Annotated in this window: 37 protein-coding genes (2 of these 37 running past the window's edge); 18 read left to right on the plus strand and 19 right to left on the minus strand. The window is 55.3% G+C overall.

Going from position 1 to position 49,434, the window contains the following annotated elements; translation table 11 throughout:
* A protein-coding gene (locus tag MWU39_RS11340; protein WP_247160137.1) for an Ig-like domain-containing protein crosses the window boundary here: on the minus strand, positions 1–139 show its 5' portion. It extends 14,750 nt beyond the left edge of the window; only the first 139 of its 14,889 coding nucleotides appear in the window; the start codon lies at positions 137–139; its stop codon lies beyond the left edge, outside the window.
* A gap of 935 nt (positions 140–1,074) precedes the next feature.
* On the opposite strand from MWU39_RS11340, the gene MWU39_RS11345 reads away from it, so the two are divergent.
* Positions 1,075–1,485 carry a hypothetical protein gene (locus MWU39_RS11345; RefSeq protein ID WP_247160139.1) on the plus strand — a complete coding sequence of 137 codons (411 nt, stop codon included), beginning with the start codon at positions 1,075–1,077 and terminating at the stop codon, positions 1,483–1,485.
* Positions 1,486–1,704: 219 nt separating this feature from the next.
* Here the strand turns inward: MWU39_RS11345 and MWU39_RS11350 are convergent, their stop codons facing one another.
* The 3 genes from MWU39_RS11350 to MWU39_RS11360 all read right to left on the minus strand — a co-directional run bounded on the left by MWU39_RS11350 (position 1,705) and on the right by MWU39_RS11360 (position 8,177).
* Positions 1,705–5,283 carry a M1 family aminopeptidase gene (locus MWU39_RS11350; protein WP_247160140.1) on the minus strand — a complete coding sequence of 1,193 codons (3,579 nt, stop codon included), beginning with the start codon at positions 5,281–5,283 and terminating at the stop codon, positions 1,705–1,707.
* Positions 5,284–5,293: 10 nt separating this feature from the next.
* A complete protein-coding gene (locus MWU39_RS11355) occupies positions 5,294–6,193 on the minus strand; it encodes an ABC transporter ATP-binding protein (RefSeq protein WP_247160142.1) in 900 nt (299 codons plus the stop codon).
* A 268-nt stretch (positions 6,194–6,461) separates the two neighbouring features.
* Complete coding sequence (locus MWU39_RS11360; protein ID WP_247160144.1) at positions 6,462–8,177, minus strand: alpha/beta fold hydrolase; 1,716 nt, start codon at positions 8,175–8,177, stop codon at positions 6,462–6,464.
* Between the two features lie 212 nt (positions 8,178–8,389).
* Here MWU39_RS11360 and MWU39_RS11365 point away from each other — a divergent pair, with 212 nt between their 5' ends.
* From MWU39_RS11365 to MWU39_RS11380, 4 genes are read left to right on the plus strand one after another with little or no spacing between them, the layout of a single operon-like run.
* A complete protein-coding gene (locus MWU39_RS11365) occupies positions 8,390–9,442 on the plus strand; it encodes a hypothetical protein (RefSeq protein WP_247160145.1) in 1,053 nt (350 codons plus the stop codon).
* Between the two features lie 53 nt (positions 9,443–9,495).
* On the plus strand, positions 9,496–11,250 hold the full coding sequence (locus MWU39_RS11370; protein WP_247160146.1) for a hypothetical protein: 1,755 nt from the start codon (positions 9,496–9,498) through the stop codon (positions 11,248–11,250).
* A 39-nt stretch (positions 11,251–11,289) separates the two neighbouring features.
* On the plus strand, positions 11,290–11,757 hold the full coding sequence (locus MWU39_RS11375; protein ID WP_247160147.1) for a hypothetical protein: 468 nt from the start codon (positions 11,290–11,292) through the stop codon (positions 11,755–11,757).
* A gap of 23 nt (positions 11,758–11,780) precedes the next feature.
* Positions 11,781–12,650 carry a PAN domain-containing protein gene (locus MWU39_RS11380; RefSeq protein WP_247160148.1) on the plus strand — a complete coding sequence of 290 codons (870 nt, stop codon included), beginning with the start codon at positions 11,781–11,783 and terminating at the stop codon, positions 12,648–12,650.
* A gap of 153 nt (positions 12,651–12,803) precedes the next feature.
* Here MWU39_RS11380 and MWU39_RS11385 read toward each other — a convergent pair whose 3' ends face one another.
* A complete protein-coding gene (locus MWU39_RS11385) occupies positions 12,804–15,530 on the minus strand; it encodes a YadA-like family protein (protein WP_247160149.1) in 2,727 nt (908 codons plus the stop codon).
* Between the two features lie 110 nt (positions 15,531–15,640).
* On the opposite strand from MWU39_RS11385, the gene MWU39_RS11390 reads away from it, so the two are divergent.
* The 6 genes from MWU39_RS11390 (at position 15,641) to MWU39_RS11415 (ending at position 23,378) form a co-directional block, all read left to right on the plus strand.
* Positions 15,641–17,380: an alpha/beta hydrolase gene (locus MWU39_RS11390; protein WP_247160151.1), complete on the plus strand. Its 1,740-nt coding sequence runs from the start codon at positions 15,641–15,643 to the stop codon at positions 17,378–17,380.
* An 883-nt stretch (positions 17,381–18,263) separates the two neighbouring features.
* Entirely contained in the window at positions 18,264–19,427 is a 1,164-nt protein-coding gene (locus MWU39_RS11395; protein ID WP_247160152.1) for a site-specific integrase, read from the plus strand.
* 135 nt (positions 19,428–19,562) lie between these two features.
* Positions 19,563–20,195 (plus strand): tyrosine-type recombinase/integrase, encoded by a 633-nt coding sequence (locus MWU39_RS11400; protein WP_247160153.1) that lies wholly within the window; start codon positions 19,563–19,565, stop codon positions 20,193–20,195.
* A 228-nt stretch (positions 20,196–20,423) separates the two neighbouring features.
* Positions 20,424–20,909, plus strand: a complete 486-nt coding sequence (locus tag MWU39_RS11405) for an excisionase family DNA-binding protein (protein ID WP_247160155.1) — start codon at positions 20,424–20,426, stop codon at positions 20,907–20,909.
* A 3-nt stretch (positions 20,910–20,912) separates the two neighbouring features.
* Complete coding sequence (locus tag MWU39_RS11410) at positions 20,913–21,488, plus strand: PIN domain-containing protein (RefSeq protein ID WP_247160156.1); 576 nt, start codon at positions 20,913–20,915, stop codon at positions 21,486–21,488.
* 453 nt (positions 21,489–21,941) lie between these two features.
* Positions 21,942–23,378 carry a DUF2235 domain-containing protein gene (locus tag MWU39_RS11415; RefSeq protein WP_247160158.1) on the plus strand — a complete coding sequence of 479 codons (1,437 nt, stop codon included), beginning with the start codon at positions 21,942–21,944 and terminating at the stop codon, positions 23,376–23,378.
* A 1,136-nt stretch (positions 23,379–24,514) separates the two neighbouring features.
* Here MWU39_RS11415 and MWU39_RS11420 read toward each other — a convergent pair.
* From MWU39_RS11420 to MWU39_RS11455, 8 genes are all read right to left on the minus strand, one after another.
* Positions 24,515–24,715, minus strand: a complete 201-nt coding sequence (locus MWU39_RS11420) for a helix-turn-helix domain-containing protein (protein ID WP_247160160.1) — start codon at positions 24,713–24,715, stop codon at positions 24,515–24,517.
* A gap of 109 nt (positions 24,716–24,824) precedes the next feature.
* Positions 24,825–25,400, minus strand: coding sequence for a hypothetical protein (locus MWU39_RS11425; protein ID WP_247160162.1), 576 nt, complete (start codon positions 25,398–25,400; stop codon positions 24,825–24,827).
* A gap of 217 nt (positions 25,401–25,617) precedes the next feature.
* A complete protein-coding gene (locus tag MWU39_RS11430; protein WP_247160163.1) occupies positions 25,618–28,908 on the minus strand; it encodes a TonB-dependent receptor in 3,291 nt (1,096 codons plus the stop codon).
* Between the two features lie 157 nt (positions 28,909–29,065).
* Positions 29,066–30,337, minus strand: a complete 1,272-nt coding sequence (locus MWU39_RS11435; RefSeq protein ID WP_247160164.1) for a mandelate racemase/muconate lactonizing enzyme family protein — start codon at positions 30,335–30,337, stop codon at positions 29,066–29,068.
* A 36-nt stretch (positions 30,338–30,373) separates the two neighbouring features.
* Positions 30,374–30,769 carry a hypothetical protein gene (locus tag MWU39_RS11440; protein WP_247160166.1) on the minus strand — a complete coding sequence of 132 codons (396 nt, stop codon included), beginning with the start codon at positions 30,767–30,769 and terminating at the stop codon, positions 30,374–30,376.
* 124 nt (positions 30,770–30,893) lie between these two features.
* Positions 30,894–32,039, minus strand: coding sequence for a mandelate racemase/muconate lactonizing enzyme family protein (locus MWU39_RS11445; protein ID WP_247160167.1), 1,146 nt, complete (start codon positions 32,037–32,039; stop codon positions 30,894–30,896).
* Positions 32,040–32,060: 21 nt separating this feature from the next.
* Positions 32,061–32,681, minus strand: coding sequence for a 2-dehydro-3-deoxy-6-phosphogalactonate aldolase (locus tag MWU39_RS11450; protein WP_247160169.1), 621 nt, complete (start codon positions 32,679–32,681; stop codon positions 32,061–32,063).
* Positions 32,682–32,708: 27 nt separating this feature from the next.
* Positions 32,709–33,626 (minus strand): 2-dehydro-3-deoxygalactonokinase, encoded by a 918-nt coding sequence (locus MWU39_RS11455; RefSeq protein ID WP_247160170.1) that lies wholly within the window; start codon positions 33,624–33,626, stop codon positions 32,709–32,711.
* Positions 33,627–33,792: 166 nt separating this feature from the next.
* Between MWU39_RS11455 and MWU39_RS11460 the strand changes: the two genes are divergently transcribed.
* Positions 33,793–35,355 (plus strand): MFS transporter, encoded by a 1,563-nt coding sequence (locus MWU39_RS11460; RefSeq protein ID WP_247160172.1) that lies wholly within the window; start codon positions 33,793–33,795, stop codon positions 35,353–35,355.
* A 35-nt stretch (positions 35,356–35,390) separates the two neighbouring features.
* Positions 35,391–36,170, plus strand: a complete 780-nt coding sequence (locus tag MWU39_RS11465; RefSeq protein ID WP_247160174.1) for a glucose 1-dehydrogenase — start codon at positions 35,391–35,393, stop codon at positions 36,168–36,170.
* On the opposite strand, the gene MWU39_RS11470 is transcribed toward MWU39_RS11465, so the two are convergent.
* The 6 genes from MWU39_RS11470 to MWU39_RS11495 all read right to left on the minus strand — a co-directional run bounded on the left by MWU39_RS11470 (position 36,158) and on the right by MWU39_RS11495 (position 43,794).
* The gene (locus MWU39_RS11470; RefSeq protein ID WP_247160175.1) at positions 36,158–37,615 is read right to left on the minus strand and encodes a sulfatase-like hydrolase/transferase; all 1,458 of its coding nucleotides are present in this window, start codon (positions 37,613–37,615) and stop codon (positions 36,158–36,160) included. The two genes, MWU39_RS11465 and MWU39_RS11470, sit on opposite strands and share 13 nt — an antisense overlap.
* A gap of 33 nt (positions 37,616–37,648) precedes the next feature.
* Positions 37,649–38,395 (minus strand): FadR/GntR family transcriptional regulator, encoded by a 747-nt coding sequence (locus tag MWU39_RS11475; RefSeq protein ID WP_247160176.1) that lies wholly within the window; start codon positions 38,393–38,395, stop codon positions 37,649–37,651.
* 68 nt (positions 38,396–38,463) lie between these two features.
* Positions 38,464–39,348 carry an SMP-30/gluconolactonase/LRE family protein gene (locus tag MWU39_RS11480; protein ID WP_247160177.1) on the minus strand — a complete coding sequence of 295 codons (885 nt, stop codon included), beginning with the start codon at positions 39,346–39,348 and terminating at the stop codon, positions 38,464–38,466.
* Entirely contained in the window at positions 39,345–40,868 is a 1,524-nt protein-coding gene (locus MWU39_RS11485) for a sulfatase-like hydrolase/transferase (RefSeq protein WP_247160178.1), read from the minus strand. The genes MWU39_RS11480 and MWU39_RS11485 overlap by 4 nt, the downstream gene beginning before the upstream one ends.
* A gap of 3 nt (positions 40,869–40,871) precedes the next feature.
* Positions 40,872–42,323, minus strand: coding sequence for a sulfatase-like hydrolase/transferase (locus tag MWU39_RS11490; protein ID WP_247160179.1), 1,452 nt, complete (start codon positions 42,321–42,323; stop codon positions 40,872–40,874).
* A gap of 31 nt (positions 42,324–42,354) precedes the next feature.
* A complete protein-coding gene (locus MWU39_RS11495; RefSeq protein WP_247160180.1) occupies positions 42,355–43,794 on the minus strand; it encodes an aldehyde dehydrogenase family protein in 1,440 nt (479 codons plus the stop codon).
* Positions 43,795–43,973: 179 nt separating this feature from the next.
* Here MWU39_RS11495 and MWU39_RS11500 point away from each other — a divergent pair, with 179 nt between their 5' ends.
* From MWU39_RS11500 to MWU39_RS11520, 5 genes are all read left to right on the plus strand, one after another.
* Entirely contained in the window at positions 43,974–45,029 is a 1,056-nt protein-coding gene (locus MWU39_RS11500; protein ID WP_281501106.1) for a formylglycine-generating enzyme family protein, read from the plus strand.
* On the plus strand, positions 45,026–46,033 hold the full coding sequence (locus MWU39_RS11505) for an SDR family oxidoreductase (RefSeq protein WP_247160182.1): 1,008 nt from the start codon (positions 45,026–45,028) through the stop codon (positions 46,031–46,033). The genes MWU39_RS11500 and MWU39_RS11505 overlap by 4 nt, the downstream gene beginning before the upstream one ends.
* A gap of 29 nt (positions 46,034–46,062) precedes the next feature.
* Entirely contained in the window at positions 46,063–46,365 is a 303-nt protein-coding gene (locus MWU39_RS11510) for a hypothetical protein (protein ID WP_247160183.1), read from the plus strand.
* Positions 46,366–46,371: 6 nt separating this feature from the next.
* Entirely contained in the window at positions 46,372–48,270 is a 1,899-nt protein-coding gene (locus MWU39_RS11515) for a CRTAC1 family protein (RefSeq protein ID WP_247160184.1), read from the plus strand.
* A 127-nt stretch (positions 48,271–48,397) separates the two neighbouring features.
* Positions 48,398–49,434 carry the 5' portion of an alpha-amylase family protein gene (locus MWU39_RS11520; protein ID WP_247160185.1) on the plus strand. It continues 1,330 nt past the right edge of the window, so 1,037 of the gene's 2,367 nt are visible here — the first part of the coding sequence; the start codon lies at positions 48,398–48,400; its stop codon lies beyond the right edge, outside the window.

The raw sequence follows: 49,434 nt of genomic DNA on the forward strand, positions 1-49,434 counted from the left end.
GCTCGAACGAAAACGTTTCTTGCAGTGGAGCACTTTGCGCCAAATCAGCCGATGCAGCGGTAACCACCGCCGCCCCATCAAACATCATTCGCGGTTCGAGCGGGATCAAATGAATTTTAAGGGGCTTCTTTTCCAGCATTCGCGACCGATCCCACCTGATTTTTAGCTAAGGGTCAATTAAGTACGTGGAGCTAAAACCCTTTGCCAACAAACTACAAATTGCGACATCTTGAGCAAATGATCTCTCGACCGCATACAAAATGCTATAACTAAACCCCTTAACAGACATCGCCCGGTCGTTTTTTTAGAACGCCTCGCCCACGTCTTGAGTAATTTGCAACAATGTATTGATCTTGGAGAGAAACATTTCCAAAGCCACTGCTTTTAGTCTGTACGTTAGGTAAATGCCGCAAACTCCGGCAACCGAGAGCGGGATGAAGAACGTTGCAGCTTATGGAATTCAATCACCAAATGAGCCGAAGAACCTGAGGCATTTCTGGCGCGGCCAACGCAGAAAAACACACGTACAGAGGCGCATTTGATCGCATAGGTACGCGTTGCCCCCCCTACCAATAGATGCAGAGAGATTTGAGGGAGCCCTTAGCCCGCTAGCGACAATGCCTATCGGCGAGAGGCTCGGCATGGGTAGCCTTCAGGTGCTCAATTTTGTCAAACTTAGGTCTGAAAATAGGGCGCAAATCCGATATCGCACGAAATGCGGCGCACCGCCTGCTTCCTATATGCTTCCAGATCGAGCCTCCAAACCGGCACTGGTAACGGGAGGTCAAATTGGCAAAACTCACGAAACGGCAAATCGAAGCTCTAGAACCAACCGAGAAAGACTTTTTTCGTCTGGGACACTGAGTTGTCAGGTCTAGGTATCCGTTTGCTTCCAACAGGCCGCAAGCAGTTTGTCTTGCAGTACCGTTTTGGGAAGAATTCTAAACGGATGAGGCTGGGGTGGTTCGGTGCACTCACCCGCAAGATCAAGCCCGCTGACTGGCACTCGAAGCGCTGGTCAAAATCAGGCGCGATGTAGAGCCGCAGGTAGAGAAACACGAGCGCAGAGAAACCGTGACCGTCAATGAGCTCGCCAAGTGCTTCGACGAAGAGCGCATCACAGTCCGACTGAAGGCCAGCACGGCGAAGGAGTATCGCCGCAACCTTGAGCTTTTCATCCTCCCGGCGATTGGGCGTCTGCGCGTAATCGATGTGACCCTCGCTGATATCGCCAAGTACCATCACAACTGGCGCCACCGTCCCTACCAAGCCAATCGGAACATCGAGATTATCTCGAAGATGTTCAACCTAGCTGAGCTCTGGGGCCTTCGGTCCGACGGCACGAACCCGCACAAACACATCAAGAAGTATCCGGAGAAGAAACGAGAACGCTACTTCTCTGCCGCCGAGCTTCAAGCCATCGGTCGAGTCCTCGGAGAGATGGAGGAAGAGCGCATCGATCAGCAGTTGAGGAAGGACAACTAATGCCAGTTGGTCCCGTTCAAATACTGGGATGATTAGGAAGGCCGCTATGTGCCCCAATATCGGCTATTCAAACGACCTTTCCCTCCCTGAAAAGCAGGTATTCCCCGAGGCGGCATCGTCAATGCAACTGCACTGTAAAATCCAAATAGGTAAACCAGTAATCCGGCGTTTGGATTATCCTTTTAAGTTCCGTTTTTGAGCAAATAATGAGGCGCAACCTCAATCAATCTCGAAGACATTGTCGTCCGAATTGCGATCAATATACTTATTATATGGATCGACCCCCACGAATGCCGGTTGCTTTGTTGTGACGATGCGCACTTCCTGCGAACCATCTTTGATCGCCTGGCGCTCCATCAAAAGTACGTTGGAATTGTCGAATGCACCCAATCCTGGTCGGGCAGTGAACGCGCCAACTTCAATCTGGTCCGATAGCGGAGCCTTGGTCTCAACACCTTGTCCATCGGCATAGAATTTCGCCGCTGCGATATTTATGGTCGTTTCCCAATTACCATCAGGCAATTCACGGGTCTCCGCCTCTTCGACTTTTAGGTCATACAAAGTGATTTTGCGAAGCAAATCTTCGACCAGTTGGCGTTCCTCGTCATTGCGGGCGAGGCTTTCGAAACCCTCAACCAGATCGGTCGAAATCGCATAAGGCGCGCCCTTGAAACGATACCGGTCGAGCAATTCAGATAGCATCGCATTGACGCGCTCTTCGCCGAGCCGATCCTGCAAGAGATACATCACCACTGCGCCTTTACGGTAATGGATGTAGCCCTGATTTTCGACCTTCACGAGCGGCAGTTCTTCAATGACTTCGCTGCCGCGCGAGGTGAGGTAATTGTCGAGCTCGTACTTGAGGAAGCGCCGCATTTGGTCTTCTCCGTAGATCTCTTTCATCACCATCATGGCGGAATATTGCGCCATGGTTTCGACCATGATCGTACCGCCCTGTTGATCGGCGCTGATGATCTGGTGAGCCCAATATTGGTGACCCACTTCGTGAGCGACGACATAGGTTACTGCGTCGATATCGCCCTCATCGGCGTAATCCGCGACAAAGCCGATGCTTTCAGAGTAGGGCATCGTTCCAGCAAAGGCCTGAGCGAAACTCGCATAGCCGGGGAATTCAATAATTCGTGCATGCGGGAATTGATACGGACCGAAATTCGCGCGGTAATAGGCGAGTGATTTCTCGAGCGCATCAAGCATCCGTTCGACATTGGTGTCGTGCGCTGCATGGTAGTAAACTTGCAGCTCAACACCGTCGACTTCGCGTTTTGCAATTTCGTAGTCAGCGGACTGGATCGAGAAGAATGACAGGATCGGATTTTCCGAAACGAATCGCGCTGTGCGCCGGTCACCATCGATTTGATCCGACACACGCACACCGGGCGCGATGGGCGTTTGCCCTGCATCCGTGGTGATCGTGATATCAGCTGTGACCCAATCCGCGCCAACATAATTGCGCTGCCGCGTGAATTCATCACCCAGCGGAGCAGGACGCAGTTCGGCAGGCAGTCCGTATTCGCGTCGAGTTGCGCGATCTTGCAACAGGCCCGAACGGTTCATGCCGATTTGCGGGGCAAATTCGGAGTTATTCAGGAACGTCCCGTTTTTGACGAGACGGGTGTCATTGCCGCGCGCACGAATGCCGCGTTGCCATCGGCGAACCTCGAATGTGAGCTGTGTGGTTGCGCCCGGCGCCAACGGTTCGTCAAAACGGTATATGCGATATTTAAACTCCTCATCATCCGTTTCGAGCGCCGCACCAGCGACCTGAATATCGATGATTTCGGCATTTTCATCCGGCAAGCGCACGTGGAGCACTTCGATGGTTTCATCGGTATCATTGGCGATTGCATAATGTCCGCTGGCCTCCATTCGGGTCTCTTGCGGGAACAGATCAACTTTGATCTCGACCTCGGTCACCGCAGGCTGAATCAGCGTTTCGTATTGCAGATACTTTTTTTCATAGGCCGCAAGTTGCGCATCACCTGCGTCGCTCGTGCGATATTGCTCGACCCGGTTCATCTGGTTGAACAGATACCCACCTGAAACAAACGCGGTGAGCAGGCCTGCGGCAAGGACACCGCCAGCGGGCGATTTCAAGCTTGCTGGCATGCGTTTTAGCCGCGGGGCAAGGGCCGCATCGGCGCCGCGTCTCCACAGCAGATGGGCCAGCACTGCAAGCACCAGAGCAACCGCGCCCCAATACAGCCTGAGGCCCCAGCCGAGTGCGTTGCCGACATCATTGCCGTTCAAATCAGACACCGGATTGCCGCCTGTCGATCCATAGAGATACAGCGGGTGCTGGAACCCGAGATTGGACAACACAGTCTGGGCGACGATGTAGATCACCATGATGCCCCAACCGACGAATTTATTCGGGCTAAGCGCTTGAACAAAGACGGCTAAAATGGCGAGGATCAGCATGTCGACAGACAGCGGCAATATGTACCATTCAAAGAACTTGCCAAACTCGGGCGTAACGCCGCGCAGAGTTTGAACCAGCATTGCGGATACTACACTTGCAAGGATCGCGGTGAATAGCACGATCGCAACGGCGATCGTTTTCGGCACCATATAGCTCCAACCGGGGACCGATGTTGAATCGATCAGCTCGTGCATTTTGCGATCACGGTCGCGCCAGACTAGCTCCCCCGCATAATAGATCGCGATGATGACAGGGATGATGCCAAAGCCGCCCAGCAGGATCGGAATGACAGTGAATGTCAGCGGCCGACTCGGCGTACCGTAGAGGTCATTGCCCAGGAACAGACCGCCGGTCGAGTTGAAAAGACCAATCAGTACCAGCACGAAAAACGCCGGATGCTTGACCACTTGTGCCACTTCAAAACGGGTGCGGGTCACAAGGCGCGCCCAAGCGCTTTGGCCCGGACGGAGCGCGGGCAGCTCGCCCACAATGCGCGGCTCAGTCTCGCTTAGCTTCGCCTGCTTTTTCGCTTCCTTGCGCAGCTTGCGCTTGGAGACGCCTTTTTCAGCGAAACTGAAACGCCAATAGGCAAGGGCAAGCATTAGTAGTGCAAAGCCGGTCCAGAGAAGGCGGTTCGCCAGAATAGCTCCGCCGAATGCGGGTATCGTGGTGTTCGATTCCGAAGCTGTCCAATACTGGGTTTCGTTGGAGAGCGCGCCAAGGCCGAATGGTTCAAACAAAGCCGCGATGTCCTGCAGGTCAGGTCGCCCCTGAACCGTCGCGATCAGGATCGTCCAAAGCACAAGAAACACAACAACCGCGACATAGGTGTACATCATTGAGCGCGTCATGGTCGCCACGGCGAAGAACAGTGCGGACACCATGAACATGCCAGGAAGGGCGAAGAGGAAATACGCGCTGGCGTAGTAGGAAAGCTTGTTGGGGCCGACCGTTTCGGGATCGACCCACGGCATGAGCGACCCGAGCCAGATTGCCAAGGGCACAGTTGCAAACGCCACAGCCGAAGCCAAAAACGCTCCGGTGAATCGGCCGAGCAAATAGTCGAATTTGCGCACCTGTGTTGAACGGACCATTGGCCCAAAACCGCTTTCATCATCGCGCACGATCACATTCGCGACGAAGGCCGTCGACACGAACATAAAGAACAGCGTGAGGATCAAATGCGTTTGTATAATCGCAAGCGGGCTGTTGGCGTTGATATTGCCGCCACTGCCGATCTGGATATCGTCGCTGGTGGCAGCGCCAAAAGTCAGCAGAAAGAAAATAACAGCTGCGACCCAGAAAACGGGATTGCGCAGCTGATAGCGGAGCTCAAATGCGGTGATTTTACCGAACATGTCGATCCCCTCAGGCTGCAGCGGCAGATGAAGGAGCCGCGCGGCGTGAATGCGCAAGGGTAGAGAAATAGACATCCTCTAGCCCGCCATCGACATTCTCAAATCCGTCATTCGGATCTGTGTCTGACAGGATATGAACGATAGTCTGGCCAGCGAATAGGCGGGTCGAGATTACTTCGTATTTTTCCTGAAGAGCGACCAAGTCTGCGCGCTCGATAGTCTTTGCCCAGACGGTGCCGCGCGCTTTTTCGATCAATGATTTTGGCGCGCCTTCAAGCTTGATTTCACCCTGAACGATGACGGCCATATTGGGACAAAGATCGGCGACATCTTCGACGATATGCGTTGATAGGATCACGACAACATTCTCGCCAATCTCTGCGAGCAGGTTGAGAAACCGGTTGCGTTCTTCGGGATCAAGCCCGGCTGTTGGTTCATCGACAATGATAAGCTGAGGATTGCCGATCAATGCCTGCGCAATGCCAAAGCGTTGACGCATGCCGCCGGAAAAGCCAGCAATCGCTTTTTTGCGAACATCCCAAAGATTTGTTTGTGCAAGAAGAGTTTCGACAGTGTCTTTGCGTTCCGCGGAGGAGGCGACGCCTTTAAGAACGGCCATGTGGTCCAGCATGTCATAAGCGGAGACGCGCGGGTAAACACCAAAATCCTGTGGCAGATAGCCAAGTGTTTCGCGCAGATGATCGGGGTTCCGCAAAATATCGATGTCGCCGAACGTGATGGAGCCATCGGTTGGGGTCTGCAGGGTTGCGACTGTCCGCATCAGAGTACTCTTGCCAGCGCCATTGGGGCCGAGCAGCCCGAACATCCCCTTTGGTATGGTCAACGACACATCGTTCAGAGCACGTGTGCCGTTAGCGTAGACATGGGTGACGCTTTTAAGTTCGAGCATGAGAAGTCCCTCCGTTACCTTCAGGGGTAGCAAGGTGTGGTATGCCGGTAAAGCACCCCTGTCGATCAGAATAGACTCTTGGTCTGAGAGACAGCTCCTTTGTCGGCTGCGCCTAGGAGGGATGGCCAATGGCAGCTTTCTGCCTGTCGGCTATCACGACCAGACAGTCCGCTTCCGGCCCAATTCCAAGCATAACTACCTACTGTATCTTTTGCTCAAAATGCACTTCGTGTTCGATGACTGACAGCGCCCAACAGGTGATGCGGCATCATGGTCGTAGACGCGCGATCTCGTCTAACACAATGTCGAAGTGCGTCAGGTATAGATACTCTCCGGCATCCTTGACTTTGCGTAGCCGCGTTTGAGTTGCCAATTCCAAATACCTATCAAATGCGCGCTCGGGGAAATCGATGAAGTCATCTTCGACAATCACAGTGGTCGGCACCACTGAATTGCGGGCGTCATCGGCCCAGTCGTGGTGGATGGTCCGCATCTCAGCCACGAATGTGTCGACACCCTGCTGGGAGATGCAATGATAGCTTCGTGAGACGGTTTCGATGATTTCCGGATCGTCCAGAGATTTGATATCCCTCGGGCGTTCACGGTTCATGCCCCGCGCAAAGGTGAGTTCGCGCCCGGTATCCATCAGCACTTTACCCAAGCGTGCGAGATACGGCACCACTTTGGGCAAATGGATCGAGGATTTCACTATGTTACGATAGCGCGGTCGGATACTTTCCAAGAACCCATCATCCCATAGCGGCACGCACCTTAGCAGCAACATCCCGGATACAAGCTCAGGGTGTCGCAAGGCAAAACGTTGCGCGAAGCAAGCAGCCCATCCACTGACGATTACAAACGGACCAATCCCCAAGTGCTCGGACAGGCTTTTCAGATCGGCAGCAGCGTTGTCGAGAGCGACATCCAAATTTTGCTGCGGATTGGGATCTGAATTGCCGTAACCGGCGCGGATCGGAGTGATGAAGCGAAGGCCAGCCAAAACCGCTTGGCGCGCAGCGCTGCGCGATAGCCCAACATCGGTGATCAGCGAGTGCAGGAACATAACAGGGAAGCCGTTCGGATGGCCCTGTTCGAAAAACTCGAATCGTCGGCCGTCTGCCAGCGTCATGCTGCCTTTTCTCAAAAGCGAGCCATCTTCAGTTCCATCTTGGGGTAACCCAAGGCCATCTCGCCGGACGCCGCCCAAGCGGGCAGAGATACCCGACAAAATCCCCACCAAGTCCGATATGTTCCGCGTATCGGTTTTCTTAAGCAAATTCTTGATCTGCGTCCTAACCGTATGGATTGAAGCGCCCCTGTCTTCGGCTACCTCGGCCGGGGACATTCCGCCGGCCAGCTTCTTAGCGACATCTGCTTCGGCAGAACTGAGATCATAAGTTTCCCGAATCGAGGAGAACGCCTCTGGTGCAAAGCTTGTGTTGATGCGTGAGACCAGAAAATGCTCGTCACCGTCCTGCTCAAGCGCGACGGGTGTGACGAACAGGCAGTTCTTTCGAACAGAGCCCAGCAGGTGGGAATGGACAAATAATGGCGCGCGCGACGTTGCAGAATTGCCCGTTTTGATCCAGCTTTGCAGCCGAAGCACCGCATCAGTATCCAGTTCCAGATCAAACACCGAACCGCGATCATCAATCATAGCGCAAGCGCGGTCATTAGCGGCGACTATTGCGCCTTTTGCATTCATTATAAACGTTTCGCCGGGGTCTCCTTCGACAAGATTCTTCGCGGTCAGTCTCGAAGGCTCAGAGTGGTCGACGCGCTTCAGAATATCGAGCGCGAGCATAATGTGCGTATCGATCTGCTGCTGATCCAGCTCGGCGGACGGATCAGCGCGGTAAGTGTCGAGATACGACTCCCAGAAAGTCTCGAATGACACCAGTTGCTCCGGCTCTAACGTCGCAGCGTAAGTCTTCTCGATCAGCTTGATCGCATCGAAGACATGGTCCTCGTCGTTGGTGCTCATGCTTTAAATCCCTAATCGAACTCGGCCATCAACTAGTCAGACAGATCGTTGAAAGTCGAAGGATAATTACGCTCCAGATCAGGAAATTGCACCGCCATACCCAATTGTGGTGATGCGCAATTTGAAGCTCGGGTCGATGAATACGGTCACGATGAACTGCCCCACTACCGGTCTTCAAACCAGTGGTGGGGACCGATACGGAGAACCGACCGATGACACACCCGCCGAGCGAATTTGCTTCGCACACCTTTCCATCAGATGACAGGTGCGCCACCCATCAACTAGCAAGAAACATCCTATTCGCGATATTCGCTCTGGCTGCGGTGCTGCTAGTCAATCCGGCCGAAGCCGCAGAGGCGGTAGAAGCCAACTGGACGGGCACATGGGATAGCCAGCACGGCGAACTGCGCCTCGTCCAGGAAGGCAAGCGGGTTTACGGCGATTACGCCAATCGCGGCTATTTCGAAGGGCGCGTTTCGCAAGATGGTAACCGGCTTCGCGGAACATTCCAATATAACAGCCGCCGAAGCCGCAGCGGCTATATCGAATTTATCCGCAGTGGTGACAGCTTTACCGGCGGATGGAGTTGGGCGAAGGATGGCCCTGTATCCCATACGCGCGGCAATTGGAGCGGTAGTTTCAAAAACGGCGATTACCCCGCGCTTGTCTATGCCGTGGGGAAAAGCGAATATTGGGCCGATTTCTGGCGCGGCTCCAACATGGGTCTCGCCTGGGTCAATGACGGCGTGTTTCAAACGCAGCAGCCAGTCTTTGCCGGCGAGAACGCGCCTTACGATCCCGATACAGGCATTCGGGGTGATGAATGGACCGGTACGTTCGACACCAATTATGGTGAATTGCGTTTGATCCAGAATGGCCGGCGAGTGTTCGGCGAATATGCCAAGCGCGGTTATTTCGAAGGCTGCGTGCATGATGGCGGCGCCACCATGCGTGGCACGTTCCAATATTTCAGCCCGCGCCGCAATCACGGTTTTGTCGAATTCCGTACCGACGGAGACGGTTTCGAGGGGACGTGGACCTGGACCAAGAGCGGCGTCCCTTCAACTGCCAGCAAGATCAACTGGCGCGGTGCCCGCACCAGCCTCGAAGTGCGCGAGGATGTCTATATTCGCGCCAATGAAATGGGCTTTGCCGACATGTGGAGCACCATCGATGACAGCCAGCGCCGCTGGGTTCTGGGCAGCGATTATTACGACAGCTGCGACCCGCCAGAGGTCGATTACGAGGGCAACGAGGAGTTTTGAGCCTCACCCTCTTCCGCAATTTCTCACCTCTCATACGAAACGGAGCAAATCCGATGACACTTGCACGCACACTATTGAAAACCGCCGCCATCGGCGCGGCATTGATGACCAGCACCAGCGCCTTTGCCCAATGGCAGGGCACGTGGGAGATCAACGGCACTCGGACCGGGCTGATCCAATCTGGCGATTATGTGACGGGACAGATGGTTTCCGGCGACATCATCCAAGGCGTGTTGAGCCCCGACAAAAAAGTTCTGCGCGGTGTGCACAAGAAATCTGGTCGCAAATATACGATCGAACTCAAACTGTCCGCGGCGAATAAGTTTAGGGGCGGGGTTTTCCAGATCGCCAATGGCTATCCCATCAATCCGCAATTGGCGATGCGATGGAACGGCACGGCGACACGGCAGACATCTGCTGGTGCGGCGCGAGAGGCGGCCAAGCAATCGTTCCTGAATGAACAAAGCTCTGCTGTGCGCAACTGGATCAACGGTGTGGAGAATATGCGCGGCTCAAGCGTTGCGGTTGCGGCCCCCGCTAGCCAAAGCGCCAATGCTGCCGTCCAACAGGCACCTGCCACCGTCGACACCGGGGTTCAAGGCACTTGGAACATCACGATTAAAGGCACGCAATACGGACCCTTTGAAAGCCGGAATCAGGCCTTCGCCTTTAGCACGCCGGACCGCAATGGCGTGGTCACTGGCACGTCGATTGGGCGCAATAATGTGATCTTTATTGGCCGTGTTCAATCGGGCAGCAATCGCAAGCTGCACGGCATCTGGATGGAGGCGAAACGCGGCGTTGCAACGGGACGTTGGGGGTTGATGGAAGTTCGCACCAGCGGCGAACCGGCAACCGCGATGCAAGCGCGTTTTTCCATCGGCTATCGCAAGCCTAGCGGCGCTTGGGTTGGCCGCGCACCCGGTCAGCCCGGCATGGTCGGATCAGGCCCAAAGCTCCATAGCAACCCAATACGTCTGCTCGGCGTCAGCCAAGCGCAAGCACAATGGCGCAACCTGCTCGCAAAAAAGAGCCCATTCCCAGCCATTCACGGTCTTTGGCCCACGAGGGAGATTGACGCGGCGATCCAACCGTGGATCAGGGGCGAGACCGAAGTTGCGCGCTTTGGCGGGACGCAACTGGTCGATCCATGTGTGGCAAAGTGCATGGGAAAGGAGCCACAGCAACTTACCTTGTTTGGGGCCAATATTGAAGGCCGAAAAAACCGAGAAAGGGTTCTGGAATTTAGTGGTTTTGTGAACACCTCAGCGTCACTGCTGCAAAATGGCAAAGCTATCCGCCTCCCTGCAAACGGCAGCACCAAGATATTTGATCGCACACGCGAAAATGCTGTGAAGTTCAACGACAAAGGGCGCGGTGATATTGATTTGTTCGTATCGCCACCGCGCCAAATCGAAATGTTTTGCGACAGGAATACCAATTTTCGACTTGGACGAGCGGGCTTCCCCTTGCCTGAAGCCGCATGGTCGGATCCTCTTACCGAAATACGGATCAGCTACTCGGGAAGTGTGATTGAATGGGGGGCTATTCGCAACGCAACTAGAAGATTGACGCCTAGAAAATCTGCGAACTTTGATTGGAGCCAAATCGATTTTACCCCCTATGGTTGGCATAGAGACTTCAAAAAGCAGTGGTCAGAGTTGAACCGTTTCGTCTCGAAGTACGAAATTGACCCCGAAAAGCTGAACGACGAGATCCCTTGCTATCGGACTGAGGCGGCATTTGCCGAGCCAAATGGCAAACGCGACCTCACATTCTACTTGCGCACGGATGTTCAGGTCCGCTGATTCAGCGTCGCCAAATTCCACATTTAAGGAGAGAAACGAATGCGTTTTCTCACGCTACACGGATACCTGAAACCTACCTGCATCGCGCTGCTGGCAACCAGCCTTGCCGCGTGCGGCGGCTCAGAACCTTCCGCCGCTAATATGGTCAACGATGCCAGCGATATGGCGGCAGGGGTTGAAAGCGCTTCTGCTGAGCTGTCGCAGGAGATGAAAGCGGCTGCGGCCGCACCGGGCGATATGCCGTGCGAGTTGCCCCAAATGCCCGATGCCAGCTCTGCGCAGCCTATGGCTGGCGAAGGCGAAACTTTCACCACTGGCCAAACGCCCGAAGTCGCCGCTGCATTCTACATCGCAGCAGCCGAGGCTCGCGGTAGCAGCGCCGCCGCCGCAGGGCCGCGGGGCCTTGCCGCAATCCAGCTAACTCTCGGCGATGCAGGCAACTGCACCGTGTTCGCGCAAGCGCAGATGAGCGGCGGCACCAACATCCAAATCACGAAGCAACAATAATTACCCTCAAAAAGGAGGACACCATGCGTAAGCTTGTACTCATTTGCTTGAGCCTGATCGGCCTAGGCCTAGGTGGCGCAGTTGTCGCGCAAACCATTGGCAGCGTATCAAACGGCTATATCGAAGAAGGCGATTTATACCGGCCAGGCAATCTCATCAAAACCATCACGATGAGCAATCGCGGGCAGGACGAAACAACGTGCCGTAAGGCGTGCGATGGTGACGGCAATTGCAAAGCCTATAGCTACGTCCAAGAATCGTCTAATCGCAAACCGTTATGCTACTTACGGCTAGCGGCAATACCTGTGCAGGCGCGGCGCAATCATGGTTATGCCAAGGTTGTCTCGGGCACAAAGCTCAGTTTTCTACGCGATGACCTCGGTATCAATAGTTATCCCGGTCGAACGATAGATGGCGCCGTTGAGAAAGGCTCCTTCAAGATCGCGAACGAAGATCCAATGGCCTGTGTTGACGCGTGCTGGCGCGATGGGACGTGTTCGAGCTATACCTTCAAGCCTGCTACGCGGTTTCCCAAATCCGCTCCGGCGCAATGCACATTGCACACAAAGGGTGGGAGTTTGAGCCTGAAAACGGTGCCGGGCATTCTCTCCGGCAGCAAAAGCAGGATGAGCGTGCCACGGGCATCGCGGTTACCAGATCGGTCAAACACGACGCCAAAACCGCGTGCGACGTTTGAGCCGCGCCCCAAGCCTGTGATCGAGCGGCCCAAAGGTCAGACAATCACTATCCCTGATCAGAACTCGAACGATGGCGCATTGTCGGACGATGATGATGCAAAGTTCCCCGGCGAAATGCTTTCGCCGGATGATCAAGGGGTCGAGAAGGGCGATGATGACGAGCAGTTTCCAGGGGAAATGCTGCAACCCGAATAACGCTTTGGCCGTCAGATAGGTTTGACCAGAAAGGGCGCGGCGCAAGCTGCGTCCTTTTGCGGTTTAGGATCATGCGATTGAGAATGGCTCAGCTGTTCGTTGATCCGGCGTGCGATCTGACCAAGCCCGGCAGGTGTGAAAAACCTGCCAGTTTCAGAATCCGATGCTTACACCGACGCGTCCAGCTGTCTTGCCGCGTTTGTTGAAACCGGTGGCAACCCCGGCGTTGACCGCAACATTCTCGCTCACCAGCGCGCCGATATTGAACGAGCCCGCATGCGCGCCGTCATAGGTACCGATGTTGGCGCTGAGCGAGAAGCTTTGCTCGGGGAGGAAGGTTGTGCCTCCCATCGCTACGGCCACTGCGGTGGAACTGGCGATTTCTTCATTCATGATCGCAAGCTCACCTTCGACAAGGTCAAGCCGCCCCTCGACTGCGCCGACGCGGTTCGACAGTTGGTCGAATTGGGTCTGCGTGACCTGCGCGATCGAGGGAACCACCGCTGGACTTAGCTCGACGCTCCGCGAATAGGCCGAAGTCGCGACGCGACGCCTGCCTGCATCGATGTCTGCGTTCTCCGGCGGTGCGGGGATGTCCTGGTTCTCGTCAAGCATCGCAACTTGCGCGGGACGCTCCATCGTGGTGCGGGCTGCATCAGCCGTCATCACCCCTTCGCCCGGCACGCCCGCAGGCCCACCATCAACCGAGGTTGGTGTGACCTGAGTCTCGGAAGAAGGCGACTGCGGTGCAATTGCGACATCTGGAGCCGACGGCTGAATGGATGCAGCCGATGCAGACGCGTTAGAAGCCGCAGGGACGCTGATCTGTTGGCCAGCGGACGAAGATGTTGCGCCCGACATGTCGGCAAATCCCAGGTTCCCATCACCATCAACTGTGACATAAAATAGCGAGCCCGATTGCGCAGCGTTGGAAGCCGATGTCGGCAGGCCCGGTATTGTAACAGTCACTGGGCCAGTGGCACCAAAGCCGCTGCCGTCCTGACCTAGCACGATCTGGTTGATGCGTGTGGTTGCGGCGCCAGCGCCCAGCGCAAAGGAAGCGGCGTGCGATGCTGCTGAACCCGTCCCGATGGCCGAGGAGAAGTCTGCTGCAGCATTGGCTCCGGACCCGAGCGCTAGAGATGATCCACCACCAGCGTTTGCAAACGAACCGAGCGCAGTTGAGTTGACACCGCTAGCACTGGAGATTGCTCCAAGCGCGTAGGCAAGCGGGCCAGTGGCCTTTGCATCCGGACCGATGGCTGTCGAGTAATCGCCAGTCGCTTCAGAACCCTCATCATCGGCATCAATCGGACCGTCCCCGCCAATCGCGATAGCGCCAATGCTGGAAGCAGTGGTGCGCCTGCCTATGGCGATTGAGCTCTCTTCATCTGCTCGGCTATTGGAGCCAAGGGCAATCGCGTTGTTGCCTAACGCAAAAGCTTCCTTGCCAAGGGCGGTGGATTCCACGCCTTCCCCCAAGGAGTTCCATCCGACCGCAGTGGCCCCGCTGCCCCTCGTTTCCGCGGACGCACCGACCGCCAAGGTGTTGCTGAACGCTGACGTGGCCAAGTGCCCGATCACGACCGAATTCCCGCCCGCAGCATTAGCATCGGCGCCGATGGCTACGGCGCGGGCGCCCGTTGCCTGAGCCCCTGCGTAGTCGCTGTCTTGCCCGTCAGCTCCGATCGCAATCGCACCTATGTTGGTTGCATCGGAGGCGGCGCCAAGTGCGATCGACTGTTCCGCTAAAGCATCTGCAGACCAGCCCACAGCCGTAGCCTCGTTGCCTAATACAGCGCGCGCAGCGGCGCCGACAGCCGTCGTACGATCCCCTAAGGCGGAGGAGAATGTACCCAGCGAAGTGGCGGCCAAGCCTGGTGCGAGCGCATTGTAACCGAAGGCCGATGAGTCGCCCCCGGTCGCATCGGACAAGGCCCCAACGGCTGTTCCAAATCCGACGGCGGTTTCGGCGCGGTCCCCGATGGCCACGCTGCGAACTCCAGCAGAAGTCGTATCGCTTCCAAGAGCGACCGAAGCGAGGCCGGTCGCCTGCGCGCCATCTGCGCCGGTATCACTGCCATCGCCTCCTATGGCGATCGCTCCGTCCGCGGTGGCATCGCTCGAAGCGCCGAAGGCAAGCGAGTTGAGACTTGTCGCCGATGCCAGTTGACCAAGTGCCAAAGCTGATGTTCCTGTCGCGAAAGCATCGCTGCCAATCGCAAGCGCGCCCGTCGTGGCAGCCGCGTCCTGCCCGATTGCAACTGCACTCGCAGCCGCTTGTGCTCCCACAGTGCTGGCGTCACCATCGCCGCCTATCGCAATACCGCCGGCCCCAGTCGATGATGCTGCGTTGCCAATAGCCACGCCATTTGATTCAGAGGCGCCAGCGCTTGAACCCACAACCACTGCGGCCAATCCGCTCGAGAAAGAGTCGCTGCCAATCGCAATCGCACTATCGGCAGTGGATTGTGCACCGTTGCCGCCTGTGTCGGCTCCGTCGCCGCCGATTGCTATGCTGCCCTGCCCGGTAGCGTCGGCGGAGAATCCGATTGAAACCGAGTGTTCACCATTGGCATTTGCCGCGTAGCCCAGCGCCACAGCAGCGATCGATTTGGCATCGCTTTCGGCACCCAGCGCTGTTGTGAAATCCGCTTCGGCTTCGGCGTTGAAGCCGCAAGCGAGTCGTCCATTGCCATCGTTAGAATTCGCGTTTCCGTCGTCGTCGGTTCCCGCATCAACGACACCATTATTGTCGCGATCCAGCAGGCAGTCCTCCGCTTGCACTGGGGAGGATGTCAGCGCCGCGCCGCAGGTCAATGCGGCTGCTCCAACCAACAGTGAATGACGAAATTGATCGGGCTTTGTGACGCTACGCATGCTTTTTCCTCCTGGCGTTCTTTCGGAAGGATGGATGGCGAGAGCCGCGTTTTCTGTCATATCCCAGCTGGGGTATGCGGGGCTTTGCATGGTGCTATATCTCGCAAGCGATGGCTGACACCGAACGCGAACTCGATCTTGAAATCGTCTCGGCCTCCTGGCGTTCGCTCAGCGACGTCGAGGCTTACGATTCGATGATGAATGCTTGGGAGCGCAAGTTTTCAGCGACGCGCAATGAGCCTCGCGTTCCGATGATCGATGGCGTGCTTAGACGCCAGCTCGCCTCAATCGAAGAGCTCTTGCTCGAAGATCGGGCGGCAGTTCGGATTGAGGACCCTCTCGAGGCCGCAGTCTCACAAACTCCCGCACCGGCAATGGTTCTCTCTCCTGATGGCCTTGTCACCGCACTCAATGAAGGCGCATCAGAATACTTCGGGATACAGCACGGCCTTAGAGCTGGGACTGACTGGGTTCGCGATGATTCATTGGCCGATTTCCGCGCGGTCCGCGAGAGCGGACTGGGGAAAGGCAATGTCGATTACGCAATTATCCGAACAATCGTAGGCGACAGTGAAGGTTCGCTGGCCGAAGTCTATCAGCTCAAATCCTCAGAGGCCGTGTCACCCTTTACCGTGGTACGCTCCTTAGAGCTCGAATGGCTGCCGGGGGTGACGAAGGCGCTCAAAAAGGTCTTTGCGTTCACTCAGGCCGAAGCGGATATAAGCCGCCTGCTGTTCGTCCATCGGGATTTGCGGTCGGTCGCTGATCAGCGAGGAGTAACCCTTGAGACTTTGCGCACGCAGGTGAAACGCATTCTGGGCAAGGCAGAGGTCCATTCCAAAGCTGAGCTAATCCGGCTGTTCGCGTTGCTGTGCGCGCGCGCCGCCTTTCAACAGGAGCGCACCGATCTTACCTGGTCAGATCCGCTCGGTCGTGAGAAGCTGCTCACGCGGCGCGATGGCCGCAAACTTGCGTATAGCTGGATGGGGGCAGAAAACGGACGCCCGATATTGTTCGTTGCGGGTCAAACATCGTTTTCGTTCCTGCCCGAGGCCATGTGCCGCGAGCTTGAGGAGCGCGAGATAAAGCTCATCTCGCCCTCGCTTCCAGGGCATGGCAACACTGATCCGGTTACGCATCATGACCAGCTTGTCGATGGATGCGACGCAATCGAAGAATTGTGCGAAGCGCTGAATCTGAACTCGATTCCGGCGATCACTAGCCGCGGTGGGCAATTCTATCTGATCTATCTCGCGCTGACACGGCCCGACCTGGTGTCCTCACTACTATGTGTAAGTCTTCCGTGGAGCATATCGCCAAATCGTCGGGAAAGCCTTCCGTGGATGCAGCACACCTTCTTCAAGCTTGCGCTGGAAGCGCCCGCTGCATTCGATGTCGTCTGCAGGTTAGGATACCGGATGGTCAAGCAGCGCGGACCCGACTTCTACCTGACACGTGGTTACAACGATTCCGGCGTGGATGGCGAGACGATTGCACATCCCGAGATCAAGCCGCTTTTGCGCGCCGCAATCCGGCATGTTGTCGCGCAGGGCTATATGGCGTTCAAACGCGAGCAGGAAATGTGCGCAAAAAGTCCGATTTCGGAATGGGTGAGCAAGCTTCAGGTTCCGATCCACTGGCTCGTGCCAGGGCAAATCGGATCAATTGATGATAGCGACCTTGCTCATATCCGTGGGCTCAATTCGTTGATTTCGGTCGAGGTTGTTCCGGGCGCTGGTGAGCTGCTGCCGTATCAGTTGCCAGAGCTGTTTGTCGAGCGCGTCAGCGAGATGGTGAACGAAGACCCAGCAAGCACGCTCGCGATGCACGATCCAACCCGCCGCAGTTGAACGAACCACTGTCGTCTATCTGCTAGGAAGCCTCCGAACCGAAGAGCAATTGCTTCAACCTAGGCGTGCACACTGGCACGTGCTCTAACGTCGCGAATGGTCGACCTCGGAGTTCGAGGCACACAAACAAGCTGTCACGCGCTTCTGCAGCGATTTCAAGTTGAACCGACCTCCCGATCTTGCGCTACGTGATTGCTGCACGCTTTCGAATATCAGAACCGCTGACTAAGTCGCCAATCTTCAGCTCGACGAGGTTGCACCCTCTTAGTTTGCTGTCGATCGTCAGATCGAAGAACCGACGATCTCGAATAGGTCATTCACGAACGAGGAAGAAACGGACGGCCCAAATTTGATCCTGATTTAGTGGCCGCTTGGGACGACCTTTGCTCCGAAGCTCCAAGGCACTCGGCTATGAGCAGCAGGGTCAAAGTGTGAGTGAGTCAATATCATTCTACCAGGCAGGAATGACCGCAAGGGATGTCCGCTTTCAGCAGCTAAATCTGGGATGGCTAAGTCTCGGATTGGGGCGCAAATCGGACATCGCACAAAATACCGCGCACCGCTTGCTTCCTATATGCTTCCAGCTCAAATTCAAAAAGGCCCCGCTGGTAACAGCGAGGCCTTTTTGAATGAATTCAATGCGACGGTGGTTGCGGGAGTTGGATTTGAACCAACGACCTTCAGGTTATGAGGGCTATCCCCTGCGTCTACGCCTGAACGCGCAGGCCTACTCTTAATCCCTTATTTTCAGCGTGTTACGTTGACTGTGAGCGCGACTTGCGACTGTGTGTCTACGCACGGTTTCGCTACGGTTCGCTCCTGCCTGCTTCCTATTTGCTTCCGGATCGGACCTCGAAATCGGCACTGGTAACAGGAGGTCAAAATGGCAAAACTTACGAAGCGTCAAATCGATGCGCTTGAACCAACCGAGAAGGACTACTTCGTCTGGGACACTGAGCTCTCGGGGCTAGGTATCCGTGTCTTTCCAACTGGACGCAAGCAATTCGTCTTGCAGTATCGATACGGAAAGATCTCACGAAGAATGAGCCTTGGTCGGTTCGGCGCAGTAACACCTGACCAGGCGCGCGGATTGGCGTTGGAAGCCTTGGTGAAGATCAGACAAGATGTAGATCCGCAGCGTGAAAAGCAGGAGCGCAGGCAAGCTGTGACCGTCCACGAGCTCGCCCTGCGGTTCGATGAAGAACATATTGCAGTTCGACTGAAAGCAAGCACAGCGAAGGAATATCGGCGCAACTTAGACTTGTTCATTCTCCCGGCAATCGGGCGCCTTCGCGTGATCGATGTGACGCGTGCAGACATAGCCAAGTATCATCACGACTGGCGTCACCGGCCCTACCAAGCAAACCGGAACATCGAGATCATCTCTAAAATGTTCAACCTCGCTGAGCTTTGGGGCCTTCGGCCTGATGGAACCAATCCGCGCAAACACATCAAGAAGTATCCAGAAAAGAAACGCGAGCGCTACTTCTCAGCAGCAGAGCTGCAAGCCATTGGTCGGGTGCTTGGAGAGATGGAAGAGGAGCGGATCGAGCTGCCGTCAGCGATTGCCGCCGTCCGCCTTTTGCTCTTCACAGGCTGTCGGCTAGGCGAAATCTTGACGCTTCGGTGGGAGCACGTGGATATGGCAGAGCATGCCTTACGCTTACCGGACTCTAAGACTGGGGCGAAAGTCGTTCATCTTGGATCAGCGGCACTCGACGTCCTGCAGTCCATTGAGAGACTTGAGAACAACGAGTTCGTTATCGCTGGTCGCAACCCTGGTGCCCATCTTACGGATCTCCAGCCGTTCTGGCAGCGACTACGGGGTCGTGCGGGGCTCAAGAATGCCCGTATCCATGACCTTCGCCACACATTCGCATCGGTCGCGGTGAGTAACGGTCAAAGCCTGCAAATGATCGGCAAGCTTCTTGGGCACACCCAAGTCCAGACAACAGCACGCTACGCGCATCTTGCCAACCAGCCAGTCTTGCAGGCTGCAAATGATGTGTCGGCAATTATCAATGAACAACTGAAAAAGCAGGTTTAGAGCCCATTGGTCCCTATTCTCTTCCGAGACCGCTGGGCCGTCCGCTTTGCGCCCCAGTTTAAGACGTAGCCATTCCAAATCTTAGTTCCCGAAAGCGGACATTCTCTGAGGCCATTCCGGCCAAGGAGAATAACAATGACCTACTCACACTTCGATCCCGCTGCGCAGAACAGGGTGCCATGGAACTTTGGAGCGAAGATAGGCCCCAAACGGCCCTTCAATCAAAAACAGATTTGGGCCATCCGTTTCTTCCTAGATCGGGAGGAGCGCATTCGAGATCGCGCGCTGTTTGACTTGGCTATCGATAGCAAGCTGCGAGGCTGTGATCTGGTTGAGCTGAAAATCGGCGACTTGGTAAGTGGGCCAGAGATCAGAACGCGAGCAACAATTAGCCAGCGCAAGACAGGTCGGCCAGTTCAGTTTGAGATTGCGTCAGACGCGCGTGCAAGCCTGTTCGCCTGGCTGGAGCTTAGAGGAGGTGACGTCGAGGACTTCGTCTTCCCGAGCCGAGTTGATCAAACCCGTCACTTGAGCACACGACAATACGCTCGGCTTGTCGATGAGTGGGTTGAGGCGATTGGCCTACGACCCGAAGAATACGGGACACATTCGCTTCGCCGAACCAAGGCTTCAATCATCTACAAAGCCACAGGCAACGTCCGGGCAATCCAAATTCTCCTCGGTCATTCCAAGATCGAGAATACGGTTCGATACTTAGGCGTCGACATAGAAGACGCTCTGACGCTTGCGGAAAAAACAGAGATCTGACCGAATGGTGGGCGCCAGCTTCGAGCGGGCTGGCGTCCACTCCTGGGAGGGAATGCGACCCGCAGAGATTGCCTGTCACCTAGAGATAGGAAGGGCCAGCGTCGACCGGTACATCGATGGAGTATAGAGCGATGTTGGAATCCGTTAAGGGTTGTTTCGTTTATTTCGTCTATTGCACTTATTTCGACTGTGAGTTATATAGACCCAAACACCGTGAGGAGAACTGCCATGGCAGCATTAGCTGTAGACATGAGTGAACTGGACCAGCCTAGCGCCGAAGACATTGACGCTGCGCGTGTGGCTGCTCGCGCATTTTCCAAGCTGGATCAAAGTAAGGCGATTAGTTTCAAGCCTGAATCGGAGGACATTACCGAACCAATCACAATTCCTGCCAACATATTTCGAACCATCATCACGATGCTGGTCGAGATGGGTAATGGTAATGCAGTTGCGGTGGTGCCGGTGAGCGCTGAGCTTACGACACAACAGGCAGCAGACCTATTGAATGTCTCTCGCCCACACTTGGTGAAGCTCCTGAAGGAAGAGCAACTGCCATACCGAATGGTTGGCACGCACAGAAAACTGCTCGGCAAAGATGTTCTGAATTATCGGGACAAGATTGTGGCAGAGCGGCGCGCGGCTCTCACGAAGATGGCCGAGTTGGACGAAGAACTAGGCCTCATAGACGACGAACGCGTCGGGGAAGAGAGCTGACCGATGCTAGTGGGGCGCTATTCTGCACTCCTGGACACAAATGTTTTGCATCCTGCGTTCCTGCGGGGGGCACTTCTTTGGTTTGCGGACGAGCGCCTCCTGAGACCAGTTTGGTCCAAAGACATACTAGCTGAGTGGCGGCGGAGCGTGCTTCGCCGTCACAAGGACTTGGACGAAGATAAGCTCCTGGAGCTTCAATCGATCTTCACAAGACAATTCCCTGATGCTGAAGTAACCAACTATCAGAGCTTCATCGATGGCCTTGAACTACATGACCCCAATGATCGTCACGTTCTGGCCGCCGCAATTGTTGGGCGATGCAATGGAATCGTCACAGCGAACCTCAAAGACTTTCCGCAAGCAACCTTAGACAAGTATGGTCTAGAAGCGGTACATCCAGACACATTTATTGTAAATATCATAGACTTGGATCAGGACAAGGCCCTTGGCGCGTGCAGGCGCCATAGGCAAGCAATGACGAAATCCAAACCCACGGTAGAACAATTTCTTGAAAGATATGAGGCCGCCGGTCTCATCCAAGCTCACCAGCGGCTGAGCAAACATAAGGAGCTACTATAATTCGGGGGGCACGGCGTGCAGGCCATGCCCCCCTACTAATCCTCGTGCAGATCGCAGCCCCTGTGCGGGACGCTCTACATCAAAGGCAGCACCGTGGTATTAGCACGGCTTTGGTTAAGCGCAAATGAGGGCTGCTCCATCAGCGGATCAACATCCGCCAACTAAGAAGTGGAAGCAGTAATGGCAAAGGCCAAAGTACCAACCCAAACCTCCCATCGCAGTTCGCGCACGGGGCGCTTCGTAACCGAGCGGTATGCGAACCGTCATCCGAGCACGACTGAGCGTGAACGGATCAAGCACCCCGAACGGGGCAACTGATCCTGGAGCATTAGAATGGGCGAGGCGCGTCCAAATCCAACGTCACGTCTCCCCATTCGACCAATATTGTAATGTCAATAATCAAAGACATCAGGAGTTACCCTGGTGGTCTTGGCAATAAGGCACGGAAATAGCATGACAAAAAACATTCTGATCTTCGCCGACGGCACCGGCCAAATCGGAGGAATGCGCCCGGATCAAAAGCTATCGAACGTGTACAAGATGTACCGTGCGATGCGGCCCGGCCCTTCCTCACCGATCCCTACCTCAAGGCAAGTCGCATATTACGACCCAGGCTTGGGCGCAGGCGAACAGTCCGGCTCAACGTGGGGCCGAGTGCAGAGGATTCTTGAGCAGGCAGTCGGGGTCGGAATCGAAGAAAACATGATCGACTGTTATGCAAAGATACTCTCACACTACAAAAGTGGTGATCGGATCATCCTAATCGGCTTCTCACGCGGTGCTTACACCGTTCGTGCATTGGCAAACGTGATGAACCTGTGCGGTATACCAACACAATTGCCAGACGGCTTGCCTCTACCAAAGTCTGGTCCGATGCTGCGCGCGATCGCTCGCGAGGCAGTAAATGAAGTTTACAGCCACGGGACCGGAAAACCTCGGGGCCACGAGCAGTACATGCCGGAACGCGAAACCAAAGGAAAGCGCTTCCGCGCCAAATACGGTAGCCAGCCAGAGCATGGCGAGGATGTGCAAGGCAACGTCCAGCCGCACTTCATCGGAGTCTTCGATACGGTGGCCGCACTCCAAAATTCGGCGGTAACCTGGATCTTTCGAGTGACCTTCTGGAGTTTGCTCATGGCTGCGGCCGCAGCATTCTTTTGGGATTGGGCTACACTGACGAAAGCTATTCTGGTCGGCGGTGTTGTGGGCACAGCGGTCTTCTACATTCGCACATTCCTATCTCAGATTCGATTTTACGAGCCTAATCCTGACCACCCGTTGAAATGGTGGAACCCGACGCACTGGCCAGCTCTTTATAGGCACACACATCGCGCATATTGGGACAAGAAGAACTACGATCGCTGGCTTGACGGCGATGTGGGGTTCGCGCGTCACGCACTTTCGATCGACGAAAATCGCGCTGATTTTCCACGCGTTAAGTGGGCTTCACAAAGCGAAGTGGCGAAGAACGCCGATAAGGAACCGCGCTGGCTCGACCAGGTGTGGTTTGCGGGATGCCATAGCGATGTTGGCGGAAGCTATGCAGAAGACGAGTCTCGGCTGAGTGACATTGCATTGGGCTGGATGGTGGAGGAGCTGAAGGCCTGCGTACCTGACATTCAGATCAACGAAGGCCAACTGGTAAGGAACCCCGACCCTCTCGGCCTTCAGCACGAGGAAGCGTCTATGCTTCAATTCGGACCGATCAATATCCCTTGGAAAGTTGCCCCGCGAGAGGTGGAAGAGCAATTCCGCCTTCATCCTTCTGTGTTGAATCGCCTCGAGGCAACAACTGCCCCGCATCCGAATTGCACAGCTTCATATCGTCCACCACAATTGGCAAAGCACCCTCAGGCCGCAGCGTTTTATTGCCCCGACGATCAAAGCTAAAGAGCCCCACCGTGGTGCAGCCGTTGGCGCCTCAATCCTCGCTGGTTCCATTCTAGGAGGTACAAACGATTTGGGGTTCAATCCGCGGGGTAGGATCGTGAGAGTACTGGCCCAACGAAGAGAACCTGAAAAATCGTCAAAAGGGGCTCGTCGGAGTCGTAGTAATTTTGAAGCAGCAGGATTGGGAACGGTGCCGCTTGCCACTAGGTAATCAAATGGAGTGAGTGATTAACTGATTGTAATACGGTAGTTTGGCAGCTCAGCTGGATAGAGCGCTTCCCTCCGAAAACAGAGACCACAAGCTCAAATCCTGTCCGATATGGCAGCCAGGAAGAACTGCGGGAATTCCCCACTTTGACGATCCGCACTGACAGAATGATTGAATATGAGGAGGTGGATTCTGCCCGGAGAAAACTCCTTCTGTTCTCTGAGCATTTCTTCAAAAAGCCGACAGTCCGCTCTCGGCCCAAGGCCAGCCAGAACTCTCACAGCTAAGACTTACGCACTACAGCGAATTGTTGCGTATCATCTCGCATGCCCAGGTACGCTTACCCCCCCCTAGGAATTTCAACCATGCAAGTTTTTTCGCACCCCGCCGGTGTCCAATTGAGAAGGCCTAAGGTTTTGACCTCCCCCCTCCCCATGAGTGTTGAGAGTGCCGAGAGGGCGCGCATGCATGCGCATGCGCGGAACCGGAGTGTCTCTATTCTTATGATCGATGCGCCTTGGAAGGCCTGCGCCGCTCCGCTAGTTGGATGGCTCCCGCGTCACAGGCCTTCCTAAGCAACGGTTTGAACTTGCTCTATCTGCCTGATGATCCTTGGTGAGGTCAGAGCGGAGGGCATAGGACGACCAACCCCCGCCAACTGGCCGGGTTGGTCCTCCCCTAGTGCGTATCAGTTGCTCCTCGGAGCCGGCCGTCGCATTCGGGCGCGAGTGATGCCGGCACCGGCCCACACACTTAGCAGCTGCTTACGAAACTATGTGCCATTCCGGAGGTCCCCGCTCTGCCTTTCGGACTCGGGTTTCCACTGTGACCTCACCCCATTTGGTAGCGGAAATCGTTGGGCGCACCCCCAAACGTATCAAACCAAACGAATGCGCCAGCCGCGGCAAAGCCGCGAGTGCGAATTCGATCAGAAGTGTGCGGGGTCGACTGACGACCAATCGTGCTCAGCGCGCTCGATCACACTGATGTGATATCGGACCCGATTGCCAATTCGTGTGAAGGTCGGACCAATACCTTTGTCACGCCAACCCTCTAGCGTACGAGGGCTTATTCGCCAGCGGTCCGCCAACTCATTGGTGGTGAAGAACGTTCTTGGCTCTTTCGCCATGATTTCAGCCTCTTTTGATAAGTGAGGCTGAGAGGATTTAAGCAGATCCAGATCGATTAAGAGGAAGGAAAGTGGCTAAAGGCTTAAAAGTCTCCTCACCCTTTTTGTCTCAACTTAGCGGAGGCCGGTTCCTAAACTTGTGCTCAGCAGGAAATTCCCGACGCCAGGTCTCGTTAAACATGTTGGTCGAAATTCCACCTATGGTCGAAAGTTCAGATTTAGTTTTCTCAAGCATATCTGCTCGAGTGATCTTCGCATCAGGATTTGCTTCGCACCAATCTTTCATAAAGCGCTTAACTGCGGTTCTTTTAGCCTGTAGCGGAGGATCGGCGACAGTCTTTGGCCGCTGTTCAACCAATATGCCACTAAACCCGACCCTTCCTTCATCGCCGTAGCCAAGCTCGTTGAACCAGATATTGTACCATGAAGTGAGCCAATGCTCCGGCTCGATTTCTTCAAACGCTGACCTTTGGCCCCATCGGCCAAGCGCTACCAGATCGCCTGTTCGTAAATGTTGAATCACTCGATCAAACAGATGGTCGGCAAGCTCGTGAGGTACGTCGGGAAAACGACCGTTTCGATCAAGCATGATCGGCTTTGGTTTCTCCCTCCATTCAGAAAACTCGGCCCATTCTTGAGCATCTGAATACCATTCCACGGCGTCAGGGAGGAGCGTACGCATCATTGCTCAAAGCTACGCATCGCAATAAAGTAATCAAGCTTTCAACCTTCAAACCTATATCGCCAGTTTCTGTTGTCGCTGCAGCAAATTGCTTCAGCTCCGCCTCGATCTCCGACCAACAATTGCGGACGGTCAGAATAGGCCTTTCCGCTGTGCTCCCAACAAAAAAGCGGCCCAACATTGCTGCCGAGCCGCTTTTCATCCCTGGGAGAGGAAATCGTTAGAAGGTGAAACGAAGACCGAAGCGATAGATGCGACCGGTGTTCGCCACCAAGAGTGTCCGATCATTGGGAGCACCTCCAAGTGAAAGGTCTTCTCCCGCAATGGCGTTAGGCACAGCTTGGTCAGCTTCCAGAACAGCGTAGTCGCGACGAACAGAATCCAGCAAGTTCACTGCCTGGAAATTGAACGCGAGATAGTCAGTGATCTGCAAACCGCCCGATACATCGAGTGAATCAACGCCCTCGCTGTAACGGCGTGTTCCGCCCAGCTCAGGAGCAGACGAGCGAAGGAAGTCAGAGCGAGTGTTATAAGCAACGCGAAGCTGCACACCGTCCTTCTCGTAGAAACCAGTCACGTTGAAGGTATGCCGCGACGTGTTCGGCAAAGGTGCAGCACGGAACGTGGTGTCATTGCCGAGAACGTCGGTGATCGTCTGCTCTTCAACCTCTGAATCTGCGTAGGTGTAGTTGGCGATGAAGCCAAGACCGCTAAGCAACCCAGGAAGGTATGTGAAGTTGTGCTGCAGCGAGACCTCAGCACCGCGAACAAAGGCATTGGCCGCGTTGATAGGACGGTTGAACTGCACAAGTTCGCATTCACGCAGCATGTTCGGATCTGAGAGTGACAGATCAAGCACGCGGTTTGGCAAACACTGGTCCAAAGGCTGAGCGTTTGGTGTGAACGGAAGCAGCAGGCTTGATGCCGACGGTTCGAAACCGCTGTTCGGGTCAAACACACCGTTGCCGTCGAACAGCAGGTTACGGAAATCGCGAATGTAGAACGTTTCAGACGCAGTACGTTCAGCATCCTTGATGTTCTTGTTGTAGAGAGCGACAGAGAACAGCGAGTTTTTGTCGAAATACCATTCAACCGAAAGATCTAGGTTGTCCGAAAGGAACGGCCTCAGCTGCGGGTTGCCCGAGCTTGCGAACGAGTTCGCAAAAGTGTTCTCATTGAAGAGGAAGTTCGGACGCAGACGGTCGATGTTTGGCCGCGCCATTGTCCGCGACGCAGCGAAACGGATAACCAGATCTTCTGCGGCCAGCCAATTGACGTTCAATGATGGCAAGAAGTTATCGTAACTGAAGGTGTCAGATGCATCGACTGCTTCGAGATCAACAAACCCAGGATCATTACGGTCCAGAAGGTCCGCGCCGAGCACGTTTACGATCGCAGCCTGTGCTTCCGCCAGAGTCGCCGTGTTGTTGGGATCGCCAGCTCCGAAGAAGCCGAAGAATTCAAGGTTTTCAGGACGATTGGCGAATTGCAAGAAGCTTGGTGAAGGCAGTGAACCACCAGCAACATCGACGTTCGTCTTGACCCAACGCGCGCCGATATCACCAAAGACTCGACCGTTTGCCAGTTCGAAGTTCGCCAGCAAGTATCCGCCGTAAACCTCAAGACCCAGATCACGGAAATCACGGCCATCAGGCGAAGTTATGCCTGCATCGCCGCGTTCCGCCTGAAGCGCAGTCCGAAGCAAAAACGGATCAAATTGAACGATACCATCGGTGATGCTGTCGCGCGGCAAGCCGATACGCTCACCAAATCCATTTGTAAGCGCTTGGCCACCGGTTACGAATGGACGAATGTCTGCGCGCGGCGTCGAGAAGTCGAACCGGCTTAGGAAGCTGTTCGTCTGACGTTGAACGCGATTACGATCTTCCCATTTGAAACCAGCTTCAATCGTCGTGAATGGGCCGATATCTGCATCCCAATCGACATCGAAGAAAAGCGAGGATGCGGTGTCGTCAATTGCACGGTCACGTGAGTTGATCGAACCGATATCAAACTCAAAAGCATCATCGATAATCGCGAGATCAGGGTTGGCTTCGTTGGTACCGCCCAGAGTACGGTTTGCCACCGTGTCGCTCAGGAAAATACTGCAAATCTGTCCGGGGATACAATCAAAACCCTTGGTCAACCCAGGACGCTGGCGGAAACCGTTGAAGGAGTTGTTATCAGGCGTTTGCGGGTTTGGACCGCCTGCCTGGTTTTCGATTTGTGCCGTTGCAAAGATATAGTCGTTGTCACGCCCTTTACTGTCGGAATGACCGCCAGAGAAATTGAAAGTGAAATCACCAGCCTCGTGCTCGATATTGAACCCGAGTACGAATGTTTCCTCATCAATGTCTTCGAATTCAGTGACCGGCCGAATGTATCCTGGGTTACGTGCGTTACCCGGGCCAAACCCGTTCGAAGTAGCCCGATAGTTCAACAGTGTTGAATTTTCGGGATCGTAGAAGTTTTCGGTACCCTGCCAAAGAGGGAAAAACTGTGGCGCAGCACGGATGGCAATTTGATCGTTGCTGCGAACACGGTTTGTATGGGTGTACGTCGCGTCGAGCTGAACGTCTGTTCTGCTTGAAGGCTTCCACTGGATCGAGCCAGTCAAGCTGTTGCGAGTGGTCTCAAAGAATTGCTGCTGATACGCGACTTCGAACGGCAGAAGGACACGCAGTTGGTCTTCGGGATTTGGGCCACTGAATTCAAGTTGGCCTGTCTCGATATTGGTAATGCCGCCCGTAAGAAGCTCTTGACCTGCTCCGTTCACGAACGGATCCCGAATGTTGTTGGTGGCCTCGTAGCGCGGGATGTTGAGTGCATCGCGTCGACCAGAGTTTTTCTCGGAAGTTGCTACGAGAGAGATACCCAGCGTATCGTTTGCAAGCTTCTCGGAGAAAGCTACGTTGAAACGGTAATCACCGCCAAACACGTCATCACCGACGTTGAAGCTTTCGTCTGCGAACGGTGAATAGCGGGCTTGAAGATCAATGACCCGGCGATCTTTCCGAACAGCAAGCGGCTTGAATGTCTTCAGCCGAATTGTAGCGCCGAGACTACCTTCATTGTCGTCCGCACTTGCGGTCTTTGCCACTTCGATACGCGACAAGAGATCCGAGCTGAACGCGCTAAAATCGACAGCCTGTCCCGCGCTGCCATTGCGGACATCGCCAGCTGCGTTCGTAACAGTTACGCCGTTTAGAGTGACGTTGTTGAGGTTCGCATCGACACCGCGGACGGTAACAGTCGTGCCTTCGCCGTCTGCGCGGTCAATCGAAACACCGGTGACGCGCTGAAGAGCTTCGGCGATGTTCTGGTCTGATGATTTGCCGATATCCTCGGCGTTGATACCGTCTACGATATTGCCCGATGAGCGCTTCTCTTCGAGAGCGTCCGCCAGCGAACGACGGAAACCGGTAACAACAATCGTGTTTTCTGTTTCCTCTCCGTCGGCAACAGTCGCCTGTTCTTCATCCGCGCTTTGGGCGTATGCTGGCGCTGCCATGCAGGCCATGGCCGCGACTGACGCACCGGCCAGCAAGCTTGCCGCTCGGCCGGGTTTGGTTCCAAGTTTATTGATGGTCCGCATTATTCTCTCCCATTTTTTGTTGGCCTATTTGCAAGGCTCAATTTCTTTGGTGCCGCGCGACGCGGCAGTTTCTTCAATTGACTTCGAAGTGCTTGATGAATTTCAGGTCTGGATCGACGCCAAGCCCTGGCGCCGTCGGTATCGCCACTGTGCCCCCATTTTCAGCGACTTGTTCATTGATGCGAAGGGGCTCCTGAAGGAGCTCCTCGCGGAAACGGTTCGGCGTCGTGTCATATTCGAGCATCGGTTGGACCGGATGCGCGGCGCCTGGGAAATCGGGCAGTGCCGCCAGCAGGTGTAGGTTGGTCCCAACCGCCACCGCTGATCCCCAAACGTGATTGACGACCGGCACGAAGTGCGCCTGCGCAAGCGCCAAGACCTTTTGGTACTCACTTATCCCGCCAAGGGCGCAAACTTCAGGTTGAAGGATATCGACGCAGCGCCCCTCAATCAGGTCACGGAAACCCCACCGGGTGAATTCGGCCTCACCGCCTGCGATATTGAGATCAAGCGCTGTACACAGATCACGGTAGCCCTGGCGGTCTTCAGGCGCGACCGGTTCTTCGAACCAGTAGACACCGAGCTCTTCCAGGGCTCGGCCCAAGGGTATTGCCTCGCGGGTGGTGTATGCGTGATTGGCGTCGACCATGAGATCAATATCGTCACCGATCGATTTACGCACGGCCTCGACAAGCTGAATATCGCGCTTCGGTCCGAGACCGATCTTCATCTTCATGGCGCCAAAGCCAGCATCCTTGATGCGGGCGCTCTCTGCTGCAAAACGTTCGGCGAGATCATCCTTGCGCTGCAGCATCATGCCATAGCCATAAGCTGGAATACGCTCACGGAAGGCCCCACCAAGGAGCTTCCAGACAGGAACCCCCTGAGCTTTACCGGCGATATCCCAAAGCGCGATATCAACCCCTGACAATGATTGGATCGGCATACCCTTCTGCCCGTGATCACGGAGAAGATTATACACCTTGTGCCAGATAACTTCGCGGTCCAGCGCATCGTCACCAACGATCATAGGGGCAATGACCCGCTCGACGATTGTCTTGTTGGCAAAAGCGATTGCGCCGCCGCCAAAGCACTCACCCCAACCGGTAATTCCGGCATCCGTCTGAACTTCCACAAGGTGAGCGGTGCGCTTCGTGTAATATTGCTGCGAATATCCGAGCTCATCATCGAGATCGTATTGCAGCACATGGCTTTTGATCGCCGTGATACGTATCTTGCCGAGTGCAACGCGAAGGCTGCGCCCCTGTGCGCTATCATTAGTGTCCGGAGCCACACCAGCTCCATTCATCACACTACCTGTCACATCAGATGTTTGAATTTCCAAGACAGCCTCCCCTCCCTTCGGCATCAAAGGCAGAAATTACTTCTTGAGCAGAAAAGGAGGCGTCTCTGACGGCGCGAGCGCACCGTTGCGATCTTTGTCGCGATTACCGAAAATCCAACTGTAGACTTCGACGAGTTCAGCCGCGCTCATCTCGTCATCACTATCGGCGTTGAAGCGTTCGGCAGTTAGGGTTTGAAAATCACCGCCCGCCACTGTCCACTCGGCGATCGTAATGCGATCATCTTTGTTTACGTCGAAACGACCGTAGTCGCGCTCCGCCATCGCCATCACGAATTCGTCGAGCGAGAGCGCCCCATCGCCATTCGCGTCAACAGAATCCTTAAAGCCGCCAGTATCGGCCGCCGCAGCGGTCGCGAACCCCAAAGTGATAAGTGCGCCTGCCTTCAAGAGGCGGCCTGCCCAACTCTGCATATAGTCTCTCCCTACGGGCCGCCGCGCGATTCGCACCACGCTTTCCGACCTGTGCGGACTATATAAACATCATATGTTTGCTAATTGCAAGCGGCCTTGTGCATTTTCTGGTTGCACCAAAGCATCACCAGTTTGTGAAAGAGCCGTCCGGCCGTGTCATCCTCGGGGCTTCCCAGAATTTGAAGCTAGCCGCCTCGACTGCCTCTTCATTGACAAGCACACCGTGACCGGGACGGTCAGTGATCTCGAGAGCACAGTTTTCCTCGTGCGGGGCGTGTTCAAAATAGAGCCCTTCTTCGTCGCCATCGCGCAGCGCATAAGGCGCGACTTCGTACCATCCGCAATTTGGAATCGCGGCGCATATTTGGAGCGACGCCGCTGTGCAAATAGGCCCAAGCGGATCATGCGGCATGACATCAATGTAGTGCGTTTCGGCCATTGCAGCGACCTTCATCGCTTCGGTGATTCCACCGACATTGCACACATCGATCCGCGCATAATTCGTCAGACCTCGCTCAATCAGAGGTGCGAATTGCCACTTGTCTGAGCATTCCTCTCCGATAGCGAAAGGAACATCCGTCATCTTGCGCAGCGCCTCGTATGCCTCCACCGATTGATACCGGATTGGCTCTTCGAGAAAGTCCAAAGTTCCGGATGGCATTTTTTGGCAGAACCGGGCCGCTTCTGCGACCGATAGGCGCGAATGAAAATCAATGCCCAGCACAATGTCCGGGCCGATTTCAGACCGCAATTCGGTTAGCACGCTGGCCGTGTTAGAGACGCTCTTGTCGATATTAACGGTCCCAGCCGCCATATCGCCCGCCGCAGTGCGGATGACTTTCCAGCCATTAGCGATGAATTGATTCACTTCTTCGATTAAAGTTTCATCATGCGGCTTTATCGATGTGACGAAGCACTGCACTCTGTCACGCTGTTTTCCGCCAAGCAGTGCGTGGATCGGTATATTCAGCGCTTTGCCGCGAATGTCCCAAAGCGCGATGTCGATTGCCGACAGTGCAGCGGTTAGAACGCGTCCGCCTTCAAAATATTGCCCGCGATACACTTCCTGCCAGATTGCGCCGATCCGGCCCGCGTCTTTGCCAATCAAGAACTCGCGAAAATGATCAACCGCGCCGGCGACAGCTTTTTCACGGCTGGACAGGCCGGATTCGCCCCAGCCCGTGATGCCTTCGTCGGTCTCGACTTTTACAAGACACAGATTTCGATGCCCCACCCAAACTGGGTAAGCCTTCACATCGGTGATCTTCAAGAACCCCTCCTCGCAGTCAGTTCACATGCCAGTTGCGGCGCGCAAAGCCTCTGCTTTCTGACTTACCGCGTCAACCGTATCGCCTTTGCGATAGAGTTCGCCTCCGATACCATATCCATCCACGCCCGCCTTGCGCCAGTCCTGAATGGTTTCCGCGCTGACACCGCCAGTCACAACGATCCGCGCATTGGTTGGAAGCACAGATTTCATCGCTTTGATATGGTCCGATCCATATGTCGAAGCAGGAAACACCTTAAGCCAGTTTGCCCCGGCTTCGATCGCTGCAAAAGCCTCAGTCGGCGTGGCTACGCCTGGCAAGGAAATCATTCCGGACTTCACAGTTTCGCGCACAACATCTGCGTTGAAATTCGGTGAGACGATGATCCGACCACCCGCTTCACGCACCAGTTTTACGTGCTCTACCGTAAGAACAGTTCCTGCGCCCGTGATGCAGTCTGCCGGTATCGCATCGGTCAACATTTTGATCGATTTGTACGGGTCAGGCGAATTGAGTGGCACCTCGATGCAGCGAAACCCTTTCGAATAAAGCTCCTCACCAATCGCCACGACCTCTTCCGGCTTCACACCGCGAAGGATGGCTACCAGCGGGCAGGCTGCGATTGCGTCTTCAATTGTCGTCATGGAGTGCCTTTCGTGAAAACTGCGGCGTCACAGCGCCAAGAAACCGGCGTGGATTGCATCTATTCCATCAAGTGTGGTGCTCTTGTGACCCAAACGCTCGATCGCCAGCGCGTATTTGCTGCACAGCGACGGATCACCGATCAATTCCACGCCTTGCTCTGGAACACCATACAAGCTGAGCGCATTTTGCACGCAGGATCCAAGCAGCAATCCGGACATGTAGCTTGGCCCGTCCCCTGCGCCGTCTGGGTTGGTGAGCGTTCGCGTTCGTGTTGAAAACAGCGAATGCAAAAGCGCGTCGGGATGGTTCAACATCAATTCGACGCCCGCTAGAAAGCTATCCTGATCAAACGGCTTGGCGAAGATAACGTCCGACTTTGCGACAAGGATCGAATGCTCTTTGAGCAGCGCGAACAATTCGCCTGTGAGCGCAGTGTTGAATGACTCTAATCGCGAACCCGACATTCTACACCATTTTGTGTGCGTGCCAGGCAGGCAGAACAGGCGATCTTCCTGCGAAGCGTCCGGATTACTGGCGAGCCAGCCGAGCATCTGCAGCTCCTCACCGCGCATCAGATCAGCCTGCCCCATCGGGTTTTCACAGCGCAGCCCTGGCAGGATCGCCATTTTGTGGCCGCATTGATTGAAACCTTCGGCATGGGCCGACAATTCGTGCAGCGTCGCGGGGCAATCGACATAGCCCGTTTCGCGCCAGCCAATGTTCGAGCCGACCATCCCGGCCATAACGATATTAAGTTTGCCGAACTTGCTGGTCCATGGCTCAATCGTTTCAAGCAGGACATCAGCAATCGGTCGGTTCAATTTCGCAATCCCATCGCCATAGGCAATATGATCACGATCAGGCGCGCTCACACCTTCTTCAATCAGCATGGCGCGCATTCGGCTGGTTCCCCAGTCAACTCCGATATACGGTTTCGAATACATCCCCTACTCCGCCAATGCTGTGTCATTCATGCCGTCATTAACGCGGCCGCACTCAGCCCTACATGATTCATCATATGTTTGCATAGGTCAAATCTATGTGTCATATCGTCGGACAAATCTGGCGCGGGGAAATTAGCGCCGGGACTATGGAGAGGGATACCACCTGATGCAGGTTTCAACCACGCGGCGCAATGTCACGCGCTATGCCTTGATCGCCGCCTTTGGTGGTTTTGTTTTCGGCCTTGATGCAGCAAACATTTCCGGAGCGATGCGGTACGTTAGCGCGCTGTTCGGATTGAGTTCGACGCAAGCTGGCTTGGTTGCATCGGTGCCGTTGGTGGGCGTTATCTTCGCACTGTTTTTCACTGGTATGCTCTGCGACCGCTTCGGTCGTAAGCGCATCCTTCTCGCCATCGCCTATACCTATTTGGTGTCAGCCGCCCTTTCGGCTTTCGCGCCCAGCTACGAAGTGCTGGTGCTCGGCCGATTTATCGGCGGCGTTGCCTTCGCATCGCTGACCGTATCGGCGATGTATATTGGCGAGATCGCACCCGCAGACCAACGCGGACGGTTTGTCTCTGTATCGCAATTGTTGATCACGTTGGGCAGCCTTTTGGCGTTTATCGTGAACTACTTCCTCGTCGGTTGGATTGATGATGTCGCGATGTTCACAGATCAAAACATCTGGCGCTTCATGCTCGGTTTCGAGATCATCTTTAACGTGATCTGGATTGCGGCGCTCTACACAATCCCAAAGAGCCCGCGGTGGTTGATATCCAAAGGACAAGACATCGAAGCACGCGAGATTTTCGCCAAAACCCTGCCAGAAGATCAGGTTGCGGCTGTACTCGCCGATGTCGAGCAGTCAGTTGAGAATGAGACCCGAACCGACGTCGTGGTACAGTTGGGTAAGCTGTTTTCGCGCCCAATGTGGTATGTGCTCGCCGTCGCTTGCATCTATGCGGTTGTGCAGGGGGCAACTGGCATGAATGCCGTGTTGTTCTTCGCCCCGACCGTATTTGAGCAGGTCGGGATGACCACCGAAGACACATTCTTCCAGACGATGATTTTAGGTTTGGTCGCAGTGCTTGGAACGCTTGTTGCGATTTCACTGGTGGAGAAGTGGGGCCGCCGCACCCTCACCTTACTTGGGCTTGGCCTTGTGGTGGTGGCGCATACCTCCACCTGGTACGGCTTCAATTCTGCAACATACGAGTTGAACGAGGCGTCGATCACACAGATCACGGCTGCAGATCCGGAGTTCGAAACCTCACGTCTCGACGGCCTCGTCGGCAATGTCTACGAAAGTGATGTCGAGCTTAAGACCGATCTTGCATCGATCTATTCGCTTGAAGAGCTTCCTCTGGTTAGCGGCGCAATCATCGACAGCACGATCACCATTGAACCATTCTTTGTTCTGTTCGGCCTGTTCGCTTTCTATGCAGCCTTCAACATGTCGATCGGCCCCATTATGTGGGTGATATTTTCGGAGCTTTTCCCGACATCCGTGCGCAGCGTGGCCTTACCATTTGTCGCACTGGTACAAACAATTTCGAGTTACGCGATCACTCAGGCTTTTCCTTGGCAACTCGAAAACATGGGATCGGCGACAACCTTCCTGATTTTCGCGGTGATTGGCGTTATCGGGCTGGTCGCGATGTACTTCCTATTGCCTGAAACCAAGGGCAAGACGATCGAACAGCTTGAGCAAGAGCTGATACGCACATAGCATCAAGCCAAACGAACACACGCGAGAGGGGCGTTATGCGGGGAAGACTGGACAGTCAGGTCGCGATTGTGACTGGCGGAGCGGACGGCATCGGCAGAGCAATTGCGGAACTCTTCGCGCGCGAAGGTGCTAAAGTGTGCATTGCCGATGTGAACAGGGAACTTGGCGAAGAAGTCAAAGCAGGTATCTGCGACAAGAGCGGCGATGCCATCTTCGTCGAGACAGATATTGCTGAGCCTGCGTCCATCGCACAGATGGTGGAACAGACCGTCGAGAACTTGGGTGAGCCCAGCGTGCTCGTCAACAATGCCGGCTTCATTGCATTTACAGACGATCCAGCGGAGGCGACTCCGGAACTGTGGCATAAGATCTTCGCGGTCAATCTCGAAGGAATGTGGGAATGCAGCCGGGCGGTGTTGCCGTTCATGCGCAAGGCCGGGCGCGGTTCGATCGTCAATTTGGGCTCGGTTCATTCATTCCAGATCGTGACCGGTCATTTTCCATACGCCGTCACAAAGCATGGCGTCATTGGCCTGACGCGCAGCCTTGCCGTCGAATACGGTCCAGAGAACATTCGCGTGAACGCGCTGTGCCCTGGCATGGTCGAAACACCGACTGCGTTGCGCGGATGGGAAGAGCTTGATGATCCGGCCGGAGTGCGCAAATGGGTTGGTGATCTGCACCCACTGAAACGCAGCGCCAGCTGTGAAGAAATGGCCTATCCAGCGCTGTTCCTCGCCTGTGAGGAAAGCAGCTTCATGACTGGCCAATCTCTCGTGGTCGATGGTGGGCGTTCGGCCTTTTATTCCGACTGAGGCGGCACCGTCTTGCGGTCTGGCCTCCAATTCCAAGGCTCCAAATCGCGCCCTGGCTGACGGTAACGATCCATCCGGTCTGTATCGTATTCTTCAAACTGCTGGTCGAGCGTCCAAAGCGGACGTTCGTGGGTCAATTCCCACTGATGCAGTTTCTGGAACATATCTTTCAGGATTGATGGATTCTCGGGCGACAGATCGCTCTGCTCTTCGGGATCGCGCGCGATATTGAACAATTGCGCAGGTCGATCAGCGAACCGGATGAGCTTCCAATCGCCACGCCGCATCGCCGCGCGGACATCCTTTTTCCAGAACAATTGTTCGTGCGGGTTCCCCTTTTTCGCGCCGCTCAGATGTGGCCAGAGGTTGACGCCATCGATGTTCTCAAGCTCGGCCTCGTCCCCTCCAGCCGCGACATGGAAACTTGGCAGCAAATCCATCGTGCTGACCGGGCGATCAAAGGTGCCGGGGCCAAGCTTTTCAGGCCAGCTGATGACGTAAGGCACACGAATACCGCCTTCGAGATGGTTCGACTTCGTACCCGCAAGCGGCCAGTTGATAGACGCATTCTTATCCGTTGGCCCGCCGTTGTCATTCGTGAACACAACAATCGTGTTGTCGAGCTCTCCAGCCTGTTTGATTGCATCAAAGACATTGCCAATCGCACGGTCCATCGCCCACATCATGGCAGCATAGGTTTTGCGCTTCCCCGTCAAATTAGGGAAACGGGCAAGGTCTTCTTCTGTGGCCTCCATCGGCGTGTGCGGCGCGTTGAACGAGAGATAGATGAAGAAAGGGGCTTCATCATCGCGTGCGACAAACTTCGCCGCTTCTTCGCCCAGAACATCGGTTACGTAGCCACTGGGTTCTTCGAAATTGCGGAAACCGCGCTCCATCAGCTCGTCACGCGTGTTGTTCCTGCGGCCATTCTTATAAGGGAAGAAACTGCGCGCACCGCCGCGAAAGCCGTAGAATTCATCAAATCCGCGGTAGCGCGGGTGAAAGCGATCGGCATTTCCAAGATGCCACTTGCCATACACAGCAGTGCGGTAACCCTGACGCTTCAAATAATCGGCAATGGTCCATTGATCGAGCGGCAAGCCCATATCATCGCCGAGGAATTTCGAGTTGGGGCTCATATAGCCCGGCACGTTGATTTCCTGATAGCCAAAGCGCTGCTGATAACGCCCCGTCATCAATCCCGCACGCGAAGGGCCACAGGTCGGATCGGTCACATAGCCTTGTGTAAAAACGACCCCACGCTCAGCAAGAGCGTCTAGATTGGGCGTGCGGATATCCTTGCTGCCATGGAACCCAAAATCTTCGTATCCAGCATCATCAGAGAATATCAGCAGAATATTTGGCTGATCCTCCGCTGAGAGTGGTCCCGAAACAATCAGAGCAAACAGTGCGAGCAGGGTTTGAAAGACGTTGGGCCGGGTCATAGAAATTCCGTCAGGTGGAGGTTGAGCGAAGGCTCAAAGCACCGGGTCTTCGCCTAATTCCAATCGGAGGCGACGAACCGCATCTTCGAGCAGTTTTGAAGTCAATTTTTCGGCTTTATCCGGGTCACGCTCTTCGATTGCGTTCGCCAGATCGCGGTGGAACGGGATCGACGCGCCATTCTCGCGCGGATCCTTGTTCGTGATGCGCACGCTGATCAGGAGCGCCGAATAGGTCACGCCTTCGATGGCAGCCAGAAATTCATTGTGGGCAGCACGCAGGATCGCTTTGTGAAACAGCGCATCGGCGATGATGAAACGCTCTGTCGATCCCTGTTCTTCTGCCATCCGATCACAGGCGAGTTGAATGCTCTGAATATCTTCTTCAGTTGCGCGTTCGGCGGCCCAGCGCGCAGCCTTTGGCTCGATGGCTAGCCTAATTTCAGCCAATTGAGCGAGGAAATCTCTGCGCGGCGGGGCGGAAAGGTGCCAAGCCATGACATCATCGTCGAGCAGCTTCCAGTTGTTGCGTGTTCGCACATGAGTGCCGACCCCGCGCCGAACAGAAAGCATGCCCTTTTCTACCAGAATTTTGACCGCCTCCCGAACAACGACCCGGCTGACGGAATAGCGTTCGGCCAGCGAGTTTTCGTCATCGATTAGCTCGCCCGGTTCAAACGTTCCGGCAACGATTCGGCGACCCATTTCACGGGCCATTTGGGCGGGAAGACTCAAACGGACATTCGCAGTGTCCTTAAGGTCATAATAGACAAGTTCGCTCATGCCACTTGCATTAGACCCAATATCGAGTCTCGCCAAATAGGTATTACGTTTACTGTCTGCAGACATGCTCAATTGGTCCGGAATACCGGTTCTGCAACTCCGATGACACAGCCAGCAAAGCGCAAGGTCGTGCCATGAACGATGCAGTCGGATTCGACATTGGCAAGGCCGATTGCCGCCGTTGTCACGAACATGTCTGTGTAATTCTTGCCGCCAAACGCGGGGCAGGTTGAGCGCGGCGTTTGTGTTTCGAACCGATCCACGATTTTTCCATCGGGTGAGATCCGGAAAACGGCGCCTCCGTCAAAGATAGCCGCCAGGATGTGGCCTTGTTGATCGATGATCGCGCCATCAATCGTGGTGCCGTCTTCCGTAAAGTCGAGGAAGAGCTCCGGCTCGGCAGCCGGCCAACCGTCATCATCCAGAGCAATGCGCCACGTTTTCTTGGCGGCTGAATCTGTAAAATAGGCCAGCTTGGCGCCATGGTCGAAGCAAATACCGTTTGGAATGGTGATGCTTGGCACCAGGACGTGAAGCTCGCCGCGATAGTAGCGATAGACAGCGCCCGCGCCTTCTTCGGCGGATTTGCTCATCGTGCCGATCCAGAAACCTCCCCAAGGGTCGGCCCTGCCATCATTGCTCCGCGTTTCCGGATCGCCTGCTTCGATATCGCATAACCTTTCGGTCGTCCAATCGGCAATCGCAAGACTGTGCAAACCGGTTTCAGTCGCAAGCAACAATGTGTCGGCGTCTATCAACGCCAAGGCAGAGACCATTTCGTCAAAACGGTGCTCGCGCTGCCCTTCAACGCCGCTACTCATCACTTTCTGGTTCGGGATATCCACCCAGAACAGCTCTTGTCGATCAGGATGCCACAACGGCCCTTCGCCCAATCCGCAAGCGCGATCATCAAAGACATCCACCACCCTGCACTCACCCTGTTCGGTCATCATTTGTAAGTCCGCTCGATAAAACTCTGCAGTTTTTTCGCAGACGGATCTTCGATAGCTTCAAGCCGATCGAGCAGACGGCCCCGCAATTGACGAACAACATCTGCGTGTTCGCGTGAACTGATAAGGTTTGTCACTTCGCCGGGATCAGTCACCAAATCATACAGCTCGTCTCGGCTGTCGCCCGGGTTCCAGACATATTTGTGCTCGGGCGTGCGAATGGCACGCAGACCGAACCACGCGCCATTGTACCATTCAAACGCATACAGAGCATCGTCCGGCCCCGTCAGCGCGCTAGACCCGTCAATCACGCCAGCAAGTGAACGACCGTCGATAGGTTTGGACGGCGTCAGCTTCATCCAGTCAAAGAGAGTCGCAGGAATATCAATCAGCGACACATGGCGATTGACGACGCCGGGTTTTGCATCCGGATCGCGCATCAAGAGCGGGATGCGCATTAGCTCGTCATATGCATAGGCGGCCTTGTCATAGAGGCCGTGCTCACCAATCATGCTCCCTTGATCGCCCAGAAAAACAATATGAAGATCATCATAGATGCCTTCTTCTTTTGCGGTGCGGATTAAATCGCCAACAGCGCGGTCGATCATCGCCACGGCGCCGTAATATTTGGCGCGGGATTCACGCCAGTCGGTTTCCGTCATGTGGCCAACATCGTGCCACGGCCAATACGCATATTCTTGAGCCAAAGGCTTGTTCTTACGCGCCGCACCGAAATTGCTTGGTAAAGCGATCTCAGCCGGATCGAACATAGAGGCATAGGGTTCTGGCACGCGATAGGGCGGATGCGGCTGTTGAAAGCTCACCACTCCCAAAAACGGCTCTCCGCGCCGCGCTGCATTGCGGATCAACTCCTGTCCGTCATGCACTTTCTCCGCAGCCGGTGTGTCTTCATATCCACCCGCTGTCGTCTGGTAATATTGGTGTTTCTCTCCGCCCGCATCGCGCGCACCGCTGTTGTATCCGCGAATGATCTCCAGCCCAGCGTATGGCGTGTAAGGCTTGATACCTGCAGTGACTTCGGCATCAAGTTTTGCAAATTCAGCGCCGCGGATTTGCGGGCCGCGTTCGCCCAAATGCCACTTACCCACATAGCCGACATAATACCCGCTATCGGCCGCATCCCGCAGGAAGCCGCCCTCTTCCGGATTCATGTCATTGAGACGCGAAGTCCACAGGCCAAGATTGTCATCAAGCCCGGTGCGGTGTCCCCAGCGTCCGGTGAACAGCGCAGCACGCGATGGCGAGCACAATCCAGTGGTGGTGATTGCCATATCAAAGCGGGTCGATTCAGCGGCCAGCGCATCGATATTCGGCGTCGGCACAGGCCCACCCCGGTAAGAGAAACTGTCGAACCTCAAATCATCAAAAAACAGGATGAGGATGTTCGGCTTTTCTTCTTCGGCTGCTTCCTGACTAGTCGCCTCGGCTGACTGGCCATTGGCCAGCGTCGCGCACGATGTGAGAGCAAAGGCTCCGAGGACAGCAAGGGTGCGGAGCAACATCTATTATGACCCCTGCCATTCATTGAAGATGGAAATCGCGCTTTCGTCTGCCATTTGTGCGTTCCAACGTTCCCACGCCTTTTGCAATTCGTCAGAACGCGCCTTTTCGGAGGTCTGCAGGTTTGTCTGCTCGCCCTTGTCGTTTGAAAGGTCGTAGAACATCCGCCGCCGTTGGTACTCAACCAGCTTATCGCTGCCTTCGACCACACCAAACCGGCCAATGCGCGAATTGTCGCGGGTATTGGCGGGATAACGCCAGAATAGCTGACGCTTAGGGGCCTGATTGCGCAAATCACCGGCGAGATACGGGATCAGATTGACGCCATCCAATGCGTTTTGGGCAGGTGCGTTCACACCGTTTACGCCCGCAGCAGTTGCCATAATATCGAGCGAGCTGACCGGATGCTTGTAATCGCCGCCAGCCGGAATCTGGCCGCTCCAACGCATAGCAAACGGAACACGGACCCCACCTTCGTAAATGTCGCCCTTACCGCCTTTCAACGGCAGATTGATTGATCCGTTGCGAGCGCGCACCAACGGTCCGCCGTTGTCAGAGAGGAAGAACACAATCGTGTCTTCAGCCAGGTCAAGTTCGTCCAACTTGTTGAGGACATCGCCAACACCGTCATCGACCGCGCTGATCATCGCCGCATAAGTGCGGCGGCGCTCATCTTTGATATGCTTGAAGCGATCGAGATATTCCTGCGTCGCGTGCATCGGAGTGTGCGGCGCGTTGTAAGCGAGATAGAGGAAGAATGGCTCATCCTTTCTCCGCTCCACAAAATCGACCGCCTTTTCCGAAAGCCAGTCGGTCAGGTAACCGCTCGTTTTGACCTGCTCGCGGCCAACCATCAACCAACTTTGATAGAGCTGTCCGCCATTCTGCGCCTCGGCCACCGGAATCGGGCGCAGACGGTCGAGGAAATAATTGTGACCACCATTGGTGAAGCCGTAAAATTCATCAAAGCCCCGCTCCAAAGGATGGAACTGCGGGTGATTGCCCATATGCCATTTGCCAATGATCGCACTCGTATAGCCGGACGGCGCCAGCACATCTGCGATAGTGCGTTCAGTCAGCGGAAGGCCCGCTTTGGTATCGAGAGGGTTCTCTGATGAGTTGAGGTCATAGCCAAACCGGGATTGGTAACGCCCGGTGAGCAACCCTGCACGGCTTGGCCCGCATACGGGAAAGCTGACATATCCTTGGTCAAAACGAACGCCTTCATTGGCGATGCGATCGATGTTGGGCGTAGGTATATCGGTACTGCCGTTGAAGCCAACATCGGCGTAGCCTTGGTCATCGGTAAGGATCACAATGATATTCGGTGCTCGCTCCAACGCCATTGGTTCAGACTGCGCGCTGTTGTCGGACGCCGCTGCGACAGGCGCAGGAGCCTGCATGGTGCAACCCGCCAGAGCCACGCTTACGGCCGCAAATGCTAATTTTTTGAGCATCAAGTTCTCTCCCTTGGCGTTCAGCCAATCCCTATGTCGTTATCGCAGTACTGATGCGTTTGATCGCGAAGTAATCATCGAGCGCAAAGTGCGAACAATCCACGCCCACACCCGATTGTTTGAAGCCGCCATGCGGAAGTTCGATAGAATATTTGACCCCGTTCACCTGAACCTCGCCAAACCGCAAGGCATCCGCGCACCTTTGCGCCTTTGCGGCATCCTTGGTGAAGACATAGGCGGTAAGCGCGGCATCGGTGTCATTGGCCGCTGCAATCATTGCCGCTTCCCCAGCGACAGGCTCCATCAGATTTACAACAGGTCCGAACACTTCTTCCCGCGCGACCCGCATGTCCTGTCCAACCGAACCCAACACGGTCGGTGCAAAGAAAGCATCACTCGCCACGTTTTCAGGAATGCAATTGCCAGCGAGAACCTCAGCGCCTTGCAAAGCAGCGTCAGAAACAAGCCCCTCGATACGGGTCCGCGCACCGGCATCGATCAACGGCCCCATGCCAATTTCGGCGTCACGATCGAAGCCGACTTTGACAGCATTCGCACGTTCGACGATTTTTGATGCCAACTCTTCTGCGATTTCCGGCTCCGCATAGACCCTGTTGGGAGTTACGCAGATTTGGCCCGAATTTCCGAATTTGAGTGCCGCTATCGTGTCCGCCGCAAGGTCGAGATCCGCATCGGCAAAAACCAGCGCAGGCGCGTTGCCGCCGAGTTCCATGGAATATCTCTTAATGCTTGTCGCGCCGGTTCGGATCACATGCTTCCCGGTTTCGGTCGATCCAATCAGAGTCAGGATCGCCGGAATGGGCGAGGCCGAAATCTGATCTCCGATTGCTGCATCATCGCCGCCCACAACATTCACCACGCCAGCCGGCAAGCCGATCTCATGGCAAATTCTACCAACCTCATAGGTCGAAAGCGGGGTCTTGGCCGATGGTTTGATCACAATCGGGCAGCCGGAAGCCATCGCAGGTCCAATTTTGTATGCGAGGTTCAGCAGCGGAAAATTCCAAGCGAGAAACGCTCCGACCACACCCAGAGGCTCTCTGACTATGCGATGCGTGTGCGTGCCATGCGGATCTTCCAGCGTAGAACTATCAAGCTCACGCGCGAGGCCGGCATAATATTCGAGGCTCGATACGAGCATCTCAAAATCTTCGACCGCGCCTGCCCATGGCTTGCCCATTTCAATGTGGACCAGATTGGTCAGCACTTCACGTTCGGCAACGACCGCAACGCGAAGACGGTCCATCCAATCAGCCCGCTCAGCTCCAGACAGCTGGGACCAGCCCGGAAACGCGGCCTGTGCCGCCTCCAACGCGCGATCTACGTCTGCACGAGTGGAAGCGACAATCGCGCCAGACACGGTGTTGTCGGCAGGATTGATGACATCAATTGTTGCATCATGCGAAACCAGTTCGCCTGCGATATATTGCGGGAAAATCCGCGCGCTCATATCCTCTCCTCTGGCGATCCAACTCGCCGCGTTTATGCGTTAGCGCCGCTTCGAATTAGTCAAAAACGCATTGACCGAAGTGCAAACGGATAATACGACGTAGCTAAACATCATATGTTTGACAGTCAATCCTAAGCGGCACGTGTTGTCGACGGAAGATGGCTGAGACGGGGAGAGAAATGCGAACCAAGCGGCTTGCTATACCAACGCCATTGTTGCTGGCGGGTTTCATTGCGGCAGGGACGCTTGCGGGCTGCACTTCGTCAGAAGAAGGCACTCAATCCCCACCTGACATAGCGAAACGCGAATGCGCTGTCCCAGCTCAATCAGTGGTCCGCGTCGCTGCGGGGTCTTTTCCGATGGGACAGGAAAATGTCTACCGCGAAGAAGGCCCAATCCGGGAAGTCAGTGTAGATGAATTCTGGATCGATTCGACAGAAGTCACGAACGCCCAATTCGCCAAATTCACGCAAGCAACTGGATACGTGACGGTGGCGGAAAAGCCGGTTGACCCAGCAGTTTTCGGCGTTCCTGAGAGTCAGATTCCGCCTGACATGCTTCAGCCCGGGTCCGCCGTATTCACAGAACCCGCATTCGCTTCGACCCGTTACACCGATTGGTGGGAATATCGCCCGGGGGCAAACTGGAAATTGCCGACCGGAGCAGAAGGGAAGAAAGCCGAACCCAACCGCCCTGTCGTCCACCTCGCCTATGAGGATATGCAAGCTTACGCACGGTGGCGCGGCGGCCGAATCCCAACCGAGGCGGAGTGGGAATACGCCGCACGGGCGGGCAATGAAAATTACACCGATCAGCCAAGCGAAGCCAATAGCTGGCAAGGCGCCTTTCCAGTCAAAGACTACGCCGAAGATGGTTTCGCAGGAGTTGCACCTGTCGGTTGTTACGAACCAAACGATTGGGGCCTCTTCGACATGATCGGCAATGTCTGGGAAGTCACCAGCGATTTTTACGCCCCCGGACACGATCCAGAAGCGCCCAGCACAAACCCTCGCGGCCCATCTGAAAATGCCGCCTATGATCCCGGCAATCCCGGCCTGCCATCGCGCGTCATGAAAGGTGGCAGTTATCTTTGCGCACCCAATTATTGTCAGCGTTATCGCCCTGCCGCCCGCCAGGGCAGAGATCCCGGCCTTGGGGCCAGCAATGTCGGGTTCCGATTGGCCTATGACAGCGAAGATGCCGCCATGCGCCCGATAAACGAGGAAATACAATGACCAGCGACACCGCACAAACCAGCCTCTCGCGTCGCAACCTGCTGGCTGCAGGAGCGGCGCTGCCTTTGGCGACTTCTTTATCCGCTGAGAAACTGGCAGCTGCAGAACCGGAAAGCCTGAAGGGCCAATCGGTTCTTATCACCGGCTGTTCCAGCGGGTTTGGCAGACAGACCGCGCTCTATTGTGCGTCGCTTGGCGCTAAAGTCATTGCGACGATGCGCAACCTTCCACGCCTTGAAGCAGATACGCTTCGGGCAGAGGCAGCTTCGAACAAATTGGATTTGCATGTCGTTGAAATCGACGTGCTTGACGACGCCAGCGTCGCGCAGGGTAGCGAAGAGGCTCGCGACCTCATCGGCGGCGCTCCGGATGTGCTGATCAACAATGCGGGCATCGCAATCGTCGGGCCGATCGAGGCTCAAGACATCGAGGCGACCAGATTGGCCTATGACACAAACGTCATTGGTTATCAGCGGATGATCCGCTCAGTGCTCCCAGCGATGCGGGCGCGCGGATCAGGACAGATTATCAATGTATCGTCCGTTTCAGGCCGGATCATTTGGCCGGGACTGGGGCATTATTGCCCTACAAAATTCGCGGTTGAGGCCTCGTCTGAAACCCTAGCCTACGAAGTGGCTGATCAAGGTGTGGACGTTTCGATTGTGCAGCCGGGCGGTTATCCGACTGATTTCTGGGAAAACCGCGAAGAATTGACCCTCGCCCTCAAGAACCGCTCCGCACCGGAACACCTCGATGGATACGGCGTGATGAGCGGCAATATGGGCTCTGGCAACATTCCAAACTTGAGAGGCGATCCAGACGACATCGCCCTTGCTATTGCCGCGCTGATTGCGAGGCCCGCTGGCGAACGCCCGCTTCGCGTGATGGTAAGCGCGGACGGAACACCGCAGGTGCAAATCAACGCAGCGAGCCGGGAAACGCACGCAGGTTTCCTCTCACGCGGACGCTTCGCCAAGGCTGCCAAGAAAGTGCTCGGAAACTAGCGGTGACACACCCGCTCCGCCCTTTTGCGGTGACCGCACTTTTCGCTGGCATCTACCAGCCAGTGGTGGCCCATGAGCCGAGCAGTTACTTCGAAAACACGGTGCACGACGCTGCGCCAACCCATCTGTTTCCGGACCCTGATTTTCAAGAATTCAAAACGGACGATACCCACCGCCGTATTCAAGCAGCGCTGAACGCTGCCTCTGCCGAAGATGAGGATGAAGATGAAGATGAAGATAGCGCCATCCGCCGTCCGGAAGACATCCTCTATCGCGAAGATATGCGCGATTTCGAAAGCAACCGTCCGGCCCGGCACTGGATCAACGAGTAAATCGATATGACGCGTGACACCATCAGACTCCCAGTACAGATTTCAGGTCTCGCACTCGCATGCGCATTGGCCGGATGCTCCAAGGCACCGTCCCTGCAATCAGCCAGCGCTGCGGCTCCGAATACACTGTTTACCAACGCATCCGACGCGATCCCTTTCGACACGGCCAACCGCCGTTTGTGGGGTGCGCCCGTCGTCTCCGATCTGGATGGGGATGGATGGGATGATATCATCATCAACGATCACGGTCATGCCGCATCGGTTTATTGGAACAATGAAGGCAAATTCTCCAAGCCGGTCGCCATTATCAGTGGTGACGTCCACGGCATCGGCGCCGAAGATTATGATGCCGATGGCAGGATGGATGTGATCATTGCCCAAGGTGGCGGCGACGGAGACAATCCGCGTCATCCTGTCCGGTTCATAGTCAACGCCGATAGATCAATCGAAAGAGCTGAAACGTTTTCATATTTCGAGCAAGGTCGTGGCCGGTCGATCAAGTTTCTTGACGCGAACGCCGACGGCGCGCTCGATCTGATTTATACAGGGTTTGCCCCGCGCAACCGTGACGATTTGGCCGGGAACGAATTGTATCTGAATTCGGGCGGAAAATTGAATTTCCACGAGCATCTGCCAGAGGCCCGGCACGCGATCAGCTTTCATATGCTGGTGACCGATTTCGAAGCTGACAGGAAACCCGATCTGCTTGTTTACGGCGCAGCCGACATGATCGCCGCACGCAAAGCCAGCGATGGCAAATTTGTTGATGTCACCAAGGATGTCCTGGGCCCGCTATCAGAGACACCCAATGTCAGCAGCATCGTTGAACTCGATTTCGACAATGATGGCGATATGGATCTGTTTCTGACCCGTTCGGCCAAGAAGTTTGAGAGCGAATCCTATTACGATCCGGACCTGGGCAGCTATGGTTTCTTCGTGTTCCGCAAGGAATTTATGGTCGGCGATTTTGTGATCGATGGCGATCTGGTGATCGACAACATCCAGGAAAGCTACGCGACGCACGGCATCTATGTCGGCGAGGACAAGCGCGAAGTACAAACCGAAAAGCCAGACAATCACGCCGGCGGCAAGCTGACACTCAAGCCCGAAGAGGCGCAAGGGTGGCCCGAAGGTGAACTGCGCGGCCTCCACATCGGCTATCTTGGCGATGGGAAATGGCGGATCGGCGGAGATGTCCATTCACGATTGGCCGCAGTGGTCCAGAATGTCGTCAAAGCTCCACCCGCGGTCAATCGCGGCCCATTGCCAGCGCTGCTTCTTGAAAACCGCGACGGGAAATTTGTCGATGTGGCAGAATCTGCAGGCATAGATGAGCCAAAGCAGACGACTGGTGCGGCCGTGGGCGACTTCAACAATGATGGTTGGATCGACATCGCCTATAGCTATTACGGCAACATGGTTCATCCGGTGGGTCATGTCGTCCTGCTGAACCAGCAGGGGCAAGGTTTCCGCAAAGCCGGCAATGCTGGCGTCACATCGACAGAGATTGGTGCGATAGGCCATGGCCTATCCGTGATCGATTTTGACAAGGATGGCTTGCTCGATCTGGTTTTCGGCAATGAACGCGGCCGCTGGCATATGGCCCGCAACACCGGCCTTGGCGCGCAAGACAACGGGCACATCGTTCTTGAAACGGGACGTTCACCCAAAGACAATGTCGCGATCAGCGCGGCACGCGTCACTTTATCGGCATGCGGATCGACCCAAACCCGGGTGATCGGAACGACCTCGGACGGCTTCCATCACATGGCAAGCGGTCAGGTGCATTTCGGCATCGGCACTTGTCCCAAAGCGGACACTATCACTGTCGCGTGGTCCAATGGTGAAAACCAAACACTGCGCGATGTCGCGCCAAACTCATCCGTCATAGCCGGGCGCAAATGACGCAGATTTCCTCCGCCCAAATCGAATGTGCTCGCACCAATTTCTTTGGAGAACCTCAATGACACTACGTCCTCTATACGCAGCATCGCTTCTTGCGTTGGCTGCTGGCTGTTCGACAGCGCAAGGGATGCCCTCGCAGGTAGCATCCGCATCCACCGAAACTGTCGCTGCCAGTGACATGTCCGAAAGCGAAGCCAAAGCGCGCGCGAAAATCGCCACGCTCGAAGGTTTGATGGAAGACGCTCAGGCGCGCGGTATTGACGTAAAGCGCGAAGAGACGCTCGTCTGGTTTTCCAAGGAGTTTCTGAAATTCGCCAACTGGGACGAGGAAAATCGCGATCAGATCGAAGCAGCGTTCGGCTATTATAAAAAGGATTTCGTCGCGCGGAAAAAATATTACGCCGATATCCTCCCGGAATTCGAACGCACCGAAGTTGGCAAAATGCTCGACACCGGCATCGCCGAACTGAAAGACGTGTTGGCAGGCAAAATTGACCGGCCCGCGGCTAACCCGGTTGATTGGAAAAACATCACCGTCGGCGACAATGCTCTTTACAGCGCAGGTCGCCCGGTCTTCCTCTATGACTATTTCTCGAAAACAGTCGGCGCACCGCTAACCGATACCCGCGTTTACAACGATCACCTTGGCGCGATCTTCCACGGGGGCGAGAACCTTTACCCGGTCAACCATGACCGCGCGATCAACACCTATCTGCTTCGTGAAGACGGGACCTATGACCCCGAGCTTTTGCGCGAAGTGACCGATATTGATCCGTCCAATGTCGGCTTTCTGTATTTCTGGAACATGGGCTACCCCGACTGGATGGCAGAAAAGGAGCCGCAGATTGGCATGAGCCGATCGCTGTTCACCGGCTTTGATATCGACAATCCTCTAATCCGGAAAAGCTGGGGCAAAATCGCCCGCGACATGGGCGAGCTGACAAAGGGCAAGAAGGTAACACAGCTTGGCTTTGTCCTATCAAATGAGCCTCATTACTTCGCCGAGAAGAACCATTGGACTGCGCGCTTTGGCGAAATGCAGCAGATTTCGGACCATACGTTCAATTTCTTCCGCCAGTGGTTGACCGAAAAATACGATGGCGACATCGCGGCACTCAACGCAAATTGGGGCAGCAGCTTCACCAATTTTGATAGCGTGGAACT

The sequence above is a fragment of the Erythrobacter sp. F6033 genome, from assembly GCF_023016005.1.
GTDB lineage: Bacteria > Pseudomonadota > Alphaproteobacteria > Sphingomonadales > Sphingomonadaceae > Erythrobacter.

Coding starts and splice junctions, on each gene's coding strand:
- MWU39_RS11350 (WP_247160140.1), bottom strand. CDS start 5,283: ATGTTCGGTAAAATCACCGCATTTGAGCTCCGCTATCAGCTGCGCAAT.
- MWU39_RS11355 (WP_247160142.1), bottom strand. CDS start 6,193: ATGCTCGAACTTAAAAGCGTCACCCATGTCTACGCTAACGGCACACGT.
- MWU39_RS11360 (WP_247160144.1), bottom strand. CDS start 8,177: ATGAGCACCAACGACGAGGACCATGTCTTCGATGCGATCAAGCTGATC.
- MWU39_RS11365 (WP_247160145.1), top strand. CDS start 8,390: ATGACACACCCGCCGAGCGAATTTGCTTCGCACACCTTTCCATCAGAT.
- MWU39_RS11370 (WP_247160146.1), top strand. CDS start 9,496: ATGACACTTGCACGCACACTATTGAAAACCGCCGCCATCGGCGCGGCA.
- MWU39_RS11375 (WP_247160147.1), top strand. CDS start 11,290: ATGCGTTTTCTCACGCTACACGGATACCTGAAACCTACCTGCATCGCG.
- MWU39_RS11380 (WP_247160148.1), top strand. CDS start 11,781: ATGCGTAAGCTTGTACTCATTTGCTTGAGCCTGATCGGCCTAGGCCTA.
- MWU39_RS11385 (WP_247160149.1), bottom strand. CDS start 15,530: ATGCGTAGCGTCACAAAGCCCGATCAATTTCGTCATTCACTGTTGGTT.
- MWU39_RS11390 (WP_247160151.1), top strand. CDS start 15,641: ATGGCTGACACCGAACGCGAACTCGATCTTGAAATCGTCTCGGCCTCC.
- MWU39_RS11395 (WP_247160152.1), top strand. CDS start 18,264: ATGGCAAAACTTACGAAGCGTCAAATCGATGCGCTTGAACCAACCGAG.
- MWU39_RS11400 (WP_247160153.1), top strand. CDS start 19,563: ATGACCTACTCACACTTCGATCCCGCTGCGCAGAACAGGGTGCCATGG.
- MWU39_RS11405 (WP_247160155.1), top strand. CDS start 20,424: ATGGCAGCATTAGCTGTAGACATGAGTGAACTGGACCAGCCTAGCGCC.
- MWU39_RS11410 (WP_247160156.1), top strand. CDS start 20,913: ATGCTAGTGGGGCGCTATTCTGCACTCCTGGACACAAATGTTTTGCAT.
- MWU39_RS11415 (WP_247160158.1), top strand. CDS start 21,942: ATGACAAAAAACATTCTGATCTTCGCCGACGGCACCGGCCAAATCGGA.
- MWU39_RS11420 (WP_247160160.1), bottom strand. CDS start 24,715: ATGGCGAAAGAGCCAAGAACGTTCTTCACCACCAATGAGTTGGCGGAC.
- MWU39_RS11425 (WP_247160162.1), bottom strand. CDS start 25,400: ATGATGCGTACGCTCCTCCCTGACGCCGTGGAATGGTATTCAGATGCT.
- MWU39_RS11430 (WP_247160163.1), bottom strand. CDS start 28,908: ATGGCAGCGCCAGCATACGCCCAAAGCGCGGATGAAGAACAGGCGACT.
- MWU39_RS11440 (WP_247160166.1), bottom strand. CDS start 30,769: ATGCAGAGTTGGGCAGGCCGCCTCTTGAAGGCAGGCGCACTTATCACT.
- MWU39_RS11450 (WP_247160169.1), bottom strand. CDS start 32,681: ATGACGACAATTGAAGACGCAATCGCAGCCTGCCCGCTGGTAGCCATC.
- MWU39_RS11455 (WP_247160170.1), bottom strand. CDS start 33,626: ATGTATTCGAAACCGTATATCGGAGTTGACTGGGGAACCAGCCGAATG.
- MWU39_RS11460 (WP_247160172.1), top strand. CDS start 33,793: ATGCAGGTTTCAACCACGCGGCGCAATGTCACGCGCTATGCCTTGATC.
- MWU39_RS11465 (WP_247160174.1), top strand. CDS start 35,391: ATGCGGGGAAGACTGGACAGTCAGGTCGCGATTGTGACTGGCGGAGCG.
- MWU39_RS11470 (WP_247160175.1), bottom strand. CDS start 37,615: ATGACCCGGCCCAACGTCTTTCAAACCCTGCTCGCACTGTTTGCTCTG.
- MWU39_RS11475 (WP_247160176.1), bottom strand. CDS start 38,395: ATGAGCGAACTTGTCTATTATGACCTTAAGGACACTGCGAATGTCCGT.
- MWU39_RS11480 (WP_247160177.1), bottom strand. CDS start 39,348: ATGATGACCGAACAGGGTGAGTGCAGGGTGGTGGATGTCTTTGATGAT.
- MWU39_RS11485 (WP_247160178.1), bottom strand. CDS start 40,868: ATGTTGCTCCGCACCCTTGCTGTCCTCGGAGCCTTTGCTCTCACATCG.
- MWU39_RS11490 (WP_247160179.1), bottom strand. CDS start 42,323: ATGCTCAAAAAATTAGCATTTGCGGCCGTAAGCGTGGCTCTGGCGGGT.
- MWU39_RS11495 (WP_247160180.1), bottom strand. CDS start 43,794: ATGAGCGCGCGGATTTTCCCGCAATATATCGCAGGCGAACTGGTTTCG.
- MWU39_RS11500 (WP_281501106.1), top strand. CDS start 43,974: ATGCGAACCAAGCGGCTTGCTATACCAACGCCATTGTTGCTGGCGGGT.
- MWU39_RS11505 (WP_247160182.1), top strand. CDS start 45,026: ATGACCAGCGACACCGCACAAACCAGCCTCTCGCGTCGCAACCTGCTG.
- MWU39_RS11515 (WP_247160184.1), top strand. CDS start 46,372: ATGACGCGTGACACCATCAGACTCCCAGTACAGATTTCAGGTCTCGCA.